53 protein-coding genes (1 of these 53 running past the window's edge) are annotated in these 57398 nt (G+C 62.0%); 33 read left to right on the top strand and 20 right to left on the bottom strand.

Annotated features, from left to right (window positions below):
• The 7 genes from ctaD to Q0R02_RS01875 form a co-directional block, all read left to right on the top strand.
• Positions 1-460: the 3' portion of a cytochrome c oxidase subunit I gene (gene ctaD / locus Q0R02_RS01905; RefSeq protein WP_293880308.1), read on the top strand. Its footprint begins 1211 nt before the window's first position; the window shows 460 of its 1671 coding nt (coding positions 1212-1671); its start codon lies beyond the left edge, outside the window; its stop codon occupies positions 458-460.
• Between the two features lie 59 nt (positions 461-519).
• Positions 520-1446, top strand: coding sequence for a heme o synthase (locus Q0R02_RS01900; RefSeq protein WP_293880307.1), 927 nt, complete (start codon positions 520-522; stop codon positions 1444-1446).
• Positions 1443-1592 carry a hypothetical protein gene (locus tag Q0R02_RS01895; protein ID WP_293880305.1) on the top strand — a complete coding sequence of 50 codons (150 nt, stop codon included), beginning with the start codon at positions 1443-1445 and terminating at the stop codon, positions 1590-1592. Before Q0R02_RS01900 ends, Q0R02_RS01895 begins: the two co-directional genes overlap by 4 nt.
• Positions 1593-1597: 5 nt before the next feature.
• Positions 1598-2146: a cytochrome c oxidase assembly protein gene (locus Q0R02_RS01890; protein WP_293880337.1), complete on the top strand. Its 549-nt coding sequence runs from the start codon at positions 1598-1600 to the stop codon at positions 2144-2146.
• Between the two features lie 45 nt (positions 2147-2191).
• Positions 2192-3013 carry a cytochrome c oxidase subunit 3 gene (locus tag Q0R02_RS01885; protein ID WP_293880303.1) on the top strand — a complete coding sequence of 274 codons (822 nt, stop codon included), beginning with the start codon at positions 2192-2194 and terminating at the stop codon, positions 3011-3013.
• Between the two features lie 94 nt (positions 3014-3107).
• Positions 3108-3380, top strand: coding sequence for a DUF983 domain-containing protein (locus Q0R02_RS01880; RefSeq protein ID WP_293880301.1), 273 nt, complete (start codon positions 3108-3110; stop codon positions 3378-3380).
• Positions 3377-4018 (top strand): SURF1 family protein, encoded by a 642-nt coding sequence (locus Q0R02_RS01875; RefSeq protein WP_293880299.1) that lies wholly within the window; start codon positions 3377-3379, stop codon positions 4016-4018. The genes Q0R02_RS01880 and Q0R02_RS01875 overlap by 4 nt, the downstream gene beginning before the upstream one ends.
• Here the strand turns inward: Q0R02_RS01875 and Q0R02_RS01870 are convergent, their stop codons facing one another.
• On the bottom strand, positions 4019-6283 hold the full coding sequence (locus tag Q0R02_RS01870; RefSeq protein ID WP_293880297.1) for an NADP-dependent malic enzyme: 2265 nt from the start codon (positions 6281-6283) through the stop codon (positions 4019-4021).
• 205 nt (positions 6284-6488) lie between these two features.
• Here Q0R02_RS01870 and mutS point away from each other — a divergent pair, with 205 nt between their 5' ends.
• A complete protein-coding gene (mutS, locus tag Q0R02_RS01865) occupies positions 6489-9044 on the top strand; it encodes a DNA mismatch repair protein MutS (RefSeq protein ID WP_293880336.1) in 2556 nt (851 codons plus the stop codon).
• 140 nt (positions 9045-9184) lie between these two features.
• On the opposite strand, the gene Q0R02_RS01860 is transcribed toward mutS, so the two are convergent.
• From Q0R02_RS01860 to Q0R02_RS01835, 6 genes are all read right to left on the bottom strand, one after another.
• A complete protein-coding gene (locus tag Q0R02_RS01860) occupies positions 9185-9886 on the bottom strand; it encodes a hypothetical protein (RefSeq protein WP_293880296.1) in 702 nt (233 codons plus the stop codon).
• Between the two features lie 158 nt (positions 9887-10044).
• Positions 10045-10557 carry an RcnB family protein gene (locus tag Q0R02_RS01855; protein WP_293880295.1) on the bottom strand — a complete coding sequence of 171 codons (513 nt, stop codon included), beginning with the start codon at positions 10555-10557 and terminating at the stop codon, positions 10045-10047.
• Between the two features lie 94 nt (positions 10558-10651).
• Positions 10652-11302, bottom strand: coding sequence for a 2OG-Fe(II) oxygenase (locus Q0R02_RS01850; protein ID WP_293880293.1), 651 nt, complete (start codon positions 11300-11302; stop codon positions 10652-10654).
• Between the two features lie 72 nt (positions 11303-11374).
• Positions 11375-12442: an RcnB family protein gene (locus Q0R02_RS01845; protein WP_293880292.1), complete on the bottom strand. Its 1068-nt coding sequence runs from the start codon at positions 12440-12442 to the stop codon at positions 11375-11377.
• Positions 12443-12556: 114 nt separating this feature from the next.
• Positions 12557-13102: a (2Fe-2S)-binding protein gene (locus tag Q0R02_RS01840; protein ID WP_293880335.1), complete on the bottom strand. Its 546-nt coding sequence runs from the start codon at positions 13100-13102 to the stop codon at positions 12557-12559.
• 54 nt (positions 13103-13156) lie between these two features.
• Complete coding sequence (locus Q0R02_RS01835) at positions 13157-13918, bottom strand: class II aldolase/adducin family protein (protein ID WP_293880291.1); 762 nt, start codon at positions 13916-13918, stop codon at positions 13157-13159.
• Between the two features lie 86 nt (positions 13919-14004).
• Between Q0R02_RS01835 and Q0R02_RS01830 the strand changes: the two genes are divergently transcribed.
• Complete coding sequence (locus tag Q0R02_RS01830; RefSeq protein ID WP_293880290.1) at positions 14005-16758, top strand: [protein-PII] uridylyltransferase; 2754 nt, start codon at positions 14005-14007, stop codon at positions 16756-16758.
• A 129-nt stretch (positions 16759-16887) separates the two neighbouring features.
• On the opposite strand, the gene Q0R02_RS01825 is transcribed toward Q0R02_RS01830, so the two are convergent.
• Positions 16888-17385 carry a sterol desaturase family protein gene (locus Q0R02_RS01825; protein ID WP_293880288.1) on the bottom strand — a complete coding sequence of 166 codons (498 nt, stop codon included), beginning with the start codon at positions 17383-17385 and terminating at the stop codon, positions 16888-16890.
• A gap of 169 nt (positions 17386-17554) precedes the next feature.
• On the opposite strand from Q0R02_RS01825, the gene Q0R02_RS01820 reads away from it, so the two are divergent.
• The 5 genes from Q0R02_RS01820 to Q0R02_RS01800 all read left to right on the top strand — a co-directional run bounded on the left by Q0R02_RS01820 (position 17555) and on the right by Q0R02_RS01800 (position 23155).
• Positions 17555-19681 carry a TonB-dependent siderophore receptor gene (locus Q0R02_RS01820; protein WP_293880286.1) on the top strand — a complete coding sequence of 709 codons (2127 nt, stop codon included), beginning with the start codon at positions 17555-17557 and terminating at the stop codon, positions 19679-19681.
• Positions 19682-19724: 43 nt separating this feature from the next.
• The gene (locus Q0R02_RS01815) at positions 19725-20195 is read left to right on the top strand and encodes a hypothetical protein (RefSeq protein WP_367271407.1); all 471 of its coding nucleotides are present in this window, start codon (positions 19725-19727) and stop codon (positions 20193-20195) included.
• 64 nt (positions 20196-20259) lie between these two features.
• Entirely contained in the window at positions 20260-21456 is a 1197-nt protein-coding gene (sucC, locus tag Q0R02_RS01810; RefSeq protein ID WP_293880284.1) for an ADP-forming succinate--CoA ligase subunit beta, read from the top strand.
• Positions 21457-21479: 23 nt separating this feature from the next.
• Entirely contained in the window at positions 21480-22229 is a 750-nt protein-coding gene (locus Q0R02_RS01805; RefSeq protein ID WP_293880282.1) for an electron transfer flavoprotein subunit beta/FixA family protein, read from the top strand.
• Positions 22226-23155 carry an electron transfer flavoprotein subunit alpha/FixB family protein gene (locus tag Q0R02_RS01800; RefSeq protein ID WP_293880281.1) on the top strand — a complete coding sequence of 310 codons (930 nt, stop codon included), beginning with the start codon at positions 22226-22228 and terminating at the stop codon, positions 23153-23155. The genes Q0R02_RS01805 and Q0R02_RS01800 overlap by 4 nt, the downstream gene beginning before the upstream one ends.
• A gap of 22 nt (positions 23156-23177) precedes the next feature.
• Here the strand turns inward: Q0R02_RS01800 and nhaA are convergent, their stop codons facing one another.
• Positions 23178-24374, bottom strand: a complete 1197-nt coding sequence (gene nhaA / locus Q0R02_RS01795) for a Na+/H+ antiporter NhaA (protein WP_293880279.1) — start codon at positions 24372-24374, stop codon at positions 23178-23180.
• A gap of 148 nt (positions 24375-24522) precedes the next feature.
• Here nhaA and Q0R02_RS01790 point away from each other — a divergent pair, with 148 nt between their 5' ends.
• The 6 genes from Q0R02_RS01790 to Q0R02_RS01765 all read left to right on the top strand — a co-directional run bounded on the left by Q0R02_RS01790 (position 24523) and on the right by Q0R02_RS01765 (position 31673).
• Entirely contained in the window at positions 24523-25902 is a 1380-nt protein-coding gene (locus Q0R02_RS01790) for a glycosyl transferase family protein (protein ID WP_293880277.1), read from the top strand.
• Positions 25903-26273: 371 nt separating this feature from the next.
• Positions 26274-26930, top strand: a complete 657-nt coding sequence (locus Q0R02_RS01785; protein ID WP_293880275.1) for a hypothetical protein — start codon at positions 26274-26276, stop codon at positions 26928-26930.
• Positions 26931-26981: 51 nt separating this feature from the next.
• Positions 26982-27896, top strand: a complete 915-nt coding sequence (locus Q0R02_RS01780) for a sulfite exporter TauE/SafE family protein (RefSeq protein WP_293880332.1) — start codon at positions 26982-26984, stop codon at positions 27894-27896.
• Entirely contained in the window at positions 27893-28648 is a 756-nt protein-coding gene (locus Q0R02_RS01775; RefSeq protein ID WP_293880274.1) for a TIGR02186 family protein, read from the top strand. Before Q0R02_RS01780 ends, Q0R02_RS01775 begins: the two co-directional genes overlap by 4 nt.
• A gap of 70 nt (positions 28649-28718) precedes the next feature.
• Positions 28719-30386 carry a DUF87 domain-containing protein gene (locus tag Q0R02_RS01770; protein ID WP_293880272.1) on the top strand — a complete coding sequence of 556 codons (1668 nt, stop codon included), beginning with the start codon at positions 28719-28721 and terminating at the stop codon, positions 30384-30386.
• 48 nt (positions 30387-30434) lie between these two features.
• Complete coding sequence (locus Q0R02_RS01765; protein WP_293880270.1) at positions 30435-31673, top strand: isoprenylcysteine carboxylmethyltransferase family protein; 1239 nt, start codon at positions 30435-30437, stop codon at positions 31671-31673.
• Here the strand turns inward: Q0R02_RS01765 and Q0R02_RS01760 are convergent.
• Together Q0R02_RS01760 and Q0R02_RS01755 are read right to left on the bottom strand one after the other, a co-directional pair.
• Positions 31670-33043: a glutamate--cysteine ligase gene (locus tag Q0R02_RS01760; RefSeq protein ID WP_293880269.1), complete on the bottom strand. Its 1374-nt coding sequence runs from the start codon at positions 33041-33043 to the stop codon at positions 31670-31672. The genes Q0R02_RS01765 and Q0R02_RS01760 overlap by 4 nt on opposite strands.
• 110 nt (positions 33044-33153) lie before the next feature.
• The gene (locus Q0R02_RS01755; protein WP_293880268.1) at positions 33154-33894 is read right to left on the bottom strand and encodes a 16S rRNA (uracil(1498)-N(3))-methyltransferase; all 741 of its coding nucleotides are present in this window, start codon (positions 33892-33894) and stop codon (positions 33154-33156) included.
• A gap of 13 nt (positions 33895-33907) precedes the next feature.
• On the opposite strand from Q0R02_RS01755, the gene ubiA reads away from it, so the two are divergent.
• Genes ubiA through Q0R02_RS01725 form a run of 6 tightly spaced genes read left to right on the top strand, consistent with a single transcriptional unit; the run spans position 33908 to position 40925 of the window.
• Entirely contained in the window at positions 33908-34825 is a 918-nt protein-coding gene (gene ubiA / locus Q0R02_RS01750; RefSeq protein WP_293880266.1) for a 4-hydroxybenzoate octaprenyltransferase, read from the top strand.
• Positions 34826-34855: 30 nt separating this feature from the next.
• Positions 34856-36202 carry a TldD/PmbA family protein gene (locus Q0R02_RS01745; protein ID WP_293880264.1) on the top strand — a complete coding sequence of 449 codons (1347 nt, stop codon included), beginning with the start codon at positions 34856-34858 and terminating at the stop codon, positions 36200-36202.
• Positions 36189-36971, top strand: coding sequence for an inositol monophosphatase family protein (locus Q0R02_RS01740; RefSeq protein ID WP_293880263.1), 783 nt, complete (start codon positions 36189-36191; stop codon positions 36969-36971). The genes Q0R02_RS01745 and Q0R02_RS01740 overlap by 14 nt, the downstream gene beginning before the upstream one ends.
• 21 nt (positions 36972-36992) lie before the next feature.
• Positions 36993-39998 (top strand): isoleucine--tRNA ligase, encoded by a 3006-nt coding sequence (ileS, locus tag Q0R02_RS01735; protein ID WP_293880262.1) that lies wholly within the window; start codon positions 36993-36995, stop codon positions 39996-39998.
• On the top strand, positions 39995-40501 hold the full coding sequence (gene lspA / locus Q0R02_RS01730; RefSeq protein ID WP_293880260.1) for a signal peptidase II: 507 nt from the start codon (positions 39995-39997) through the stop codon (positions 40499-40501). The genes ileS and lspA overlap by 4 nt, the downstream gene beginning before the upstream one ends.
• Entirely contained in the window at positions 40494-40925 is a 432-nt protein-coding gene (locus Q0R02_RS01725) for a DUF3035 domain-containing protein (RefSeq protein WP_293880259.1), read from the top strand. Before lspA ends, Q0R02_RS01725 begins: the two co-directional genes overlap by 8 nt.
• A 127-nt stretch (positions 40926-41052) precedes the next feature.
• Here the strand turns inward: Q0R02_RS01725 and Q0R02_RS01720 are convergent, their stop codons facing one another.
• From Q0R02_RS01720 to sseA, 3 genes are all read right to left on the bottom strand, one after another.
• Positions 41053-41841 (bottom strand): TorF family putative porin, encoded by a 789-nt coding sequence (locus Q0R02_RS01720; protein WP_293880257.1) that lies wholly within the window; start codon positions 41839-41841, stop codon positions 41053-41055.
• Positions 41842-42028: 187 nt separating this feature from the next.
• On the bottom strand, positions 42029-43225 hold the full coding sequence (gene metC, locus Q0R02_RS01715; RefSeq protein ID WP_293880255.1) for a cystathionine beta-lyase: 1197 nt from the start codon (positions 43223-43225) through the stop codon (positions 42029-42031).
• Entirely contained in the window at positions 43222-44058 is an 837-nt protein-coding gene (sseA, locus tag Q0R02_RS01710) for a 3-mercaptopyruvate sulfurtransferase (protein WP_293880253.1), read from the bottom strand. Before sseA ends, metC begins: the two co-directional genes overlap by 4 nt.
• A gap of 99 nt (positions 44059-44157) precedes the next feature.
• Here sseA and queF point away from each other — a divergent pair, with 99 nt between their 5' ends.
• Both queF and Q0R02_RS01700 read left to right on the top strand, forming a co-directional pair.
• The gene (gene queF / locus Q0R02_RS01705; protein ID WP_293880251.1) at positions 44158-44604 is read left to right on the top strand and encodes a preQ(1) synthase; all 447 of its coding nucleotides are present in this window, start codon (positions 44158-44160) and stop codon (positions 44602-44604) included.
• A 32-nt stretch (positions 44605-44636) separates the two neighbouring features.
• Positions 44637-45035, top strand: coding sequence for a thioesterase family protein (locus tag Q0R02_RS01700; RefSeq protein ID WP_293880250.1), 399 nt, complete (start codon positions 44637-44639; stop codon positions 45033-45035).
• Positions 45036-45050: 15 nt separating this feature from the next.
• Here Q0R02_RS01700 and Q0R02_RS01695 read toward each other — a convergent pair whose 3' ends face one another.
• The 4 genes from Q0R02_RS01695 to hflK all read right to left on the bottom strand — a co-directional run bounded on the left by Q0R02_RS01695 (position 45051) and on the right by hflK (position 50315).
• Positions 45051-46661, bottom strand: a complete 1611-nt coding sequence (locus Q0R02_RS01695) for a helicase HerA-like domain-containing protein (RefSeq protein ID WP_293880249.1) — start codon at positions 46659-46661, stop codon at positions 45051-45053.
• An 86-nt stretch (positions 46662-46747) separates the two neighbouring features.
• Positions 46748-48283 carry a Do family serine endopeptidase gene (locus Q0R02_RS01690; protein ID WP_293880248.1) on the bottom strand — a complete coding sequence of 512 codons (1536 nt, stop codon included), beginning with the start codon at positions 48281-48283 and terminating at the stop codon, positions 46748-46750.
• Positions 48284-48369: 86 nt separating this feature from the next.
• Entirely contained in the window at positions 48370-49233 is an 864-nt protein-coding gene (gene hflC / locus Q0R02_RS01685; protein ID WP_293880246.1) for a protease modulator HflC, read from the bottom strand.
• A complete protein-coding gene (gene hflK, locus Q0R02_RS01680) occupies positions 49230-50315 on the bottom strand; it encodes an FtsH protease activity modulator HflK (RefSeq protein WP_293880331.1) in 1086 nt (361 codons plus the stop codon). Before hflK ends, hflC begins: the two co-directional genes overlap by 4 nt.
• An 80-nt stretch (positions 50316-50395) precedes the next feature.
• Between hflK and Q0R02_RS01675 the strand changes: the two genes are divergently transcribed.
• Complete coding sequence (locus tag Q0R02_RS01675) at positions 50396-51364, top strand: Mrp/NBP35 family ATP-binding protein (RefSeq protein ID WP_293880244.1); 969 nt, start codon at positions 50396-50398, stop codon at positions 51362-51364.
• A gap of 1 nt (position 51365) precedes the next feature.
• Positions 51366-51800 carry a CoA-binding protein gene (locus tag Q0R02_RS01670; RefSeq protein ID WP_293880243.1) on the top strand — a complete coding sequence of 145 codons (435 nt, stop codon included), beginning with the start codon at positions 51366-51368 and terminating at the stop codon, positions 51798-51800.
• A 109-nt stretch (positions 51801-51909) separates the two neighbouring features.
• Here Q0R02_RS01670 and Q0R02_RS01665 read toward each other — a convergent pair whose 3' ends face one another.
• Positions 51910-52551, bottom strand: coding sequence for an SOS response-associated peptidase (locus tag Q0R02_RS01665; protein WP_293880242.1), 642 nt, complete (start codon positions 52549-52551; stop codon positions 51910-51912).
• A 25-nt stretch (positions 52552-52576) separates the two neighbouring features.
• Here Q0R02_RS01665 and Q0R02_RS01660 point away from each other — a divergent pair, with 25 nt between their 5' ends.
• The 3 genes from Q0R02_RS01660 to Q0R02_RS01650 are packed head-to-tail and all read left to right on the top strand — an operon-like array spanning position 52577 to position 55480.
• Positions 52577-53278, top strand: coding sequence for a BglII/BstYI family type II restriction endonuclease (locus Q0R02_RS01660; protein WP_293880240.1), 702 nt, complete (start codon positions 52577-52579; stop codon positions 53276-53278).
• Positions 53271-53936, top strand: coding sequence for an MT-A70 family methyltransferase (locus tag Q0R02_RS01655; RefSeq protein ID WP_293880238.1), 666 nt, complete (start codon positions 53271-53273; stop codon positions 53934-53936). The genes Q0R02_RS01660 and Q0R02_RS01655 overlap by 8 nt, the downstream gene beginning before the upstream one ends.
• Entirely contained in the window at positions 53936-55480 is a 1545-nt protein-coding gene (locus Q0R02_RS01650; RefSeq protein WP_293880236.1) for an anti-phage dCTP deaminase, read from the top strand. Before Q0R02_RS01655 ends, Q0R02_RS01650 begins: the two co-directional genes overlap by 1 nt.
• Positions 55481-55679: 199 nt before the next feature.
• Here Q0R02_RS01650 and uvrA read toward each other — a convergent pair.
• The coding region (gene uvrA, locus Q0R02_RS01645) for an excinuclease ABC subunit UvrA (protein ID WP_293880234.1) at positions 55680-57398 on the bottom strand (1719 nt) is incomplete at its 5' end.

Here is a 57398-nt window from a genome sequence, read left to right as displayed (position 1 = left end):
GATCGATACCTACATGCACAACACCTACTATGTGGTCGCGCATTTTCATTATGTGTTGTCACTAGGCGCGGTGTTTTCGCTCTTCGCCGGTTTCTATTACTGGTTCCCGAAAATGAGCGGAAAGATGCTCAATGAACCACTCGGCCACATCCATTTCTGGGGTTTCTTCATCGGCGTGAACATCCTGTTCTTCCCGATGCATTTTCTTGGGCTGGACGGCATGCAGCGCCGCATTCCGGACTATACCGACGCGCTGTCGTACTGGAACTACATCGCTTCGGTTGGCTATGCGATCATGGCGCTGTCGATGGTGGTGTTCTTTATCAACCTGTTCTGGTCGATGTTCGCGGGCAAGAAAGCAGGCGACAGTCCGTGGGGCGAAGGCGCGACAACGCTCGAATGGACGTTGCCAAGCCCGCCGCCGTATCACCAGTTCGAAACGCTGCCCCGGATCGGGTAACGCGCTTAACCCTCGACCCCCTTTCGTCCTCGCACGAAAGGGGGCTTTGAAGCAGCCCAATGACCCCTATCTCGATCAAGCTCGCGACCCCCGCCCAATCTCTGAGCCAGTCTCCGGCGCTTCCGGCTGAATGGCATGACTTTCTGGCGCTGACCAAACCGCGCGTGATGGTGCTGGTCGTCTATACCGGTATCATCGGCATGCTGATGGCACCGGTCACACTTCCGACCGTGCTGAGTTTCACCGCGATCCTTTGCATTGCGCTCGCGGCAGGCGCCTCGGGCGCGCTCAATCAGTGGTACGAGGCCGACATCGACGCGCTGATGAAGCGGACGATGAAGCGTCCGCTGCCCGATGGTCGCATGGACGCGCAGTCGGCACTGCATTTCGGGGTCGGGTTGGCGGGTTTCGCCGTCCTGACGATGGGCTTTGCGCTCAACTGGTTGGCAGCGGGCATCCTGCTCGGGTCGATCCTGTTCTACGTCATCATCTATACCGTCTGGCTGAAGCGCCGGACGCCACAAAACATCGTCCTCGGTGGTGCGGCGGGTGCCTTTCCGCCGCTGATTGGATGGGCCGCTGCGACCGGGCAAATCTCGCTGCTCCCCATCCTGATGTTTGCGCTCGTTTTCTTCTGGACACCGCCGCATTTTTGGTCGCTGGCGCTGTTCATGGAGGCTGATTACGGCGCGGCGGGGGTGCCGATGATGCCCAACGTCGCGGGCGAACGCGCGACGCGCCGCCAGATCGTGCTCTACACCGTGCCGATGGCGGTGTGCGCCGTTGCCCCGTGGGCGCTCGGCATGACGGGTTTGGTCTATGGTATGTCAGCAATCGTTCTGACGGCGATTTTTGCGGCGATGGCTTTGCGTGTGGCAAGGCGGCGCAGCGATGCGGCGATGAAGCCCGAACGCCAGCTTTTCAAATATTCGATCCTGTATCTATTCGCGCTGTTCGGCGTGTTATTGGTGGACAAACTTGTATGACCGACCCCGTTGGCGCATCCGATCCCGAAGCCAACCGCGTTGAATTCGACCGGCGGCGCAAGTCACGGTCGATCGTCACGGGCCTGATCCTGGGCGGTGTCGTCGTCCTGTTTTACCTGATCACGATCGCCCGGATCGGCAGTTGAGCGTATTGGCACTCGACCCGCGCCGTCGCACGGCGTTTTTCGCGGCCTTTGTCGGACTGGCGATGCTGGGGCTGGGCTATGCCGCGGTCCCACTTTACCGATTGTTCTGCGTGGCGACCGGTCTGAACGGCACGACGCAGCGCTCGGCCAACGGCGAGACACCGGGGGCGTTGGAAGGCAAAACTGTCCAGATACGGTTCGATGCAAACCATTCGCCCTATCTGCCCTGGGCCTTCAAACCCGAAATCGCATTGCAGACCGTGACCATCGGCGCGCGCAACATGGCCTTTTTTACCGCGACCAACAACTCAACGCGCGCGATCACCGGGACCGCGACCTATAACGTCACGCCGGTCAGCGCCGGTCTGTATTTCACGAAGATCCAGTGCTTCTGTTTTACCCAGCAGACGTTGCAGCCCGGCGAAACAGTACGCATGCCGGTCATATTCTACGTCGATCCAAAGATCCTGAAAGACCCGGAAACGAATGATATCGCCGAAATTACGCTTAGTTACACATTCTACCCGGTGGACGAGACGAAGAAGGCGGGTTAATCGCCGCATTCGAAGATCACCCCGACGAACAGGGATTTAGACGTCATGGCTGGTGCCAAGAACCACGAATATCATATCCTGCCGCCAAGCATCTGGCCGCTGATCGGTGCTTTTTCCGCGTTTATCATGGCTGCGGGCGGCATTATGTGGATGCACACTCAACCGTTTGGCGGGCCGGTGTTCTTTCTGGGCGTCGCGGGCGTTGCCTATGTCTTCTACAGCTGGTGGGCTGACGTCATTCGGGAAGCGAAGGCTGGTGACCACACCCCCGTCGTGTCGCTCCACCTGCGCTATGGCATGATCCTGTTCATCGCGTCCGAGGTCATGTTCTTCGTCGGCTGGTTCTGGGCGTGGTTCGACTTTGCGCTGTTCCCCTCGACCATCGAGGCGGTCGGTGGCCAGTGGCCGCCAAAGGGCGTCGAAGTCGTCGATCCGTTCGGCTTCCCGCTGCTCAACACGCTGATCCTGCTGTGCTCGGGCACGACCGTGACATGGGCGCATCATGCATTGATCCACGGTGACCGCAACGGCCTGAAAAAGGGGTTGTGGGCAACGATCCTGCTCGGCATGCTGTTCTCCAGCATTCAGGCCTATGAATATTTCCACGCCCCTTTCGCGTTCAAGGGGCTGAACTATGGCGCGGCATTCTTCATGGCAACCGGCTTTCACGGGTTTCACGTGCTGGTCGGGACCATCTTCCTCGCCGTCTGCCTGAAACGCACCTACAATGGCGATTTCACGCCACGCCAGCATTTCGGGTTCGAGGCTGCGGCCTGGTACTGGCATTTCGTCGATGTCGTATGGCTGTTCCTGTTCGTCGCCATCTATGTCTGGGGCGGATGGGGGGCACCGATTCACGGCGGTTAAGATCGCCGACATCGCACCTTCGATGAGTCGGGCGGCGCTTCGGGGATTATGTCCCCGTTGCGGCGCCCGAACCTTATATGTCGGCCTGCTAAAGATGGCCCCTGCGTGCCGCGCCTGCGGACTTGACCTGACGACCTTCAATGTCGGTGACGGCGCGACCGTGTTCGGGACCATGATCGTCGGCGGCCTGATTGTGATCGGCGGGGTGACGATGCAAGTCCTGTACGATCCGCCGCTCTGGCTGCAGCTTTCGATCTGGCTCCCGGTTGCGACGCTCGGTGTGCTGGTCTTTCTTCGCGTCGCTAACGCGGCATTGCTGTATGCCGAATATTGCAACGCCGCGCGCGAGGGGCGCATTCAGAAATGAAACGTATTCCCATCGTTGCGACGGTCTTGGTTGCTCTTTGTGTCGCAGCGATGATCGGGCTCGGCGTCTGGCAGCTTCATCGAGCGACGTGGAAGGAAGCGCTGATCGCGCGCTATGCGGCCAACCGCAGCCTGCCACCAATGGCCTTTCCGCGACTGGCGCCCGTGCCCGACGATGCCATGTTTCGCAAGTCGCAAGTCAATTGCCTGCGCGTCGTCGGCTGGAGCACCGAGGGTGGGGTCACCCCATCCGGACAGGCCGGTTACCGCCATATTGCCGCCTGTTCGACCGGGGCGGAGGGGCCGGGCGCACTGGTCGATGCCGGGGTCGCTGCGGACCCGCAGTTCAAACCGTCGTGGCAGGGGGGCCTGGTCGACGGCATCATCACGACCGAGCCGCAACATGTCAGCCTGATCGGCAAGCTGTTCGGCCACCCCGTCCCGCCGCGCCCGATGTTGGTCGCCGACCGCCCCGCGCCCGGCCTTGCCGCCAGCGCGCCGCCCAGCACCGACGAAATTTCAAATAATCACATTGCTTATGCGGTGCAGTGGTTCCTGTTCGCAGGCGTTGCGGCGGTGATTTATGGGATTGCCCTGCGGCGCAGGATGACGCCTCCAGTCACGCCGCCCTCACCCTGACTAACGGGCGATCCCGCCGGCTGCCAGCACCGCCAGCGTTACAAGTTCGCTCGCCGTCGACGACATCGTCGCGATCTGGACGGGCTTTTCCATCCCGATCAGCATCGGCCCGATGACCGCGTCGCCGCCCAGTTCCCTCAACAGTTTTGCGCTGATATTGGCCGATTGCAGCCCTGGCATGATCAACACGTTCGCCGGACCCGACAGGCGGCTAAACGGATAGTTGGCCATCACCTTGGGATTGAGCGCCACGTCGGGTGACATCTCCCCCTCGAACTCGAAGCCGACCCCGCGCCGTTCCAGAATCGCGACCGCCTCGCGCAATGGTTCCAGCCAGTTGCCCGGGGGATTGCCGAACGTCGAATAGCTCAAGAATGCGACGCGGGGTTCATGGCCCATCGCCCGCGCGACCGCCGCTGTGCCCTCTGCAATGTCGGCGAGTTCTTCCGACGTCGGCCGTTCGTTGACCGTCGTATCCGCCATGAACACCGTATGGCTTTGCCCAACCAGGACATGAACACCGAAGGGTGTGCGACCCGCTGCTGGATCCAGCACGCGGCGAACGTCGCGGATCGACTGCGCATATGTTCGCGTGACGCCGGTGATCAGCGCATCGGCTTCACCCATCTTCAATAACAATGAGGCGAATATGTTGCGATCCTGATTGACCAGCCGCTCGCACTCGCGCCGCAAATAGCCCCGCCGCTGCAACCGCTCGTAAAGCTTGTCGACCATCGCGGGTACGAGTGGCGAGTTGCGGCTGTTATGAACCTCGAACGTCTCGGGCTTGTCGACGCCCAGCGCACTCAGGCGCTCATGGACGTCGTCGCGCCCGACCAGCACGGGAATGCCATAGCCGCCGTCACGAAAGGCGATTGCCGCGCGGAGAACAACTTCTTCTTCGCCTTCGGCAAACACCACCCGCTTGGGGTGCGCGCGCGCACCCTCATAGGCGAGGCCGAGGACCGATGTGGTCGGGTTCAATCGGCTGCGCAGCGAATGGCGATATTCATCCATGTCGAGGATCGGCCGGGTCGCGACGCCGGAATCCATTGCCGCCTGCGCGACCGCCGCCGACACGATTTCCATAAGACGCGGATCGAACGGGGCAGGGATGATATAGTCGCGCCCAAAGGCGGAGGTCCGCCCGCCATAGGCCGCCGCCACTTCCTCGGGCACCTGCTGGCGCGCCAGTTCGGCGATGGCATAGGCCGCCGCGATCTTCATTTCCTCGTTGATGGCAGTCGCCCGCACGTCGAGCGCGCCGCGAAAGATGAACGGAAAGCCCAGCACGTTATTGACCTGGTTCGGATAATCCGAACGCCCGGTCGCGATGATGCAGTCGGGGCGCACCGCCTTGGCATCGGGGGGCGTTATTTCGGGGTCGGGATTGGCCATCGCAAAGATGATCGGGTTCTTGGCCATTTTCTTCAGGAAGGCCGGGGTCAGCGCCCCCGCTGCCGACAGTCCCAGGAAAATGTCCGCGCCGTCAAGCGCTTCCTCCAGCGTCCGGCAGTCGGTCTTTGCCGCATGTGCCGACTTCCACTGGTCCATGGACTTTTCACGACCCTGGTAGATAACGCCGCTGCGGTCGCACATGATGACGTTGTCGGGCCGCACGCCCATCGCCTTCATCAGCGCGGTGCAGGCAATGGCCGCCGCGCCTGCACCGTTGACGACGACCTTGACGTCCTTCAGTTCACGACCGGTCAGGAACACGGCGTTGATCAGCCCGGCCGCGCTGATGATCGCGGTGCCATGCTGGTCGTCGTGCATGACCGGAATCTTCATCCGCTCCTTCAGCGCCTGCTCGATGATGAAGCATTCGGGTGCCTTGATATCTTCAAGGTTGATCCCGCCGAAGGTCGGCTCCATCAGCGCGACCGCATTGATGAACGCTTCCGGATCCTCGGTATCAAGTTCGATGTCGATCGAATCGACGTCGGCAAAGCGTTTGAACAGGACCGCCTTGCCCTCCATGACCGGTTTGGAGGCCAGCGCGCCAAGGTTGCCGAGGCCGAGGATTGCGGTGCCGTTGGAAATCACGGCGACCAGATTGCCCTTCGCGGTATAGTCGTATGCCGTTGCCGGGTCGGCGGCGATGGCGCGCACCGGAACCGCGACGCCCGGGGAATAAGCCAGCGACAGGTCGCGCTGCGTTGCCATCGGCTTGGTCGCGACGATCTCGATTTTGCCGGGCCGCCCTTCCGAATGGAACAACAGGGCTTCGCGGTCCGAAAACTGGACGTTGGATTCCTCGGACATATCTTCCCCCAATAATGTGATTCGGATGCGACCGACGATTTCGCCCTCTCTAGGGGAGGGCGACCGCCAAGCCAACCGTTTCGCTGGGGCCCGGTCATCCCGACCACGGAGAACGGGCTGCCAAGAAACATCCTTCGCGGTTCGGAAATCTCTGTGTATCGATGCGCGGACAATGGCGACCGTACCCGCATCACAACCCACCCCGATGATGGCGCAATATCTGGGCCTGAAAGCCGAAGCAGCCGATTGCCTGCTGTTTTACCGGATGGGCGACTTTTTCGAACTGTTTTTCGACGATGCGCGCGCCGCCGCTGCCTGCCTGGACATCGCGCTGACCTCACGCGGGGAACATGAGGGCGTCAAGATCCCGATGTGCGGCGTGCCCGTCCATGCCGCCGACGCCTATCTGGCGCGGCTGATCCGGGGCGGCCACCGCGTCGCTATCGCCGAACAAGTCGAATCTCCCGCGGCAGCAAAGGCGCGGGGCGGCAAGACGCTGGTCGCGCGCGCCATCGTTCGCGTCGTCACGGCGGGCACGCTGACCGAAGACAGTTTGCTGGACGCCAAATCCTCGAACTGGCTGGTCGCGGTGGCGCAGGTCGGCGGCATTCTCGCCATTGCCGCGGCCGACATCTCGACCGGTCGCATGGAACTGTCGGAAGTGAGCCCGGATGCGCTGGACGCCGAACTGGCGCGGCTGGGGGCAGCCGAGATAGTCGTGCCGGAGGGCGCGGGGCTGGTCGGCATCGCCCGCCCCCGCGCGTCGTTCGACAGTGCCAAAGGCGAAGCCGCGCTGAAACAGTTGCACGGTGTCGCCACGCTCGACGGCTATGGCAATTTCTCGCGCGCCGAACTGGCTGCAGCGGGCGGGCTGCTGTCCTATCTCGATCATGCGGGAAAGGGGACATTGCCGTTCCTTGCTGTCCCGGTCCGGCGGGGGGCGGGCGACCATCTCGCCATCGACGCCGCCACGCGCGAAAGCCTCGAACTCACAGCCACACCATCGGGCCGGGCGGGCAGTTTGCTCGATTGTATCGACCGCACGGTGACGGGGGCGGGGGCGCGGCTGCTCGGCAGCGACCTGTCCGCACCGTTGATGGACCGCGCGGCCATCGACGACCGGCTGAATCTGGTTTCGCACTGGGCCGCCGACGCGCGCGCGCGCGAGGGTTTACGGACCACACTCCGCGGCCTGCCCGACCTTGCGCGCCCCCTTGCCCGCCTGTCGGCGGCGCGCGGCAGTCCCCGTGACCTCGCCCATTTGCGCGACGGCTTGGCAAAGGCCTGGGAGTTGAGCGAACGCCTGTGTCGGATCGACCAGCCCCCGGCGCTGCTCGCCAACCTGCTGCCGCGCCTTTCCGGACATAGTGCGCTGATCGACGAACTGACGCGCGCGATCGTCGAAAATCCCTCGATCGATGCTGCCCAAGGCAATTACATCGCACCCGGCTATGACGCCGGGCTGGACGAACTGCGCGATGCAGGCGGCATGGGACGGCGCGAAATTGCCACGCTGGAGGCGCGGTTCAGGCGCGCCACCGGCATTGCCACGCTGAGGATCAGGCACAACGGCGTGCTGGGCTATCACATCGAAGTGCCTGCCCGCTCCGCCGATCCGTTGATGGTCGTGGGTTCGGGCTTTACCCATCGCCAGACGCTCGCCGGAGTGGTGCGGTTCAACGCGCCCGAATTACATGAAATTGCCCTGAAAGTCACGCAGGCCGGTGCCCATGCGCTTGCCGCCGAGGCTGCGCATTTCGAGGAGCTGACCGCACGCGCGCTGGCGTCGGCCGTGGCGATCAGTGCCACCGCCGATGCGCTCGCCCGGCTGGACGTGGCCGCCGCCAATGCCGAATGTGCCGTGGAACTGAATTGGTGTCGTCCGACGCTGGTTGCGCATCCCTGTTTCGAAATCACCGGCGGCCGGCATCCGGTCGTCGAAGCCGCAGTTGCCAGATCGGGTGGGCGCTTTGTCGCCAACGATTGCGCCCTGTCGGCCAGCGATCGGCTGTGGCTCGTCACCGGTCCCAATATGGGCGGCAAATCGACCTTCCTGCGGCAGAATGCACTGATCGCCGTGATGGCCCAGGCCGGATGCTTCGTGCCCGCAACGACCGCCATCCTCGGGCTGGTCGACCGCCTGTTCAGTCGCGTCGGCGCGTCGGATAATCTGGCGCGTGGCCGTTCGACTTTCATGGTCGAGATGGTCGAGACGGCCGCGATTCTGGCGCAAGCCACCGACCGGTCGTTCGTCATCCTAGACGAGGTCGGGCGCGGGACATCGACCTACGACGGTCTGGCGATTGCTTGGGCGGTGGTAGAGGCGGTGCATGAGGTCAACCGATCGCGCTGCCTGTTCGCAACGCATTATCACGAATTGACACGGCTTGCCGAAAAGCTGGGAAGCCTGTCGCTCCACAATGTTCGCGCGCGCGAATACAAGGGCGACCTGGTGCTGCTCCACGAAGTCGCCAGCGGTCCCGCCGACCGCAGCTATGGCATCGCGGTGGCGCGACTGGCAGGCATGCCGGCCGCCGTCCTGTCGCGCGCGAAGTCGGTGCTGGCCAAGCTGGAGGCGGGGCGTGCGGCGACCGGTGGACTGGCCGCCGGGCTCGACGACCTGCCGTTGTTTGCAGCGCTGGTGGAGGAAACGCCGACCGACCCGTTGCGCGAGACGCTCTCAGAGATTCATCCCGATACGCTCAACCCCAGGGAGGCGCTCGAAGCGCTTTACCGGCTAAAGGCGATCGACGGAAGCTGACCTTTTTGCCCTTTCCCCTGAAGGGGCGAGGGAACGGACCGTCCAATTCAGTCACCTCGGCGCAGGCCGGGGCCTGTACGGGCGTCCGAAAGATACGGTGCCAAAACTCTCACCAGCTTTCCATAGTAAACCGCCGCGGCCTAAATCCGTGCCCCGGCCTTCCACAGCCTAAAGGCAATCCGCTGCATGGCGACATCATGCGGGTGCTTTTCCACACCCTTGTCGGCATAGTGCGAACCAGTGTCCGACGCGACCTGATCGGGGTAAATGTCACCGATATAAACGTATTTCCCGCCTGCTTTCTCGCATTCAGACTTGATGACGTAATCGGTGGCGACGTGGTGCCAGAAAGTGGACAGACAATAGAACGATCCGCTTTGCTTAACCATATCCAGCAAGGTCGCGAACGTGCCTCGGAAACGATAAAGCTGCGCTGGGTTCAGCACACTGATATTATCGCCAAGCTGGACCACTGTCACATCCGGCCTGCCTGCCATAATGGGCGCAATCGAAGCGATATTGAGCGCCGCCCCGTGCGCGTCAGTCTCGAACGGGTAGAAATTGCGGACGTAGGACTCGGCAGGCGACGCCCCGATCTTTTGCAGCAGCAGATGCGCATAGTCATGCTTCAGGTCCGACGCGGCCATACCATTTGCCCGCGCCCAACCAATCGCGGACTTGGGAGCATGCAGCGTGATGCTGTTGCCAATGATTGCGACGCGGACCCTGCCATCCTGTCCCTGAGCCGCTTGCTCTGTGAAGTCCGACGCGGACGGCGACGATGCCAAGCTGCACGCCGAAAGGGACAGGGCCGCGACAAGCGCCAAGCCGAACCGTGCCATGTCGTCATCCCCCACAACCCTTCCGGTCGTTTTGCCAAGGGTATCGCTCTACTCACTTCCCGCATAGCCAGATTATGCGACCCAGAAAGACACGAAAACGGCCCCGGAGACATGAAGTCCCCGGGGCCGCTCTCTTAGCATTCTACCTGCGCTGTCTGTTACAGGTAGAAATTGCGAAGCACTTCGATGACGCGGCCGGTGCGGATATTGACCAGCAGGACGTCGTTATAGTTCCGCACCCAGCGCTGATTATAGGCGGGGCGGGTCAGGCGATACCGACCGTAATCGTTGATGTAATTACGGGGCGCATAATAGCCCGAGGTGATGCGGATCCCGGGGCTGAAAGCGCGATAGCGGTTGGGCGAATTCCAGCTTCCCCGCGAATATAGATCGCGGTTGGTGTTGCGATACGAACGCCAGTCGTCACGACGCCATTCGCGGCGATCCTGACGAACGTCGTGCCGGTCGTCGCGCAATTCCTGACGCGCGCCTTGCAATTCGCGGCGTTGCTGGTGGACTTCGCGTGGGTCACCCGACTCCCGCGCTTGTTCGACATCGCGCCGTTCCTGGCGAACATCCTGACGATCGCGACGCAATTCGCCGTTCTGGGCCATCGCCGCTGACGGCAGGATTGTGGCGGCCATCAATGCAGTAACAATAAACTTTTTCATGGAAAACTCTCCTCTGTCGTTCCGTGACGACCGCGGAATTAGGAAAGTTGCTATGAACGAACTTCGAACGCTGCTGACAGCTAAATGAAAGGTGTCATGTCACCCAATATCGCTCGCGGAACCATTTCGTGACGACGTTCTTCAGGCCCGCCATGACCGGCAGGCTTTCGTGCAGCGCCTGCGCGTTCACCGCGCCCTGGCGGTCGGTGTTGTTCCACGCCAGCAGCATACCGGTGCGCGGGCTGACGCGCAGCCCGGCGGCGCTGAACCAGGTTTCGCCACCGCTTTCGGGTTCGTCGAGATAGATCATCGCTGTCCACGACCTTTGCCCGCCGCGCTTTTTCTGGTCGATCCAATAATCCTCGCCAACGTGGAAATAGTCGTGATGCGCCTTGAATTGCTGGCCGACGTCATAACGCTGGCCTTGCATCGTCTCTCCCTGTTTGGGTTTCATCCCCATCAGCGCGCAGATGCGGCGGTCGATCATCTCGACGAACGGGTTCCAGCGGTCAAGGTCGCAGCTTTCGCTGGTCCGGAATTCGGCATCGTCGGTTTGCGACAACAGTGCAGATGGCTTGCGGTCAGCATCGATCATCGCGACCAGGCCCCCACATTCCTCCAGCGTCAGGAAATTTTCGTGGACGTACAGCTCAATGCCCTGTCCCGCGACCATCTGGACGGCAGGGTTACGATTCAGGCGCGCGGCGGTGTTGCGGCCGATGTCGGCAAGTCGGTCTGTGGCCATGCCACGTGCGCTAACAAACCGGCCCGGAACCGCCAAGACCCCGGACCGGAAAGTTGATGCGAGAGAACGCCTTTACTGGACGAAGACATCGTAGATCGTATCGACGACATAGCCGGATTCCTCGTCGACCAGCAGCGCGTCGTTATAATATCGTACCCATTGATACGGCGGATAAGCCTCTGGCAAACGATACTCGTACGGGTTGTCGATCCAATAGTCCTGGCTGAACAACAGGCTGTTGAGATAGACTCCGATGCCGAAGCGCTGGTACCCATAGCGATAGCCATAGGGCGACTGGTAACGCGGCAGGCGATAGAAGCTGCGGTTTAACGACCGATAGCTTTGCCAGTTATAACGCTGGTCTCGCCGCCAGTCGCGGTTCCACGATTGGCCGCGCCCCCCATTGTCATGCCAGTCGCGACCACCGTCGTTATGATTGCGCCAGTCGCGACCGCCGTTATTGTTGGCGCGCCAGTCGTTGCCGCGGTTGTTATTGCCGCGCCAGTCCCGGCCGCGATCATTGTCGCGGCCATCGCGAACACTGTCCCGGACACTATCGTGATTACGGTCACGATCCTGCAAGCGGGGGTCGTTGCGGTTGCCCTGCCAGGTGCGAACGCCATCGGTCCGCTGCGGCTGCTGCTGAACCTGTCCTTGTGCAGGGATGCCGTTGTTCCACTGGGATCGCGGCGGGCGACCGCCAACCATTTGTCCTTGCGTAGGACGACCATTGTTCCACTGGCCCTGCGACGGGCGACCGCCGTCATCTGGACCCCGTGGCGGGCGACCGCCCTCATATTGGCCGCGCGGCGCACGACCACCGCCGTATTGACCCTGCGGTCGCTGGCCGGGCTGGAACTGTCCGCCCTGTGGACGCTGGAATTCAGCTTGTGGGGCTCGCTGCGGGGCTGCCTGTTGCTGCTGCTGCTGCTGCGGCTGCTGCGCCTGTGGTTGTGCTGCGGGACGCTCCTGCTGGGCCGGCTGACTGCGATCGCCGCCGCCCCACCGGTAACCGCTGCCGTGACTGCCGCCACCGTTGCCTTGTCCGCGTCCCTCCCGGTGGGCAAGGTCCTCTTGGGCCAGCGCGGGCGATATCGCCACGGCTGCCAGCAATGCTGCTATGATGATCTGCTTACGCATGTTCGTCGCTCCAGGCGGATGCGCGCACCTGATCGTCGCTTCATCCTTGTGCTCACTTAACGCCGTCGCGGGTGAGCCGATCCTTAATCATCCTGTCAGCATATCGAAAGGAATCTATCCCCCAGTGACTGGTGTCAGTCCCGGAACGGCACGCGCGGCGTCGGCGGGCTCGATGCCCGGAGGGGGGGCGGCAACGATCGTGCCTTCCCCACGGATGGCGGCCGCGGCACGATGGATCGCGCGGCGCACGCGGTTATAGGTTCCGCATCGGCACAGGTTGGTGATTGCCGCATCGATATCGGCATCGCTCGGGCGCGGATTGCTTTTCAGCAGCACGGACACCGCCATGATCATGCCGGGCTGGCAATAACCGCACTGGACGACGCCCTCCGCCACCCAGGCTTGTTGCACGGGATGACTGCGGTCGCGGGACAGCGCCTCAATCGTCGTGATGAAACTGCCTTCGACCTGCGCGATACTGACCTGGCACGACCGCACCGCACGCCCGTCGACGTCGACGGTGCAGGCCCCGCAATCGCCGGTCCCGCAGCCATATTTCGTGCCCGTCAGGTTCGACGCGTCGCGCAACGCCCACAACAGGGGGGTCGCGGGGTCGAGCGCATAGCGGATCGGCTGGTTATTGACGGTGAGCGCGGTCATGACGTGGCTATAAACCATCGCTGCGCAGGGGGGAACGCATCGTTTGGTGATCGCCTAGTCGCGCCAGCCCCGGTCGATCTTGTCCACCCGCCGCACCATCGCCGCCAGTTCCGCCACGCCCGTACCGCCGGGTATTGCGGTCTGGTGCAGGTCGCGCTGGTGGACCGCGACCACCGCGTCGGACACGTGGACCGGCTGCCCCATCGCCAGCGTCGCGACCTGGATTTCGCAGGCGCGCTGCAGCGCCCAGTATTTCAGGAACGCCTCCGGCAACGTCCGCCCCATCACCACCGGCCCGTGATTGCGGAGCATCAAGATCGTCTTGTCGCCGAGGTTGCGCATCAGGTTGACCCCCTCCTCGTCGCGCACCGTCACGCCTTCGAAATCATGATAGCCGATCTGCCCCATGAAATTGCAGGCATAGAAATTGGTCGGCTGCAATCCGCCCTCCAGCGCACACACCGCCATGGTCGCGGTGGTGTGCGTGTGTATGATCGCATGGGCGTGGGGCAGGTGGCGATGGAACAGCGCGTGCTGGACAAAGCCCGCCCGGTTGACGTGCCACGGATTGTCGGCGTCCAGCTTGTTGCCGTCGATGTCGATCTTTACCAGGCTGGTCGCGGTCACTTCGCTGAAGTGCATGCCATAGGGATTGATCAGGAATTCGCCCCCGTCCCCGGGTAGCTTGACGGTGATATGGTTGAAGATCAGCTCGTCCCAGCCAAGCATTGCGAACACCCGGTAACACGAGGCCAGTTCCTGTCGCGCCGCCCATTCGGCATCGCTCATCGCCCGGTTTTTCAGCGCCGTCGCCATCGCAAGCTCTCCTCAGCCGTTGTTTTGCCGATCATGCCATGAATTGGCATTTGTCGTCCACCGCCTCCCTGGCGTAAAGCGCGCCGATGTCCGACCGTTTCGACACCATCCCCAGTCGTCGTGCCATCATCGACCGGCGTGCGCTGGCCGACGCGCTTGCCGGTTTGACGGGCGATACCGCCGCGCTGCGCGTCCAGGCGGCGGCGTTGCTGAAGCCCGCGCTCGAGGGGGGCCGGGTCGAGATTGCGCGCCGCATCGCCGAACATCCCCAGCGCGGGCGGGAGGCGGCGCAGGCGCAGGCGTTCCTGATCGACCAGATCCTGCGGCTGGCCTATGACTTCACGACGCTGCGCCTGTACCCGACCAACAACCCGACCTCCTCCGAACGGCTGACCCTGGTCGCCGTCGGTGGCTATGGCCGCGCCGAGATGGCCCCGTTTTCCGACGTCGACATCGCCTTTCTGACGCCGTGGAAGCAGACCGGCTGGACCGAACAGGTCATCGAATCGATGCTCTACCTGCTGTGGGACCTGGGCCTGAAGGTCGGCCACTCCAGCCGCTCGCTCGACGAGATGATGCGCATGGCGAAAAGCGACCTGACGATCCGCACCGCCCTGCTGGAGGCGCGCTATGTCTGGGGCGACCAGTCGCTGTATGATGAGGCATCGGCGCGGTTCGATGCCGAAGTCGTGGCCGGCAACGCCCGCGTCTTCGTCTCGGAAAAACTGGCCGAACGCGACGCCCGGCACAAACGCATGGGCGACAGCCGCTATGTCGTCGAACCCAATGTGAAGGAGGGCAAGGGCGGCCTGCGCGACCTCCACACGCTGTTCTGGATCGGCAAATACGTCCACCGAGTCGGCACGGTCGCGGAACTGGTCGACAAGGGATTGCTCACCCGCGAAGAATTGCGCCGCTTTCAAAAAGCAGAAAATTTCCTGCTTGCAGTCCGTTGCCATCTCCACATCGTGGCGGGACGCGCCGAGGATCGGCTGACCTTCGACGTCCAGCCCGAGATTGCGCGGCGGATGCACTATAATGACCGGCCCGGACGCTCGGCGGTCGAACGGTTCATGCAGCACTATTTCCTGACCGCCAAGACCGTGGGCGACCTGACCGGCGTCTTCCTGGCGCATCTCGACGACAGTTTTGCGCCCAAGGGTCGCCGGTTCGGCCTGGCAAGTTTCATGCGGCCCCCGCGCAAACTGGCGGGCTTCGTCCTCGATCGCGGACGGCTCGCCCTGCCAGCCGAAAACTGGTTCCAGGACGACCCGGTGCGGCTCATCGAAATCTTTGCGCTGGCCGATCTGCACGGCCTTGAAATTCACCCGCAGGCGATGCGGATCGCCAATCGCGACGCGCGGTTGATCAACGCCAGAATTCGCAACGATCCTCGCGCAAATGCACTGTTCATGGACGTGCTGACTTCGCCTCGCGATCCCGAGACCGTCTTGCGTTGGATGAACGAGGCCACCGTGTTCGGCCGCTTCGTGCCCGATTTCGGCCGCGTCGTCGCGCAGATGCAGTTCGATATGTATCATCATTATACGGTCGACGAACATTCGATCCGCGCCATCGGGCTGCTCTCGCGCATCGAACACGGCGCGCTGAAGGATGACCATCCGCTCGCGACCACCATCATGCAGCAGATCGTCTCGCGGCGGGTCTTGTATGTGGCGGTCCTGCTTCACGACATCGCCAAGGGTCGCGGCGGCGATCACTCGCTACTGGGGGCCGAGGTCGCGATGCAGCTTTGCCCGCGGCTGGGCATGACGGTTGCCGAGACCGAGACCGTGGCGTGGCTGGTGGCCAAGCACCTCATCATGTCGGCGACTGCGTTCAAGCGCGACCTGTCGGATTTCAAGACGATCATCGACTTTGCCGAACAGGTCCAGTCGCCCGAACGCCTCCGCCTCCTGCTCGCGCTGACGATCGTCGATATTCGTGCGGTCGGGCCCGGCGTGTGGAACGGCTGGAAGCGGCAATTACTGGGCGACCTGTACCAGTCGACCGAAGAAGTGCTGCGGCTGGGCCACAAGCAGACCGGGCGGGTCGAGCGGATCAGCATGAAGCAGCAGACGCTGGCAGCGACGCTCGGTTGGGACCAGCAGCGTTTCGCCACCTATATCAAGCGTCTGCCCGAAAGCTATTGGATCGCCGAGCCCGACGACATCATCGCCAGCAACGCGCGCGTGATCGAGCAGGCGGGCGACGGCGGGCTGTATGTCGCGGCGCAGGTTTACCCGGCGCGCGGTGCAACGCTGATTTCGGTTTATGCCGCCGATCATCCCGGGCTGTTCTTTCGGCTAGCAGGGGCAATCCATCTGACCGGCGCATCCATCATCGACGCGCGTATCCACACCACGCGCGACGGCATGGCGCTCGACAATTTCCTGGTGCAGGATCCGTTCGGGCGGCCATTCGACGACCGGGACCGGCTGAAACGGCTCGAACTGGGGATCGCCGATGCGCTCGCCAATCGCAACCGGCTGCATGACCGGCTGGCCGCGCGCCCATTGTCGCGCCCGCGCGCCGACGCCTTCGCCATCGCGCCGAACGTGCTGATCGATAACAAGGCGTCGAACCGTTACACCGTACTCGAAGTCCACGCCCGCGACCGGCCCGCGCTCCTCAATGCACTCGCCTATGCGCTGTTTCAGTCACACGTCACGATCAGTTCGGCGCACATCGCGACCTATGGCGAACGCGCGGTGGATACGTTTTATGTAACCGACCTGATTGGCGACAAGATCGAAAGCGCCGCGCGATTGAAAACGCTGGAAAAGCGGTTGCTGGAGGCTGCAGCGGGGACCGTCACCGAGGAGAGCGCGGCGGCGTGATAATCAGTCGGAGCCATCACTATTATCTCGTCACCCCGGCGCAGGCCGGGGCCTATACGGCTGTCGGATCGGATGCACCCATTCGGAAACCCATATAGGCCCCCGCCTGCGCCCGGATGACGCGATCGCCTAACGCCCGACCGACTCCCGCACACCCGCATTGCCGCGCCGTTTCAATTCCGCCTTCAAATCTTCGGGCCGTGGTGCCCACAGGAATCCGAAACTGACCGTACCGTGTTTGGTCTCGACGACGTGGTGCAATCGGTGGGCCTGGACGATCCGCTTCATATAGGTCGACCGCGGCACATAGTGCGCGTCGATGCGCTTGTGGACGATGATGTCGTGAAACCCGAAATAGATCGCCCCATAGGCGGCAATTCCGGCACCGACCCATGTCGCCCATTCACCCCAGCCCAGTTGCACACCGCCTAGCAGCAGGACAATCGACGGTCCCGCAAAAATCACTGCGTACAGGTCGTTCAGCTCCCAGGTCCCCGGCCGCGCCCGATGGTGTGACTTGTGAAGCGCCCAGCCAAAACCGTGCATGACCCAACGGTGCGCGACATAGGCGAACCCTTCCATCCCGATGACGGTGGTAACAAGGATCAGGGGGCCGGTCAGGGTCATGAACACAACATAGGCGTTCGGTCGAGAAGTGGGGAGAGGGCGAGACGATTTTCTTCCGCCTTGGGACCTGTCCAGACGAATATCGCCAAGAACGATCGACCACCTGATGCAACATGCTATTGCGAACGAATATCAATTAGATTAGCGTCGACCTCGAAAAGGGGTAATCATGACCACGCACTTGAATAGGATTTTGCTGCTCGGAACTGTTTTTACAGCGACACCCGCCTTGGCTGCGGAGGATGCCGCTGCGGACAGCGCGATCATCATCGTGAACGGACAACGCACAGAGGGCAGCGAAGATTATGCGGTCAAGGCGCAGAGCACCGCCACCCGCATCGCGCTCAGTCAACGCGAAACCCCCCAGTCGGTCAGTGTCGTCACCCGTGCCCAGATCGAGGATTTCCAGCTCACCGACATCAACGCCCTGCTGACCACGGTCCCCGGTGTCAGCGTCCAGATGGCGGAAACCGACCGGATTTATTATTCGGCACGCGGGTTCGACATCCAGACATTCCAGATCGATGGCATCGGACTGCCGTTCGCGTTCGAGGTCGAAACCGGATCGATCGATACCGCGATCTACGATCGTATCGAAATCGTCCGCGGTGCCCCGGGCCTGCTGTCGTCGACGGGTAACCCTTCGGCTGTCATCAACTTCATTCGCAAGCGGCCAACGACGACATTCCAGGCGTCGGCCAGCGCGCAATATGGTTCGTTCGACAGCGTCCGCCTTGACGGCGACGTCAGCGTGCCGATCACAAAGAATGGCCGCGTGCGCGCCCGCGCGGTCGGTGCCTATTACGATGCCGACAGCTATCTTGACCGCTATCATCTCAGGCGTTGGACCGGATACGGCATCGTCGAGGCCGATCTCGGATCGAACACCGTCGTCAGCGCGGGCTACGGGCATCAGGATCACCAGAGCACCGGTGCCCAATGGGGATCGCTGCCGCTCTATTATACCAATGGCAGTCGCATCGATTTCGGCCGTTCGACCAACACCGGACCGAAATGGGCTGGCTGGAACGTCGTCGATCGTCAGATTTTCGGGGATATCACCCACCAGCTCGGTGGCGGCTGGGTCGCCAAGGTAAGCGCAACCCGTCGTGCGATCAGCGAGGATGACGAACTCTTCTATGTGTACGGCAATCCCGATCGCGCCACCGGCGATGGTATTTTCAGCTATCCCGGCGCGTTCCGCAGCCAGACCCGCAACCTGACCCTCGACGCCTATGTCGGCGGCCCCGTCGCGCTGTTCGGACGTACGCATGACGTGATGTTCGGCATCACGCGCAGCGGTCAGACGTATCGGCAATATTCCAGTTACGACCAGTCGGCACTCTTTGTACCGGTGCCCCTCTCGACGGTGTTTAACGGCAGTTTCCCCAAGCCCGATTTCCCCGCCAACTACGATTTGAGCCTCGATACCCACACCCGGCGCGAGACAGCGTATGGCTTGCTGCGTCTGTCGCTGGCCGATCCGTTAAAACTGATGCTCGGCGGTAACGTCACGCACAGCACCAGCGCGGGCTATTCCTATGGCACGCCGACGAACTACGACCGGACGCGGTTCCTGCCCTTCGTCGGGGTGACGCTGGACCTGACCGCGAACATCAGCGCCTATGCAGGCTATGCCGCGATCTTCAATCCGCAAATCCAGGTCGACGTCAATCGCGTCCTGTTAAAGCCGATCGAGGGCAGCAACATCGAGGCCGGGTTCAAGGGCGAATGGTATGCGGGCCGCCTGAACGCCAGCGCGGTCGTCTTTCAGGCCAGGCAGAAAAACACGGCGGAGGCCGCCGGGTTCGATCAGACCATCGGGCAAACCACTTACCGTGGCGTCGATGCGACATCTCAGGGTATCGAGTTCGAATTCGGCGGGCAGATCGTGTCAGGTTTGCAGGCGACTGGCGGCTACACCCTGATGCGCGTCCGCGGCAACGACGACAAGCCGGTACGCACTTTCGTCCCGCGTAATCTCGCGCGACTGAATTTCACCTATTCGCCGCCTTCGCTCGGTGCGCTGAAGATCGGCGCATCGGCCCAGTATCAAAGCCGAATCTATACCGAGCCGGGTACGCGATCGACCACGACCAATGCCCCGATCCGGATCACGCAAAAGGGCTATGCGCTGCTCGATCTGCTCGCCAGCTACGATATTGACGATCATCTGACGATCAGTGCGAACCTGAAGAACGTCACGAACGCGAAATACCTTGGGTCGCTGAACTACGACCAGGGATTTTTTGGGCCACCGCGCTCGGTGCTTGGGACGATCAGGTATAAATACTGACAGGTTGATTGCCACTGTCCTACACCGGAGCCGGGCCTTATGCTTGCTGCCTTCGTTTCCGATCGCCGAATCGCTCGATCGTCATCAGGCGGTCGATAATTTCCTACCCGCGACATTAAATGTCCGATTTACTGCGATTCCTGTGATCCTAGCGGCAGTCTCAACCGTTTTTGACCTGGAACCGGACTGCGAATATATCTTTACGATGCGGAAAATCATCGCCTTTGCGGCCGTTTTGGCACTTTCAGCGTGCGCTACACCCGAATCACGTGTCCGCACCGGGCTGATCGGTGCCGGGCTGCCCGCGCCCGTCGCGTCGTGCATGGCAGCGCGCACGGTCGACCGATTGTCGATTTTGCAACTTCGCCGTTTGCAGTCGATCGTGACTTTGCCCGAGGAGCGGATCGGTGCTCTTACCGTAGCGCAATTCCTCCACCGCGTGCGCGCCCTCGATGACCCGGAAATCGTCAGCGTCGTCACCGGCGCCGCTTTGCGGTGCGCAATCGCAAGCTAGAGGTTGGCAAAGCCGCCCCAGTCATGCTTTAGGCCGCATATCTTTTTTCAGGAGCGCACCCGCCGTGAACATCCATGAATATCAGGCCAAAGAACTTCTCGCGAAATTCGGCGTGCCGATTCCGGCGGGCATTGCCGCGATGAATGTCGAGGAAGCCGTGGCCGCCGCCGCCCAGCTTCCCGGACCGCTGTATGTGGTGAAGGCGCAGATCCATGCCGGCGGGCGCGGCAAGGGCAAGTTCAAGGAACTTGGCCCCGATGCCAAGGGCGGTGTCCGGCTTGCCAAGACCGCGGAGGAGGTCCGCGCCGCGGCGACCGATATGCTCGGCAACACGCTCGTCACGATCCAGACCGGCGAGCACGGCAAGCAGGTCAATCGCCTCTACGTCACCGACGGTGTCGATATCGCCAAGGAATTCTACCTCGCGCTGCTGGTCGACCGCGTCTCGGGCAAGATCGCCATCGTCGCCTCGACCGAAGGCGGCATGAACATCGAGGATGTCGCGCACGATTCGCCTGAGAAAATCGTGTCGATCACCGTCGATCCCGCGACTGGCATCATGCCGCATCACGGTCGCTCGGTGGCAGCAGCACTGGGCCTGACCGGCGACCTTGCCAAGCAGGCCGCCAACGTGACCGAAAAACTCTATGCCGCTTTCATTGGCACCGATGCCGAGCAGATTGAGATCAACCCGCTGGCGGTGACTGATGACGGCAAACTGCTCGTCCTCGATGCCAAGGTCGCTTTCGACGGAAATGCCATGTTTCGCCACAAGGATTTGATGGAACTGCGCGACCTTACCGAAGAAGATCCTGCCGAAGTCGAGGCCTCGAAATACGACCTCGCCTATATCAAGCTCGACGGCAACATCGGCTGCATGGTCAACGGTGCCGGGCTCGCCATGGCGACAATGGACATCATCAAGCTGAACGGCGAGTTTCCCGCCAACTTCCTTGACGTCGGCGGCGGTGCGACGACCGAGAAGGTGACGGCGGCGTTCAAGATCATTCTTGCCGATCCGGCGGTGAAGGGCATCCTCGTCAACATCTTTGGCGGCATCATGAAATGCGACATCATTGCCGACGGCATTGTCGCAGCCGCGAAGGAAGTGAACCTTTCGGTGCCGCTCGTCGTTCGGCTGGAGGGGACGAATGTCGCGGAAGGCAAGGCCATCCTCGCCAACTCGGGTCTGAAGATCGTCGCCGCGAACGATCTGGGTGACGCCGCCAAGAAAATCGTCGCGGAAGTGCGAGCGGCTTAATAATCTCTGAAAGAGAGAAGCAGATGAAGATACTGGTCCCCGTCAAGCGGGTCATCGACTATAACGTGAAGCCCCGCGTCAAGGCGGACGGGTCGGGCGTCGACTTGGCCAACGTCAAGATGAGCATGAACCCATTCGACGAAATCGCCGTTGAGGAAGCCCTCCGCCTGCGCGAAAAAGGCGTAGCGACCGAGGTCATCGTCGTTTCGATCGGCGAGCAGAAATCGCAGGAAACCCTGCGCACCGGCCTCGCCATGGGCGCAGACCGCGCCATCCTCATCGTCAGCGAAACTGAAGTCGAACCGCTCGGCGTCGCCAAGCTGCTTGCCAAGATTGTCGAGGAAGAACAGCCCGGCCTTATCATCCTCGGCAAGCAGGCGATCGACGATGATTCGAACCAGACCGGCCAGATGCTGGCCGCTTTGCTCGGTCGTCCGCAGGGCACGTTTGCCAGCGCGGTCGAAGTCGATGGCGATATGGTGAAGGTTACGCGCGAGGTCGATGGTGGATCGGAAACGGTCTCATTGAAAATGCCTGCAGTCGTCACCACTGACCTTCGCCTGAACGAGCCGCGCTATGCGTCGTTGCCCAACATCATGAAGGCGAAGTCCAAGCCGATGGCGCAAAAAACGCCCGCCGATTACGGCGTCGACGTCGCCAGGCGCCTGACCACGCTGAAAGTGGTCGAGCCTTCGAAGCGCACCGCGGGCGTCAAAGTCGCCGATGTCGATGAACTGGTCGCCAAGCTGAAGACACTGGGAGTGGTAGCATGAAGACGCTGGTCTGGGTCGAACACGACGGCAGCACGGTCAAGGACGCGACGCTTCCCGTCGTTACCGCCGCCTCGCAGCTTGGTGAAGTCCATCTGATCGTGGCAGGCAAGGGCGTCGATGCCGTCGCCGCCCAAGCGGCCAAGATCGCGGGGGCGGGCAAGGTCCATGTCGCCGACGACGCCGCTTACGAACACGCATTGGCTGAAAACGTGGCGCCGCTGATTGTCCAGTTGATGGGCCATCACGATGCATTTCTGGCCCCAGCAACTGCCATCGGCAAGAACATCGCACCGCGGGTCGCGGCGCTGCTCGACGTCATGCAGATCAGCGAAATTCTTTCGGTTGACGGTCCTGATACATTCACGCGCCCGACCTATGCCGGCAACGCGATTGCAACTGTCCAAACGTCGGACGCCAAGAAGGTCATCACCGTTCGCGGGACCGCCTTTGCCAAGGCCGAACGTGAAGGCGGCAGCGGCACGATCGAAGCCGTGACCTCGACCGGCGACGCTGGGCTTGCCACGTTTGTCAGCGCCGAAATCGCGAAGTCGGAACGCCCCGAACTGACCAGTGCAAAGATCATCGTATCGGGTGGCCGCGCACTCCAGAACGCCGAGAATTTTCATACGATCATCGAACCCCTTGCCGACAAGCTTGGCGCAGGGGTCGGCGCATCGCGTGCGGCGGTTGATGCCGGCTATGTCCCCAACGACTATCAGGTCGGCCAGACCGGCAAGATCGTTGCTCCCGAAGTCTATATCGCGATTGGTATCTCGGGCGCGATCCAGCATCTTGCGGGCATGAAAGATTCGAAGATCATTGTCGCGATCAACAAAGACGACGACGCCCCGATTTTCCAGGTGGCCGACATCGGGCTGGTGGGTGACCTGTTCAAGATCGTGCCGGAACTGACCAGCAAGCTCTAAAGCACGTCGGCCGGGTCGGGGCCTAGTCCGACGACCCGGTCACGCGCTGTGCGCCGCTGAAATACAGTACCCCGCACCCTGCCAGAGCTGACGCCACCGACCCCATCAGCACGCCGATCTTCACCGCATCGGCCTGCTCGGGCGCGGCGAACGCCAGTCCGCCGATGAACAGGCTCATCGTGAATCCGATCCCGCAGAGCAGCGCGACCCCATAGACTTGCGCCCACGAAGTTCCTGCTGGACGTACGGCGATGCCTAGCCGGACTGCACCCCAGACCGCCCCGAACACGCCCGCCTGCTTGCCTACGAACAAACCCAGCGCGATCGCCAACGGCAGCGGCGCAAGCGCGGCCTCTGCCCCGCCAAGCGAAACCCCCGCATTGGCGAAGCCGAACAGCGGGACGATCGCAAAGGCCACCCACGGTTGCAGCCCGTGTTCCAGCCGGTGCAACGGTGATTCGGTATTGTCAGGCGCACCCGGCGTCCGTGTCACCGGCACCGCGACTGCCGCCAATACGCCAGAGACCGTCGCATGAACCCCCGACAACAGCATCGCGTACCAGAGCATTACGAAACCGATGAGATACCAGCGCGCCCGGACGACACCAATTCGGTTCATCGCCAGCATCGCGCCAAACACCACCACCGCCGCGCCCAGCGCCAGCCAGTTCAGCGCCGCTGTATAAAATAGCGCGATAATCGCTACCGCTCCGACATCATCGACGATCGCAACGGTCGTCAGAAACAGCTTTAGCGAGGTCGGCGCTCGTTTACCGAGTAACGCCAGTAGGCCCAGCGCAAACGCAATGTCGGTCGCCGCCGGGATCGCCCATCCGCGCGACAGGTCGACGTCCCCTCGCGTGATCGCGAGATACACGAGCGCGGGGATCACCATCCCCGCGGCGGCGGCAATGAATGGCAGCCTCCGGTCGGTCCATGTCGCCAGGTGACCATCGACAAACTCGCGCTTGATCTCGAGCCCGACGAGCATGAAGAACACCGCCATAAGCGCATCGTTAATCCACAGATGCACTGTCATCGCCCCAATCTGTGGGGACAAGGTCGGCCCGACTGCCAGGTGCAGCATACCGAAATAAGCCGGGGCCAGCGCAGAGTTGGCGATCAGCATCGCAAGGATCGCGGACGCGATCAAAATGATCCCGCCTGCGGCTTCGGTCGCCAGAAAATCACGAAGGACGGATCGGTATCGCATAATCATTGGCCTCCCTACCCCAGATCCGCCGCTTCCTGAATGGGTTTCGGTCTGTAGCGGCAGCCTCTCGTAAATAATCGTTATGAGGTCGCAACATTATCTTGCAGAAAAGAAATTATTCGGCAAACGTGGGTTAGCTGGGGAGCAATCGACTATGCTGCCAGTATTCGAAATCACGGTTGGCATTTCGCATGAGTTGACGCTCTTTTCGGTCGTCGGATTTATAATCGGGGGACTGGACGATTTGTTGATCGATCTGATCTGGATGGGCAGACGCATCGCCCGACGACTGACCGTCTATCGAAACAAACCGGCAACCACCAGCGCGACATTGATGGCGGCACGCACGCCCGGACGCGCCGTTGTCTTCGTGCCCGCCTGGGACGAAGGAGCGGTGATCGGATCGATGCTGGCGCATGGCATTTCCGCCTTCGGGTCGCAAGATTATCGCATCTATGTCGGCTGCTATCCCAACGATCCCGCCACGCTGGCCAGCATTCGATCGGTTCGGTCGGACAACATCCGGATCGTGATGGGGGCGGTCGATGGACCGACGACCAAGGCGGGCTGTCTCAACACGATATGGCGGGCGTTGGTGCACGACGAAAGCCGCGAAGGCTGGCGCGCAAAGTCGATCGTGCTGCACGACGCCGAAGATATTGTTCATTCTGCCGAATTGCGCGTGTTCGACCGCTTGATCGAGCGTTTCGACTTCGTACAGCTGCCGGTCCTGCCATTGGTCGATCGGCATTCCCGCTGGGTGGGAGGGCATTATATCGATGAATTTGCTGAAGCTCACGGCAAGACCATCGTCGTGCGCGAAGCGATTGGCGCGGGGATTCCGGCGGCGGGAGTGGGCTGCGCGTTTTCGCGCGAAATGATCGGGGACATCGCTCAAATGCGCGGCGGCAATCCATTCGACCAGGACAGCCTGACCGAGGATTACGAACTGGGCTTGCGTATTGCCGAATTGGGCGGGCGTGGGATCTTTGTACGCTTGCCCCATGCCGGGGGTGGCCTGGTCGCAGTCCGTGCGCATTTTCCGGCATCGCTGGAACAGGCCGTGCGACAGAAATCGCGTTGGGTCGCAGGGATAGCTTTATCGGGCTGGGACCGGCTTGGCTGGCACGGCGGGGCTGCTGAAACCTGGATGCGGCTTCATGATCGGCGGGCGCTGGCGGGGGCAATCGTGCTGCTGGTGGCCTATGCCGGGCTGGTGTTGACCATGCTCACCCGAGCCGCGGGGTGGGCGTTCGGCCGCCCATTGCCCACAGTCTCGCCCCTTATGAACGGATTGTTGCTGGCAAGCGGTGCGATCCTCCTTTGGCGGCTCGGGATGCGAGCCGGTTTCGTAACCGCAACCTATGGCTGGAGAGAGGGGCTGCGGTCGATCCCACGCGCGGTCGTCAGCAACGTAATCCACGTCATGGCCGTGCGGCGCGCGGTGGCGATATATTTGCGGACACGACGTGACGGCGTGGTTCGATGGGATAAGACCGCACACGCCTTTCCATTGATCCTTCCTGCTGAATGACAATTGCGCGTGTGTCGGTCAGCCGTCCACTGCGAGCGGTCTTTATCGTCCTCAGCGCCTGGATCGTAACGCGGGCGGGTATGCTCTGGCATGCAGCAGTCGGGATCGCGGTCCCCGGTCACCTTTCAATCGCTGTCGCGGTGCCCGTGATCGAGGTCAGAGCAATCGTTCGCCCTTTGACGGAGCGGCTTGAAGTGCCCGTGCCAGGAAAATCCCTTGCCGTGCTGTTGGCAAGACAGGCGATCATTGATCGAAGAGAAACCATGACCCCCCGGTCCGCCCGTCTCGCACGAACTGCCCGCCCCGCCCCGATGATCTTATTCGAAGATTTTAACACGCCCGTGAATTTGGCGTCTGACAGACCGCAACTGGTGCCCATGGTGTCATCTTCGGGGCCACGCTCTCGCCTGTCCGGTTCGGCGTGGGCTTTATTCCGCCCCGACTCTGCCGGTTCGACCCTCGGGCCGGGCGGCACTTTGGGCGGCGCGCAGGCCGGGGTGCGGGCATTTTACGAACCGGGACCGCGCGGGCTGGCGCTGACGGTGCGGCTCAGCGCACCGCTGGCCCTGCGCTCCGGCCGCGAGGCATCGGCAGGCGTCGGCATCAGGGGGCGCGCGGTCGGCATTCTACTGGAACGGCGGATCGCGCTCGATGACGGCGCGCGCAATGCGATGTCGGTGACGGCTTATGGCGGGTTCAACGATGTCGTGCTGCCTCATGGTTTGCGCGCCGAGGGCTATGGTCAGATTGGCATCGTCGGCGCGCGACGCCGTGATGCATTTGCCGATGGCGCCGTCCGGATCGTGCACCCGCTGTCGGGCGCGGGCACGACGCGGCTTGCGGTCGGCGCGGCGCTGTCCGGGGGCGCGCAACCTGGCGTCACGCGGGTCGATGTCGGTCCCGAGCTGATCGGGATCGTGTCAGCGGACCAACGGCCCGTGCGCATCACGGCGGGTTGGAGACAGCGCATAGCAGGCAACGCGGCACCCGGCTCCGGGCCCGCGCTCAGTGTCGATATTGGATTTTAATAGGCGCAAACCGCTTTCGCATGCCGCCCCGTGCCGCTAGTCCTCCGGTCAATGGACATCTATCTGCCCATCGCCAATCTGTCGGTAAACGCGCTGGTCATCGTCCTTCTGGGCGCGGGTGTCGGCCTGTTGTCGGGCATGTTTGGCGTGGGTGGCGGATTCCTGACGACGCCGCTGCTGATCTTCTATGGCATCCCCCCTACCGTCGCCGCGGCCTCGGCCGCAACCCAGGTGACGGGGGCAAGCGTATCGGGGGCGCTGGCCCATTATCGGCGCGGGGGCGTGGACCTGCACATGGGCGCGGTGCTGGTTGTCGGGGGCATTTTCGGCGCGATCGCGGGGTCCGTAATCTTCAAGCTGCTTCAGGCAGGGGGACAGATCGATACCGTCATTGCTGTGCTTTATGTCGTCTTGCTCGGCTCGATCGGCGGGTTGATGGCCAAGGAGGCCTGGACGAGCATCAGCGCGGCACGGCGGGGGATCGCCTTGCCACCCGGCAAGCGGCGTCATCATCCTCTGGTTGCCGCGCTTCCGCTACGCTGGCGATTCTATGCCTCAGGACTATATATCTCACCGCTCGCGCCGCTCTTGCTCGGCTTTGCGACGGGGATCCTGACTGTGCTGCTGGGTGTCGGTGGCGGGTTCATCATGGTTCCGGCCATGCTCTATTTGCTGGGCATGGCCACGCGGGTCGTCGTGGGCACATCGTTGTTCCAGATATTGTTCGTTACCGCCGTGACGACGATGGTTCATGCGTTAACCACGCACGCCGTTGACATCGTGTTGGCGGCCCTGCTGCTGCTGGGCAGCGTCGTTGGGGCGCAAGTCGGCGCGCGGCTCGCGCAAAAGTTTCGGCCCGATTACCTGCGGCTGTTGCTGGCGGTGATCGTCCTGCTGGTGGCGATCAGGATGGCGGTCGGTCTTGGATTCAGGCCCGACGAGATTTTCTCGGTCCAGCAGTTTTGAAGCGCCTGTTTGCCCTGCTGCCGCTCCTGCTGTTGGTCGGCGCGCGCGAGCCAATCCTTGTGCCCGACGTATCGCAGAACGAAGTGGAGATCATCTACAGCTTTACCGGGGCCGAATTGCTCCTGTTCGGTGCAATCGTTTATCCAGGTGGGCGCGTTCCCGATGGCCACACCGATGTCGCGGTCGTGCTAAAGGGGCCGCCCCAGTCGATCCTGGTGCGTGAAAAGCAAAAGATCGGTGGATTGATCTGGGCCAATGCCGACAGCGCGCGGTTCCGGTCCGCGCCGACCTTTTACGCCATTGCATCGTCGCGACCGCTCCAAATGCTGATCGACGAACGGACGGCGGCGATCTACGAACTTGGCCTCGGCAACGTCCATCTGTCACCTGCCAGCAGTGCACTGCCCGCCGAGCAAAGGCGCTTCGAAACCGGGTTCGTCGATTTGCGCGGACGCAGCGGCCTGTATGTCAGCCACCCGTCCAGCGTTACGATCAGGCAAGGGGTCCTTTATCGCGCGCGCATCGCCATCCCGGCGCGGGTCCCGGTGGGGCGCTATACGGCGGAGACATTCCTGATTCGCGATGGCAAGGTCATCGCCGCCGCCACGCGTGACATCGACATCCGGAAATCGGGGTTCGAACGGTTTATCGCAACCGCGGCGACGCACTGGCCGTTCACCTACGGCATGGTGGCAGTCCTGTTGTCGCTCGCGTTCGGCTGGGCAGCAGGCGCCATTTTCCGCCGGATTTAACCGTTACCGCTCTGTTTACGCATTCGCGCTACATGATCTGTTCTGAATTCGAAGCGGGACGATTGAGACTATGGATATGCACCGAAGCGGCACTTTCGAAGGCGCGACCGAACACGCGGTTACGCCTTCTGTTTCGTTTGCCCGCGAACCCATCGGTGCGGTCGTCGACATATCGGGTTCGTCATCGCAGATCAGGCTGGACCAGATGGCGATGGCGCGCCTGGCGGACGCCGACGACCCCTGCCTGGCGATGGGCGGACAGGTCGGCAGCCTCATCAAGGTCAAGGTCGGATCGAACTGGCTGATGGCGAACGTCCGAACGCTGAAGGCCGATGGTGACCGCGATGGCGCAATCATCGGCTTCATCGATTTCCTCGGCGAGGGCGACGAGGAGCGGTTGACCGGCAAAATCTATAATTTCCGTCGCGGTGTCACGCGCTACCCGATGCCGGGTTCAGGCGTTTATCCGGTGACGAGCCAGGACATGAAGCAGATGTATGCGGCAGAAGATCGCCCGCACATCGAGATCGGCACGGTTTATCCGACCCGCGACATTCGCGGCGCATTGTTCATCGATGCGCTGCTGGGCAAGCATTTCGCGCTGCTCGGTTCGACCGGCACCGGAAAGTCGACCAGCGCCGCGTTGATCCTGCACCGGATTTGCGAAATGGCACCGCAGGGTCACATCGTCATGATCGATCCGCACGGCGAATATTCGGCGGCGTTCAAGACCAACGGCGCGCTGTTCGACGTCTCCAACCTCGCGATGCCGTACTGGCTGATGAACTTCGAGGAACATTGCGAAGTGTTCATTCCGGGCGGCAGGGAAGAGCATCAGATGGATGCCGACATCCTCGCCAAATGCCTGCTGGCCGCAAAGGCGAAAAGCCGCGCAGCCGAGGGGATTGCCAAGCTGACCGTCGATTCGCCAATCCCCTATCTGCTCAGCGACCTGACCGCGAACATCCAGTCGGAGATGGGTCGCCTCGACAAGGCAGGCGACAGCGCCCCCTACATGCGGCTGAAGACCAAGATCGATGAGATCAAGTCCGACCCGCGCTACAGTTTCATGTTTTCGGGGATGCTGGTCGCGGACACGATGGCCGGCTTTCTGGGCCGCGTGTTCCGGCTGCCGGGGGACGGCAAGCCGATCTCAATCATCGACGTTTCGGGAGTGCCGTCGGACATCACTTCGGTGGTGGTCGCGGTACTGGCGCGCCTGGTGTTCGACTATGCGATCTGGTCGCGCAACGAGCCCCAGCGCCCCATCCTGCTCGTCTGCGAAGAGGCGCATCGCTATGTGCCGTCGGACCAGAACGGCAAGGTCAGCTCGGTCGGCAAGATTCTTGGCCGCATCGCCAAGGAGGGTCGTAAATACGGCGTCTCGCTGGGTCTGATCACGCAGCGCCCATCCGATCTTGCCGAAGGGGTGCTGTCGCAGTGCGGCACCATTATCGCGATGCGCCTGAACAACGAGCGCGACCAGGCCTATGTCCGGTCGGCCATGCCCGAGGGTGCGCGCGGATTCCTCGATACGATCCCGGCGCTGCGCAACCGCGAGTGCATCGTCTGCGGCGAAGGCGTCACGATCCCGATCCGCGTGGCATTCGACGCGCTCGAAGAGGTCAAGCGTCCGGCTTCGAGCGATCCGCTGTTCTCAAAACTGTGGACCGAATCTGGCGGCGAGGACGAGATGCTGGGCCGGGTGATCAAACGGTGGCGCAGCCAAGGTCGCTGATCTAGCACTGCGAATGTTGATGCCTGATCCAACCGAGGCGGTAAAATAATGTCCGGCGAACGACTGACCCGACCCAAATCCGCGGTCAGCACCGGGGTCGGTCTCTCTGGATTGGCGGGACTGTTCCTGTGGTTTGCCATCGCGCGCCAGTATGGCCTCAGCGGGCCCTTTGCCGCATTGACCAATGTGGCGGCGTGCGGGATTCCGATGGTGCTGTGGTCGCTGCTGGTCGACCGGGTCCATCGCAATCCATCGACCGGAATCGATTGGGACAGTCCGGCCCGGTCCCTGGCGCAATCGCTCGACACCAGCCTGTCGAAGCTGGCGGGCCTGTGGGCGACCTGGGCGCTCATCGCGTGCATTTATGCAATCAGTCGGTTTTATTGGACGGGAAACTACCTGTTCGCGATGAAACTACTGATCGTCGCGGCGCCGGTCCTGTTTGTCCTGTCGGTGCCCTACATCCTGTGGATCGATACCCGTTTGAAGCACCCGCACGACGGGGCATGGGCGCTGGGTCAGTGGCTGATGGGCAGTGGCCCGTTCGACCGCGCGGCGATTGCCGACCATCTGCGAAGCTGGGCGGTCAAGGGTTTCTACCTTGCCTTCATGCTGTCGATCGTGCCGGGAGGCTTTGGCGAAGTCGTGGCCCGTCCGTGGGCAGAAATCGTTTCCTCGCCGGTGGCAATCACCAACTACCTGATCTCCTTCATGTTCGTGATCGACGTGGCGATGGCGACGGTCGGCTATGTGCTGACGATGAAACCACTCGACGCGCATATCCGTTCGGCAACCCCCTATGCCGAAGGGTGGGTCGCAGCATTGATTTGCTATCCGCCGTTCATCCTGATGGGAAACAACGGTCCGCTCGACTATCATCAGGGGACGATGGACTGGAGCCACTGGCTTGGCGGACAGTCGGTTCTGCTTGGCATCTGGGGCGGCGTGCTGGTCCTGCTGACCGCTATCTATGCGTGGGCGACGGTCGCGTTCGGATTACGCTTTTCGAACCTGACGCACCGCGGCATCCTGACGCACGGCCCCTATGCGTGGGTGAGGCACCCAGCCTATCTTTCGAAAAATGCGTTCTGGTGGCTGTCGACCCTGCCGTTCCTGGTGACGAGCGGCAGCACGATCGAGGCAGCGCGCAACACCGCGATCATGGCCATTGTCAGCGGTGTGTATTACTGGCGCGCCAAAACCGAAGAAAAACACCTTGGGAACGACGCCGCCTATCGTGACTATTCCCGATGGATGCGCCAACGCTGGTCAAAGCGAGTGCGCTAGAAACTCATCTCGTCATAGATTCGCGAGATATTGCCATTCCATTCGCCATGATAGCGGTCGAGCAGGCGCTGGGCCGGAACCTTGCCGCTTGAAATGATCTCGCGCAGCGGGTCAAGGAACCCCTGTTCGGTGTCGCCGATCGAATTGATGCGGTTGCGCGCTTTCAGGCCTGCGTCGGCGATGTCGAGAATGACCTTCCCAAGTTCGCGCAGCGTCCGGCCGCGCGGTCCCCGGGCATCGAGGGCAAGACGCGGAACCTCGTCGCGGATGCGCTGATGATCCGCGATCGTCCAGTGCTTTACTTCGTCCCAGGCGGCATCGAGCGCGGTCTGGTCATAAAGCAGCCCGACCCAGAATGCGGGCAGTGCGCAAATCTTGTTCCATGGCCCACCATCAGCCCCGCGCATTTCAAGGAAGCTCTTCAGCCGGACCTCGGGAAAGGCTGTCGACAGATGGTCGGTCCAGTCCTGCAACGTCGGCTTTTCTCCCGGCAGGACCGAAAGTTCGCCTTTCAGGAAGTCGCGAAAACTGAGACCGGCGGCGTCGACATATTTGCCGTCGCGGAAGACGAAATACATCGGCACGTCGAGCATGAAGTCGGCGTAGCGTTCATATCCGAAACCATCTTCGAAAACGAAGGGCAGCATACCGGTGCGCGCGCTGTCGGTGTCGGTCCAGATGTGGCTGCGATAGGACAGAAAGCCGTTGGGCTTGCCCTCAAGAAATGGCGAATTGGCGAACATCGCGGTGGCGAGCGGCTGGAGCGCCAGCGAAACCTGGAACTTTTTGACCATGTCCGCCTCGGACGAATAGTCGAGATTTGTCTGGATCGTGCAAGTCCGCAGCATCATGTCCAGCCCCATCGTACCGACGCGCGGCATATGGTCGAGCATAATCTTGTAACGGCCCTTTGGCATAATCGGCAGTTCGGCACGAGTCTTGTCAGGCCACAGTCCGAGCCCCAAGAAGCCCAGCCCTAGCCGATCACCCACTTCCTTGACCTGTTGCAGATGACGGCCGGTCTCTGCGCAAGTTTCGTGCAAATTGTCGAGCGGCGCACCCGACAGCTCGAACTGGCCCGCTGGCTCGAGGCTAACGTTGCCGTCCGGACCGCCCAATGCAATGATATTCTCGGCCTCATAAATCGGTTCCCAGCCGTAGCGCGTCAGGCCGATCATAAGGGCGTGGATACCGCCCTTTTCCTCGTAAGACGGCGCACGTTTGTCCTTGGTGAAATAGACGAACTTTTCGTGTTCGGTGCCGATCCGCCAGTGGTCCTTCGGCTTTTCACCCTTCGAGAACAATCCGATCATGTCCACACGACTTTCCATCGGCGGTTCGAGTTCTTCATGGGTGGCACGTGTCGTCATATTCGCGCCCTTAATCCGACGCGTGGCGAATGGGAACGAAGATTATGCATCAATCACTACCGATCGTTAGGGATTGATCATCAGGCGGTTGTCTGTGGCGCTTGGGTCGATCAGCTCCGGTCGGAAAGCGCCATCCAAACCGCAATCGCGGCGATAGCAGCGGTGTCGGCGCGGAGGATGCGTGGCCCGAGCGTAATCGGGACCGCACCGGGGGTTGCGCGAATGGCATCGCGTTCGGCGTCGTCAAAGCCGCCCTCGGGTCCGATCAGAATTGCGGCAGGCCCGGGATGCGTGGCGATGGCAGCGTCGAACGGCTGGCCCCCGGCTTCGTCGGCAAAAAATAATATACGGTCGGCCAGCGTCGCCAGCCAGTCAATCAGTTTGGTCTGCGCGGCAATGACCGGCAGCGCGGTGCGCCCGCATTGTTCGGCCGCCTCGATCATGTGCGCGCGCAAGCGGTCGTCCTTGACCTTGTCCACGACCGCGCGGCGCGTCAGGACCGGCACGAAACGTGCAATCCCCAATTCACACGACTTCTCGGCGACCCAATCGTACCGGGCGCGACGGATCGGGGCGGCGGCAAGCCACAGGTCGGGCACGGTTTCGCGCGGTTTCAGATTTGCGATGACGTCCAGGGTAATGTCGCGGCGGTTGACCGTGATCGCCTGGGCAAGCCATTCGCCGCTGACATCGTCGAACAGTCTGACATGTTCTCCCGGCTTGATCCGCATCACAGAGACCAAATAATGCGCCTGCGCGCCCTCGATGCGAAGCTGGGCGTTTTCGGACAAGCGCGTCGCGACGAACAGCCGAACGCTGCTTTCGGGTGGCCAGGCGGGAGTAGCGGGCATAAGGCCCCCTAGCATGACCGGAGACGTCGTCACCACGCCCGACAGCGAAATGCGCGGACTCGTCCGCTATCTGCCGCGCACGTTGCGACCCTTTGCATTGCTGGCGCGATTCGACCGGCCGATTGGCTGGTGGCTGCTGTACTGGCCGGGGGCATGGGGACTATTGCTGGCGGGGGGCTTGCGCGAAGCCTGGCCGCTGCTGCTCTGGCTCTTGCTCGGCGCGATTGCGATGCGGGGCGCGGGCTGCGTCTATAACGATATCGTCGATCGCGATCTGGATGCGCTGGTTGAACGGACGCGCAACCGGCCGCTCGTTAGCGGCGCAGCCAGCGTAAAGGCAGCGTGGATCTGGCTGGGGGCACTTTGCCTGGTCGGGCTGGTCGTGTTGCTGCAACTGCCGCCGCTTGCAGCAAGTATCGCGCTAGGCAGCCTGGCTCCGGTTGCAGCCTATCCATTCATGAAACGGATAACATGGTGGCCGCAGGCATGGCTGGGGATCGTCTTTTCGTGGGCGCTGCTGGTCGGCTGGACTGCAGTCACCGGTCGAGTCGAAGGGCCGATGTTCCTGCTTTATGGCGGCAGTATCGCATGGGTAGTCGGCTATGACACGATTTATGCGCTGCAGGACGTGGAGGACGATGCGCTGATCGGAGTGCGATCTTCGGCGCGCAGGATGGGCAGCCACGTGCGCGGCGGAGTTGCATTATTCTACGCACTGGCGCTGGCCTTGTGGGCAGGTGCGTTCTGGATCGCGCGACCCGATGTGCTGGCACTGGTGACGCTGGTGCCGATGGCGGTGCATCTTGGCTGGCAGGTCATGACGCTGAAAGTCGGGGCCGGTACCGACGCGCTGGCGAAATTCCGGTCGAATCGCTTTGCCGGCCTACTGATGGCGCTTGCCTGTGCGGTTGTTGGTAATGCAGGGCTTTGACGTGAGCCGTCACCCTGCCTAGGAAAACCGATGCTTACCCGTGAACAGGCGCTCACACGCGCTACCGATCTTGTTGCCCGCGCCGTCAAGGGCGGAGCCGATGCCGCCGACACCGTCTATGCCGCCAACGCCGCGACCTCGGTGGAAATGCGGCTTGGCGCGCTTGAAGGAGTCGAGCGATCCGAAAGCCAGGAAATCGGACTGCGCGTATTCGTCGGCAAGGGATCGGCGACCGCTTCGTCCTCCGACCTGTCCGACGACGCGCTGGCACAACTGGTCGAACGCACCGTGGCAATGGCACGGCTTGCGCCCGAAGACCGGTTCGCAGGGCTCGCGCCCGATGAACTGATCTCCCACGGCCCGTTCCGCGATTTCGACATCGACGATGGCGGGGAGGCCGGACCTGAATTGCTGCGCGCTGCCGCGCTGGAAGCGGAGGACGCGGCCCGCGCCGTCCCGGGCATCACCAACAGCGAGGGCGCGGGCGCCAGTGCCGGGCGCAGCACGATGGCACTGGCGACAAGCGCCGGTTTCGCCGGCTATTCGAGCGGATCGAGTCACGGCGTCTCGGCCAGCGTGCTGGCGGGCGAGGGGGCTAGCATGCAGCGCGATTACGCGTCGCATTCGGTCCGCCATCGCAGCGACCTGGACGCCCCCGCGCTGGTCGGGTTGAAGGCCGGCAATCGCGCCATTGACCGGATGAACCCCGTGCGCCTGAAAAGCGGCCCGATGACGGTCGTGTACGATCCCCGCGTCGGCGCATCGCTGCTCGGCCACCTGATCGGCGCGATCACCGGGTCGGGCATCGCCCGCAAGACCAGCTTCCTGCTCGACGCGCTCGGCACCGCGATCTTTGATTCGGGGATCACGGTTTTCGACGATCCGTGGCGCGTTCGCGGACTTCGCAGTCGGGCCTTCGATGGCGAGGGGCTGGCAACCACGCCCTCCCGATTAATCGACAAGGGCGTCCTGACCGCATGGATCGCCGACAGCGCCTCGGCGCGCCAGATCGGCATCGCGCCCACCGGCCATGCTGCCCGCGGCATATCGGGCGCGCCGGGCGCCGGGCCGAGCAATGTGCACATGGAGGCAGGAACGGTCACGCCCGAGGCCCTGATTGCCGACATTCGGGATGGGTTTTATGTGACCGAGCTGATCGGGATGGGCGTCAACGGGCTGACCGGAGACTATAGCCGGGGCGCGTCAGGCTTTCGCATCGTTAATGGAGAGATTGCCGGCGCGGTTTCGGAGGTTACCATCGCGGGAAATCTGAAGGATATGTTTCGCGTTGCCATTCCCGCCAACGATCTCGAGTTTCGCCATTCGGTCAATGTGCCGACGATCCGCGTGGACGGGATGACGCTTGCCGGTGAATAGCCTGTTGTCAGCCGTCTCCGAAGCCGCCCGCGCCGCCGGAGCAATGGCGTTTTCCCGCTGGCGTGGTGAGTTCGAAAGCTGGGACAAGGTGCCCGGCGAGATCGTCTGCGAGATCGACCTCGCCGCCAACGACATGCTGCGCCAGGCCTTGCGCAAGATCGATCCCGAGGCAGGCTGGTTTTCCGAAGAAACCGCCGATTCGGCAGAGCGCCTGATGTGCACCCGGGTCTGGGTCGTCGATCCGATCGATGGCACCCGCGATTTCGTGCGCGGACGGCCCGGCTGGGCGGTGTCGGTGGCACTGGTCGAGGGGGGGCGGTCGATCCTCGGCGTGCTCGATGCCCCGGCGCGTGAGGAACATTGGGCGGCGGCGCTGGGCAATGGGGCAACGCTCAACGGAGTGCCGCTTCACGCCAGCACGCGCACCCAACTGCCCGGCGCGCGGGTGCCTGCCGACGTCCTGCCCCGCGCCGATGCCCACCTGACGATGGTCGTTCGTCCCAATTCGATTGCGCTGCGCATGGCGATGGTCGCGCGCGGCGACGCCGACTTGCTGGCGGCGATGCGCTGGGGCCATGAATGGGACATCGCGGCCGCCGCCCTGATCGCCCAGGAAGCGGGCGCAACCGTCACCGATGCGCGCGGACAGACGCTGCGATTCAATTCGACCAAGGGTGAGATGTTCGGCGTGCTGTGCTGCGCGCCTGGTATCCATGCCGCTGCGGTCGAACGCCTGGCCGAACGCGCCGCAGTTGCGGTGGTGCGCTAGGGTCTTTAAGCCGCGCCCGATATGACCGACACACCAGCGACCGAAAAGCGCGACTATCGCGACACCGTCTTCTTGCCGAAGACCGATTTCCCCATGAAAGCCGGGCTTCCTGCCAAGGAGCCGGTGATTTTGGAGCGGTGGCAGGCGGCCGGCCTGTACGACAAGCTGCGCGACGCGCGCCGGGGCCGGGAAAAGTTCATCCTCCACGATGGCCCCCCCTATGCCAACGGCGACATGCACATCGGCCATGCGCTGAACCATATCCTGAAGGACATGGTCGTCCGCACGCAGACCCTGCTCGGCAAGGACGCGCCCTATGTGCCAGGCTGGGATTGCCACGGTCTGCCGATCGAGTGGAAGGTCGAGGAAGCGTATCGCAAGAAAAAGCTGAACAAGGACGAGGTTCCCGCCGCCGAGTTCCGCGCTGAATGTCGTGCCTATGCGCGCGGCTGGGTCGATACCCAGCGTGAGCAGCTGAAGCGGTTGGGCATCAACGCCGACTGGGATCACCCGTATCTCACGATGGATTTCGAGGCCGAGGCGACCATCGTGTCGGAATTGATTAAGTTTGCCGATAGCGGCCAGCTTTATCGCGGTGCCAAGCCTGTGATGTGGTCGCCGGTCGAGAAGACGGCTTTGGCCGAGGCCGAGGTTGAGTATGAGGACGTCGTCTCGACGCAGATCGATGTTGCGTTTGAGATTGTCGAATCCGCTGTGCCGGAACTGGTCGGTGCGTACGCGGTGATCTGGACGACGACGCCGTGGACGATCCCGGTCAATCAGGCTTTGGCTTATGGGCCGGAGATTGAGTATGTTTTGATGCGGTCTGGCAATAAGTCGCTGCTCATCGCCTTGAACCTATGGAACGATACAGCACAGCGCATCGGCTTATCTCCATTTCTTTCCGAGGGGGACGGTTGGGTTGTTGCTTGGGTTGGCAAAGGTTCCGACCTCGCCGGAACCATCGCCCGCCACCCGATGGCTAAAGTCTTCTCTTCACCCCTCCCCTTCAGGGGGGGGGACGGGGGTGGGGACTGTCCGCCCGACGCGCAACTAGACAGTTCCCACCCCAACCCCTCCCCTTTAGGGGAGGGGCAATCGAAAATGGCGGAATTTTTCCTACGCCCACGTCCGCTCCTCGCGGGCGATTTCGTCACGACGGAAACCGGCACCGGCCTCGTCCACATGGCCCCCGACCACGGCGAGGACGATTTCCTGCTGTGCAAGGCCAATGGCATCGAACCCGTTTTCGCGGTCGAGGGCGACGGCAAATACCGCGCCGACTGGGCTTGGCTCGGCGGACAGGGGTCGGTGATCAACGCCAAGTTCGTCGCCCCCGACGGGCCGATCTGCAACGATTTGCGCGACGCGGGCGGTCTGCTCGCGGCGTCGGCGGACTATAAGCATAGCTATCCGCATAGCTGGCGCTCGAAGGCCAAGGTCATCTTCCGCTGCACCCCGCAGTGGTTCATCCCGATGGATCAGGGTAAAACGACCCTCCGCGAAACTGCGCTTCAGGCCATCACCGACACCCGCTGGATCCCCGAAAAGGGCCGCAACCGCATCAACGCAATGGTCGAGGGTCGTCCCGATTGGGTCATCAGCCGTCAGCGCGCCTGGGGTGTGCCGATCACGCTGTTCGTCGATCGCAAGACCGGCGCGTATCTGAACGACCCGGCGGTCAACGCGCGGATCATAGCCGCCGTGCGCGAACAGGGCGTGGATGCGTGGACCGATGAGGCCGCGCAGGGGTTCCTCGGGGAAACGTATGACGCCGCCGATTACGAGCGCCAGACCGACATCCTCGACGTATGGTTCGACAGCGGCTGCACCCACGCGTTCGTACTGGAATCGGGCAAATGGCCCGACCTGCTGCGGTCCGAAGGCTATACCGGCCCACCCGCCGACCTGTATCTGGAGGGGAGCGACCAGCATCGTGGCTGGTTCCAATCGTCCCTCCTCGAAAGCTGCGGCACGCGGGGGGGCGCGCCGTATAAAGCGGTCCTGACCCACGGTTTCACGATGGATGCGAAAGGCATGAAAATGTCCAAGTCGCTCGGCAACACCATCGACCCGCAGATGCTGATGAAGGACAGCGGTGCCGATATCCTGCGTCTGTGGGCGCTGAGCATCGACTTCACCGAAGACAATCGCATCGGCAAGGAAATCCTCAGCGGCATTTCGGACCAGTATCGAAAGCTCCGTAACACGTTCCGCTATCTGCTCGGCGCACTGGAAGGGTTTTCCGAAGCCGAGCGTGTGCCGGTTGCGGACATGCCCGAACTCGAACGCTATGTCCTGCATCTGCTGGCCGACATGGACGCAAAACTGCGGATCGCGGTCGATGAGTATGATTTCAACACCTATGTTCGCCTGCTGAGCGACTTTGCCAACAACGACCTCAGCGCATTCTTCTTCGATATCCGCAAGGACTCGCTGTATTGCGACGTCGGGCCAGCGTTGTGCGAGGGGACGCTAAAACGGCGGGCTTATCGGACGGTACTGGACACTGTGTTCGAAGCATTGGTGCGCTGGGCTGCTCCGGTGCTGGTGTTTACGGCGGAGGAAGTGTGGACGACGCGGCATCCGGAAGCCGGGTCGGTGCATTTGCAGGAGTGGCCGGAGGTTGATGCTGGTTGGTTTCAGCTGCGGATCGGTGATTTGGACCCATCCGTTGATATGGCCGGCAGCGACGGATACCAGTGGTATTGGGAAAGCGTTCGGCAAGTTCGTCGTTCAGTGACAGAGGCGATTGAGCCAATTCGCCGTGAAAAGAGACTGGGTTCCAGTTTGGAAGCGGTCGTGAGCTATCCGCTGAAAGATCAGTTCGTTTTAGATAATATCGTCGATTTGGATTTCGCGGAACTTTGCATCGTCTCAAATTTCAAGGTCAAGACCGATGGCGCGATTGATATCGCCATAACCACCCACCAGAAATGCGGCCGCTGCTGGCGTCACCTCCCCGAAGTCGTGGAAGACGGCGACCTGTGCAACCGTTGCACCGAAGTCGTCGGCGAACCTGCATGACCGGCACTCCCGCAAACCGCCGCCTCGGCCTCATCCTCGCGATCCTCGTCCTCGCGGCCGACCAGTTCAGCAAATATATGGTCACGGTCCCCTTCGGCCTGAAGGGGCGCGGGCAGATCGTCATCACCTCGTTCTTCAACCTGACGTGGGTGGAAAACTACGGCGTCTCGCTCGGGATGCTGACCGCCGACACCAACATGGGGCGTTGGCTGCTCGTCGGTCTGACAGCGCTAATTTCCATCGGCGTCACGGTCTGGCTGTGGCGCGAAAAGAACACGCAGGATGCGTTCGGCCTCGGCCTCGTCCTTGGCGGCGCGATCGGCAATATCGTCGATCGAGTCCGCTTTTCGCACGTCGTCGACTTCGCCGATTTGCATTTTGGCGAATTTCGGCCTTTCCTGGTGTTCAACGTCGCCGATGCCGCTATTACCGTTGGCGTTCTCATATTGCTGTTCCGCGCGCTCCTCGTGCGCGACAAGACGAAAGTAGCACAAGATGCGTAAGACAATCGTAGCAAGCGTAGCCGTTCTGGCGGTTGCAGCCACTCTGGCGGGCTGTGGCAGTTCGAAGGGCGGCGGCGTTTTCAACCGCGCCCGTCCCGATGAAATGGCCGTATCGCGCGCGCAGCCTTTGGTCGTGCCACCCGATTTCGCGCTGACCACGCCAAAGCCCGGCGCGGCGCGTCCGCAGGAAGTCGATGCGTCCACCCAGGCTTTGCAGGCGATGTTCGGTGGCCCGGCACCGCGCAGCCCGGCCGAGACCGGCGCGATCGACCAAGCAGGCGGCGCGCGTGCGGCGGCGGGCATCCGGTCGGAAGCAGGCGATCCCGGCACGACGGTCGTCGACAAGGGTTCAACAACCCGCGATATCATTGCGGCCCCGGTCGGCGACGGCCAAGGCGCGCGAGCGACTGCTCCGAACCAGTAATTCGCCGGTTCCCCAAGTCGTGAAGACTTCGGACTCGACGCCAGGCATGAAAAAGGGGCATTCCGGATAAACCGGACTGCCCCTTTTTTGCGTTTAAGACGCCCTCCCAGTGGGAGGGCGTGATATATTAGAAGCTTACGCCAATCGAGCCGACGACGCCATCTTTGCCCACATCTTTGCCAAGCGGCGCGGTCGGGATATCGGTGCCAACATAGCTGACGCCGAAAGTGATCGCCTTGTACGTGTAGTTCACGCCAGCACCCCAGTCCGTATACTTTTTCAGGCCGAGCGACAGCGCGCTGCTCGTCCAGTTGTGACCGATATGTGCTGACAGGCCTACGCCTGGTGCAATACCGCCGCTCAGATCGAATGCGGTGTACAGGTTATCGTCCCTGCGCTGCGTGCCATTGGCGTTGGCAACCAGACCGAGAGCCTTCTGCTTGAAAGCGTAGTTCGCGGTTGCCTTTGCAGTCACGGGACCGAATGTGTGGGCAACCGAAACATAAGGCTCGGCGAAATCGGAGTTATACTTCTTCTCTCCAGCGAAAGACGCGCCACCCTTCTGCGAAGCAGGGTAGAAATAGTAGAGAACGCCAACGTCGAGAGTCGTTCCCTGAATGGTCTTTTTAAAGCCACCGATCAAGTCGATTTCCTGGTTCGAACCGTTGGCGACATAATCGTCGATCGAGCTGCCCCAGGCTGAAACATAGAAGCCCGATTCATGGGTCGCAGTCAGCGAACCCTGAACCGCAAAGTTCTTGTTCGTCTGTGAAATGCCGCGGAATCGATAGTCGGTGACGACCGTTGCAGTACCGTTGATGACGATTGCTTCTGGTGGAGCGGTGTCCTGAGCCAGTGCAGGCGATGCCACGGCGAGAGCGAGCAGGCTGACAGTGCAGCCGATAAGTGTGCGCATGAAAAATGATCCCTTTCAGTGGATATGCTTCGCATTCCGACCTGCGTAAAAGCTCAGGGCCTCTCTGCGGGCCGTGATTGCTTCGACACCAGCCAACTGACAAAATATGGTGCAACGCACAACACGAAATGAACGAAGAACCTTATATTTCTGGCATAGTGTTGCGCGAACGCAACAATCTGGGAAATCAGATTGTCCTCAAGGCTTGGCCAAGATCTTCGATGAGGTCGCGCACGTCTTCCAGACCGATTTGCAGCCGCACCAACGGTCCGCCTTGCCAAGAACTGACGCTACGGCAGCGGGAGGGGTCAACGGGAAGTGCCAGGCTTTCAAAGCCGCCCCAGCTGTAACCAATTCCGAAATGGTGCAGGCTATCGACGAAGCGATCCGCGCTGCCCCGGGCCAACGCGAATGAAAATAGTCCACTCGATCCACGGAAATCACGAAGGAATATCTCGTGGCCCGGGCTTTCCGGAATGGCGGGGTGCAATACCGAGGACACCTCCGGTCGGGAGCATAGCCAATGGGCAATCTCGAGCGCCGAATCACGATGGCGCGCCAGCCTGACGTCGAGCGTCCGCATGCCGCGCATGGCCAGCCAGGCATCGTCGGGGCCGACATGCTGGCCCAGCACCTGCGCCGTCAGCCGAAGATCGCCCCATGTCGCGGGTGCGCTGGTGACCGATCCGATCATCGCATCCGAATGGCCCACGATATATTTGGTGCAGGCAATGATCGACAAATCGACGCCCATCGCGATGACCGGCAGGTACAGCGGTGTCGCCCAGGTGTTGTCGATAAGGGTGACCAGACCCCGGCTTTTTGCCATCGCAACGATGGCGGGCACGTCCTGCACCTCGAACGTCAGGCTGCCTGGGCTTTCCATGAAGATGGCACGCGTGTTCGCTTGCACCAGCGAATCGATACCGGCACCGATCAGCGGGTCGTAATACGTCGTGGTAACCCCGCGCGGCGTTAAATAGGCGTCGCACAGGCGGCGCGTCGGATCATAGACGGTGTCGACCATCAGCAGATGATCGCCCGCTTTCAGCACGCTGGTCAGCGCGCCCGCGACCGCCGCCGCGCCGGAAGGGAACAGCATCGTTCCGGCAGCGCCGGGTTCGAGTTCGGTCAACGCATCGGCCAGCGACCATTGCGTCGGTGTGCCGCGGCGACCGTAGAACAGCTTGCCGTCCTCGTTGGTTTTCAACCCGGCCTTTAGCGCCGCCGTGTCGTCATAGAGGATCGTCGAGGCGCGCCAAACCGGTGGACTGACGATTGCCCCGCCACTTGCCAGGCCGGTCCAATCCTTGCGACGTCCGCCCTGGACCAGCTTGGTCGCCGGTCGCCGGTGGTCGCTGTCGTCCGCCGGGTCTTGCTTCATGCGGCTCCAATGGCCTTCTGTGTGGAGGCATCCGCACCCCATTCGCTCCACGACCCGTCATAGATCGCGACCGACCGGTTGCCGAGGATGTGCGCGGCAAAGGCGACGGTGGCCGCGGTAATTCCCGAACCACAGGTGGCGGCGATGGGCTCGGCGGGATCGACGCCGGCCGCTTCGAATGCCGCCTTCAGCGCGCCCGCGTCCTTCCAGGTGCCGTTGGTGTTGAAAAGTTCCCCCATCGGCAGGTTCCTGCTGCCCGGGATGTGACCCGGATGGACACCCAGCCGCGGTTCGGCCTCACGCCCCTCGAACCGGGCGGCCGATCGGGCATCGACGATCTGCTCGGCCTTCGACTCCGACAAGGCCGCCATTTGGGACTTGTCGCGGACGTGGGCCTCGTCCTTCCAGACGGTGAAATGGCGGTGGCGGAGCTGTTCCTTGCCTGTCGCCAGATCGCGCCCTTCGGCCTTCCACTTCGCCAAGCCACCATCGAGGATCGCGACATCGTGCGCGCCGAACAGGTTCAGCATCCACCAGGCGCGCGCCGACGTGTGCAGCGCGCTGTCGTCATAAATGACGATCCGGCTGCCGTCCCCTAATCCTAGAGACTGCATGCGACTGGCAAACTTTTCCGCCTTGGGCAGCATCATCGGCAATTCGGTGCTGGTATCGGCGACAGCGGCAAGGTCCATGAACACGGCACCCGGGATGTGACCCGCTTCATATTCTGCGGCAGGATCACGTTCGTCGAGATGCCAGCTGGCATCGACGATGCGCAGGTCCGATGCGCCCAGTTCGGTCGCAAGCCATTCGGTTGATACCAGCGCGTCCATTACAGTCTCCGATGAAAGTGTTCCGAATTGTCCTCTAATCGTCGACTTGTGTGCCGTCGAGGGTCGTCATGGGGGCCTGGACGTCTTAAATGGCTTAACATGACACTACAGCATCTCGGCCAGAACAGCGCACTCCCGGGGTCTCCTGGCGAAGCCGCGCTCGACTATGTTCCTAATCCGCGTCCGGGGCGTCCGTATCTCGTGCGCTTCACAGCGCCCGAGTTCACATCGCTCTGTCCGGTAACCGCCCAGCCCGATTTCGCCCATCTGGTGATCGACTACGCCCCATACGAAACGATCGTCGAATCAAAATCGTTGAAGCTGTTCCTCGGCAGTTTTCGTAATCACGCCGCTTTCCACGAGGACTGCACCGTCGGCATCGGTGAGCGCCTGTTCGCCGAGATGGTCCCACACTGGCTACGAATCGGGGGCTATTGGTATCCCCGCGGCGGGATCCCGATCGATGTGTTCTGGCAGTCGGGCGAACCACCGGTTGGACTTTGGCTGCCTTCTCAGGATGTTCCGGGCTATCGCGGTCGCGGATAGAGATTTAAGTAACATTGGTGTAAGCAGTCGTCATGTCCACTGCGCGTATCTATCATCATATCATCGGCATCATTCCGGCCGACATCGATTTCATGGGGCACGTCAACAACGCGCGCTACCTCAGTTGGGTTCAGGACGCGGTCGTGGCGCACTGGCAAAAGCTTGCTCCCCCGCAGGCCGTCGCCGAGCATTTGTGGGTCGCCCTCAAGCACGAAATTACCTATCGCAAACCGGCTTTTCTGAACGATGACGTGATCGCGACGGTTATCCTCGAAAAGGTCGAAGGTGCGCGCGCCTTTTATAAAACACTCATCAAGCGTGGCGAGGTCGTGTTGGCCGAAGTCAAGTCGAGCTGGTGCTGCGTCGATGCCAAGACGCTGCGGCCAGCGCGCCTTGCCAAGGACATCGTCGCGCATTTTTTTGCGGGCTGAAACTATTGTTGCTGCCTAGCGGAACAGCCCGCCCAAGATTCCGCGTAGCAATTGCCCGCCGACCCTGCCGCCGATCTGTCGCCCCACCGAACTCGCCACCGATCGTGCGGCTGATTTCATTATACCGTCCAGCATCGTCGGCTTGGCGGCCTCCCGTGCGGCGATGGCCGCCTGGCGGTCGGCCGCGGCTTGGACGCGCGCGGCTTCACGATTGGCGATCGCTTGCGTCTGGGCGTTGAGTTTCGCGGTCGTGGCGTCGATCTTCGCCTGCGCGGCGGCGGCTTTGGCAGCATCGCCTTGCGCCCTGGTTTCAGCGGCGGCGGCGGATGCGGCCGTCGATTTGGCCAACAGGATTTCCTCGGCTGAATCACGGTCGATCAGCGTGTCGTACTTGCTGCCGATCGCGTCGGTCGAGATCATCACGCTGCGTTCTTGGGCCGAGATCGGCCCGACGCGCGAGGCGGGCGGCTTGATCAACGTGCGTTCAACCGGTGTTGGCGCACCATCGGCCTGCAACAGCGACACTAGCGCCTCTCCGACCTTTAATTCGGTAATCACCGTCGCGACATCGACGCCGGGGTTGGCCCGGAATGTTTCCGCCGCCGACCGGACCGCCGCCTGATCACGGGGCGTAAAGGCGCGCAGCGCGTGCTGGACGCGGTTGCCGAGTTGGCCTGCGACCGTTTCGGGAATATCGATCGGGTTCTGCGTGATGAAATAGACGCCAACGCCCTTCGACCGGATCAGCCGCACGACCTGCTCGATCTTGTCGAGCAGGGCCTTTGGCGCGCTGTCGAACAACAGGTGCGCCTCATCGAAAAAGAAGCACAGCTTCGGCTTGTCGGGATCGCCGATTTCAGGAAGCGTCTCGAACAACTCGCTCAGCAGCCACAGCAGGAACGTCGAATACAGCTTCGGGCTCGCCATCAACTTGTCGGCGGCCAGAATGTTGACGACCCCGCGTCCGTTCTCGTCCAGCGCGATGAAGTCCATCATGTCGAGTGCGGGTTCGCCGAAGAAATGCTCGGCCCCCTGGCTGCGGAGCTGGAGCAGCGAACGCTGAATTGTCCCCACACTCTGTTTTGAGACATTGCCATAGGTCGTCGTCAACTCGTCGGCGCGTTCGGCACAATGGACCAGCATCGACTGCAGATCGTCGAGGTCGAGGAGCAACAGCCCCTCCTTGTCCGCCACGTGGAAGGCGATGGTCAGGACGCCCTCCTGCACCTCGTTCAGATCCATCAGGCGGGCCAGCAGCACGGGGCCCATTTCAGAGATCGTCGCGCGAATCGGGTGACCCTGTTCGCCGAACAGATCCCAGAATTGCGTCGGCGTATCTTTGTACGCCCAATCGGTATCGCCGATCTCGGCGGCTCGCGCGGCGAATATCTCATGGGTCTTCGATGTTGGAGATCCAGCCATGGCGAGGCCTGACAGATCACCTTTCACGTCCGCGACGAAGCAGGGCACGCCATCGTTAGAAAAACCCTCGACGATGCCCTGCAATGTCACCGTCTTGCCGGTGCCGGTTGCACCCGCGATCAAGCCGTGGCGGTTCGCGCGCTTCAGGTTCAGGACCTGACGCAGGCCACCCCCTGTGCCGATAAAAATGCCATCGTCGGCCATAGTCACCCCTTCGAAAATCTCTGGAGCGAATGTCTAGCGCAACTGCCCCCTCCCTGAAAGAGAGGGGGCAGTGCGCGTGAAAACGATTATTTTGTGTTGAACTTGACCGCGATATATCGGGCGGGGCCCGTCCCGCGCTGCACCGAAAGCAACACGTTGGCACGACCTGCGGCCTTGGCAGCCTTGACGACAGCGGCAACCTCGACGGGTGTCGTGACCGGACGTTGATTGACCGAGAGTATCACGTCGCCGCGCTGGAAACCCTTCGCTCCGGCATCGCTCGACGGATCGACCGCGCCAATCACGACGCCCTTGGTGCCCACAGGCAGGTTCAACTGACGGGCGATAACCGGGGTCAGCGCCTGGACAGCGAGACCGAGCGATTCCTGAGTTGCCGCTTGTGTCGACTTTTCGTCCGTCGGCGGCAAGCCAGCCTCATCGCCATCACCCCCAACGATCGTGGCCAGTTGTTCGTCGGTCGGACGTTCGGCCAGCACCGCCGTCACTGCCAGCCGATTGCCGCCGCGGATCAGTTCGATCGGCACGCGTGACCCGATGGGCAGGTTCGACACGATAAACGACAGGGTTTCGTCGGGAGTCACATCGCGGCCATTGACCTTGACGATGACGTCACCCTGCTGAATCCCTGCGCGTGCTGCTGGCTGGCCCGGCTCGACCTTGGCGACCAATTCGCCCCGGTTTTTCGGCAATCCCAGCGAATCAAAGATGCCGGGGTCCATCGGGTTCAGCTGGATACCGAGATAGCCGCGCTTGACCTTGGCCCCGCCCTTCAGTGTTTCGACGATGGGCCGGGCAAGTTCGGCGGGGATGGCAAAACCGATGCCAACATTCCCGCCCGTCGGTGAGTAAATTGCCGAATTGATACCGATGACGTTGCCGTTCAGGTCGAACATCGGTCCTCCCGAATTGCCCTGGTTGATGGCGGCGTCAGTCTGAATATAACGGTCGAACGGTCCCGAACCGATGTTGCGATGAAGCGCGGAGACGATGCCCGCGGTCACGCTGCCGCCCAAGCCATAGGGATTGCCGATGGCAACAACCCAGTCACCGACACGCGATTTGGACGAATCACCGAACTTGACGAACGGCAGGCCGCGTCCCTCGATCTTCAAAACCGCGAGATCAGAGGAACTGTCTCGACCGATGACTTTGGCTGAGTATTCCTTGCGATCGGGCATGGTCACGGTGATCTGCCCAACCGCGCCATTGCCGGGCTTGCCGCCCGAAATCACATGGTTGTTGGTGACGATATAACCGTCTTCGGAAATGATGAACCCCGAACCGAGCGATGTGGCCTCGCGCGTGACCGGCGCGCCGCCGCCGCCCTGGCCCTGTCCGAACAGGTCGCCGAATGGCGTGCCCGCGAAGGGATTGTTGTTCTGGACCTCAACCTTCGACGTCGTGGAGATGTTGACGACCGCAGGCTGCAAACGCGCTGCCAAATCGGCAAAGCTCATTGGCGCACCCGGGGCTGCCGGTGCCGCGCGGATCGTGCCGGGTTCATTCTGCGCAACCTGCGCGCCAGATGGCGACTGCAGGGTCATGGTCGCGGCGGTTCCTGCAATCAGCAGGCCGGTGGTGATGGCATAGGCGTAACGCACTTCTGGTGGTCCTTCCGACTTGGTCGCGCGGGCTGAATGCTGTCGCGCGGCTTAACAGGATTTGAATGGGCGGGAGGGATACGACGTTATTTATCACCCCGGAACTGGCGGAGATAGTCGTTGCTTGGACTCAGGATGACCGACGACTGTCCGGCGGGACTGCTGCCATCGGCGCCGAAGGTGTGACGATAGGACTGCATGGCCCGGTAAAAGTCGTAGAATTGCGAATCCTTGTTGAACGCCGTCGCATAGACACCGGCAGCCTGCGCATCGGCATCGGCGCGGATAATCTGGGCGTCGCGCAAGCCCTTGGCTCGGATCGTCAGCGCTTCCTGCGAACGCGCGGTCCGCATCCGCTCATAGGCCGAATCGAGCGGCGTCCCCTCGGGCAGGTCGGCCTTTTTGATGCGGACGTCGATGATCTCGGCACCGTATTGCCCCGCGATCCGATTCAGCCCGATCCGGATATTGTTCATGACCGCACCGCGTTCGGGGCTCAGCAGCAGCGCAAACTGCCGCTTGCCGAGCTCGTTACGAAGCGCTGAACCAAGGATCGGCTGCAATGCTTCGGAAACATTGGCTTCCTTCCCCGCGGTCTTGAACATCCGCAACGGGTCGACGATCCGATAGCGCGCAAACGCGTCGATGTTCAGGCGCAGCTGGTCGGTCGACAGCACCTGCTGACGCTCCATCTCGACATCGCGCACCCGCTTGTCGATCCAGATGATCTGTTCCGCAAAAGGGATATGGGCAATCAGACCCGCACCGGTCTGCCCGAACTGTTCGCCCCGCCGATAGCCATTGATGATCCGCACGGGCTCACCGAAACGCAGGACGACGCCCTGCCGTGTCTCAGGGACAATCGCCAAGGTGTTCGACGCCAGGAACAAGATCAGCAGCGCGACGATCGCCAGCGCGATCGGATTGCGGAGGAATGGGACGCTGTTCATTGTGCTGCTCCGGCCTGCGCAACGGGTGCTGGAACTTTCTTGGCTCCCGTCAGCGGCAGATAGGGGGTGACGCCCGCTGGTTCGACAATCGTCTTGTCCACCCTCGACAGCACGTCCTCCATGGTTTCATAATACATGCGGCGGCGTGTGACTTCAGGTGCCAGTTTGTACTGGGTATAGACGCGGTCGAACGCGGCGGCTTCACCCTGGGCGCGCGCGATAACCTGCTGCGCCTGGGCATTGGCCTGGTTGACCGAAGTCTGTGCGGCCTGCTGGGCGGCGGATACTTCCTTGAAGGCGTCGTTCACTGCCTCAGGCGGGCCAGCGTTCTTGACCGCGACACCCTGAATCTTCACGCCCGATCGATAACCATCGAGCAACGCCTGCATGCGCTGCGTCACTTCGGCCTCAATGCCCGTGCGACCCGAACCGATCGCATCGTTCAGCGAGATATTGGCGATGGCGGCGCGCATGGCGCTCTCAGCCACCGCCTTGATCGTCGCATCGGGGTCGGCGAGCTGGAACAGGTAAAGCTCGGGGTCCTTGATCGACCAGCGGATCGAATAGTCGAGGTCGATGATATTTTCGTCGCGGGTCAGCACCAGTTTTTCGCCAGCGCCATCGGGAATGTCGATCAGGCGGATGTTCTGGACATCGATGGTCTGGACGCGCTCGATCGGGGCGGGAAAGGTCAGGCTGACGCCGGGCTCAAGCGTCCGCGAATATTTGCCGAACATGGTGACGACGCCGCGTTCCTGCGGGTCGATCCGGTGAACGCAACTGAACGCGATCCATATCACCAGCAGACCGACTGCGGCATATTTCCAGAGCGGTCCGCCGGTCCATACCGGCAGCTTGCCACTGCCACCGCCGAACCCGGCACGTCCGCGTTTCAGCAATTCGTCGAGCGCGGTCGGGCCGCGGGGACCGCGAGGCTTGCCATCGGGGGGCTGGTTCCACGGATTGCGTGGGCCGCCACCGCCGGAACTGCCGCCCGCGCCGCCCCCGTCGCCAGAACCGCGTCCGCCCCAGGGGCCACCCTCATTCACCCATACGGCGACTGCCGCCGGCCATCCACGCATCGTTGTCATCTAATCTTTATAGGGGGCCGCCGAAGGAATTACAGGGGCCAAATCGCGCGCAGCTTGTGTAAGGGGTGGGCATGACCGATCCCGCCAGCTTATCGACCGCCCTTGCCACCGTTCCCGGAGCCGCGGGGCGCGCCGCGCCGCCCCGTTTTGCCGATGGCCGCGCCAGCCTGATCCTCGACGTGACCGGGCTGGACGAGGTTCATCGCGACCTGCTGCAGGCCGATGTGAAGCGCGCGCTGCTGGCCGTGCCGGGCGTCACCAGCGTCCGCATCGCCCTGACCGCCGAGCGCAAGGGCCGCAAGCTGATCGCGGTCGCCAGCGGCAAGGGCGGCGTGGGCAAATCGACGCTCGCCGCCAACCTCGCCATCGCGCTGGCCCGGGGGGGCGCAAAGGTCGGGCTGATCGACGCCGACATCTATGGCCCGTCGCAGCCGCGCCTGATGGCGACCGAGGGCATGCGCCCGACCTCACTCAACCAAAAGCTTGAGCCGGTGCCGACGCGGTTCGGCGTGCCGATGCTGTCGATGGGGCATCTGGTAAAGCCGGGCCAGGCGATCGCGTGGCGCGGACCGATGGCGGGCAATGCGCTAGGCCAGCTGATCGACGCCGACTGGGGCGACTGCGAATTGCTCATCATCGACCTGCCGCCCGGCACCGGCGATGTCCAGCTGTCGATGATGACCAAGCACAAGCCGGTCGGCGCGGTCATTGTCTCGACCCCTCAGGACCTTGCGCTGATGGATGCGGTGCGTGCCATCGACCTGTTCAACCAGTCGGGCGTGCCGATCATCGGCCTGGTCGAAAACATGTCGGGTTACGAATGCCCGCACTGCGGAGAGGTCAGCGATCCGTTCGGCCAGGGCGGAGCGCAGGCGGCGGCGGGGACAATGGACATCGCCTTCCTGGGCCGCATCCCGCTGGACATCGCGATCCGCACGGCATCGGATGCGGGCGATCCCCCGGCCGCCGGGAACACACCGCAGGGTGCGGCATTCATTACCATAGCGGCCAAGGTCGCGGCCTGGGTAAAGGACCACTGAAATGCCATTGACCGCCCCCGACGAACTCCGTGCGCTGCTGCAGGAAACGCACACCATCGCGTTGGTCGGTGCCTCCGACCGCCCCGACCGCGCGAGCCATGGCGTGATGAAGGCGCTGATCGACCACGGCTATGACGTGACCCCGGTCAACCCGGCGCTGGCGGGCAAGACGATCCACGGCCGGACCGTGGTCGCCACGCTGGCCGACATCGCGGGGCCGATCGACATGGTCGACATTTTTCGCAATTCGGACGCCGCCGGGGAAGTCGTCGATGCGGCCATTGCGGTGGGGGCAAAGGCGGTCTGGATGCAGTTGGGCGTCATCAACGAGGCGGCGGCAGCACGCGCCGAAGCGGCTGGGTTGAAGGTCGTCATGGACCATTGCCCAAAGATCGAACTGGCGCGGCTGGGGATAGAGTCGCAGAAAGCGCAGTAAATCGGCAAGTAAGATGCGCGGGTAGGAAATTATCGGTCTCGCCTGCCTCCCATCGGAAATCCGCCGGGCAAGGCAGATAGGGCAGGCGTCGCCCTGTAGGACAGCGAATTCAGCGGACCTGCGTGACCGACAGCGTGCCGGCCGGGAGGGGGCGGGTCAGTGTTTCGCTGGGGCAAGCGGGGTCGAGCCAGCGCGCCCAGTCATCGCGTTCAATCACGACCATCTGGCGCGCGTGATAGGGCGCGACGTCGGGGCCGGGCTCAGTCGTCAGCATCGTAAACGCCTCTCCGACTTCGCCATTAACGCCGGCAGTCTTGCGCCATAGCCCCGCGATGGCGAACCAGTCGTCGCGCGCGTGGGTGAAGGCCCATTTGTCCTTTAGTTTATTTTTGGGCGACCTCGCCTCGGGGTCCGCCGCCGTCGTGAATTCGTAAAATGCATCGACGGGGATCAGGCACCGCCCCGACGCCAAGTCGCGGCCATCGGAGCGGAAGTTATAGACAGGCTTGCCATGCGCGCCGGGCCAGCTCCAGCGCCGGGTGACAAGCTCTGCCGCCATACTATCGTCATCACCCAAACCGCGCCCCGCGCGCACGGTCGCCCGCACGATCACCGTGGAATCGGTGATCCTTATCGAGGATAATGGCTCCATATTCGGTGCGTTTTCGGGGTAAAACAGGCGGATCTTGCGCTGATCGAAGTCATTTCGCAGCAGATCGAGCGATATCCGGCGGGCGACCTCGTTGCACATGGGGTGGAGTTAGGGATTTGTGGGGGTGGAATCCAGATGGCGATTTCGTTCTGCACTTGCCACGATTCACGATCCGTTCCATGTCGGCGGCATGGTAACCACGCACCTTATCCCGTCCGATATCGCCGCGCGATTCGAGGTGCATGAGTGGCGAAATGCGACGGGCATTCTTGAAACAGCGCATCTCGCCGAATGGCACGAGGTCATCGCCGCACTTCGGGCATTCGAGTTTCGGCGTAGTGAGGTGCTCGGCGGGGGCGGGGCCAAGTCGAGCATTGCCGGAAGGTTCGACGGGTTTCTTACCGACCGAGGCTGGGTTGAGAAGAAGTTTGCCACTCGGATCAAGGTCGATGATGAAGAGCGCGACTCACCGACGCACAAGGTAGATTGTTTCAAGGGTCGAGTTGGCCTCGAAATCGAATGGAACAACAAGGATCCGTTCTTTGACCGGGATTTGAATAATTTCCGGCTGTTGTTCGACCTGCGGGTGATCGACGTGGGCATCATCGTGACACGCGCCACCCATCTGCAGACGTTGTTCAAGGGGCTGGGCATCGGGACGAAATACGGGGCGTCAACGACGCACATGGACAAGCTGTTACCTCGTCTCGAAGGTGGTGGCGGGGGTGGCTGTCCGATCCTGGCGTTCGGCATCACGCGCCATTGCTATGTCGAGGATGATGCACCAATCGTAGTTGGTGGTTCAGGGGACGACGACAATGGCTGATTACGAACCGACCACCGCCGCCGAAGATTTCGCCCTGGCGACCAAGGGTAAGCGTTTCTCGACGATCCTCGCCGATCCGCCGTGGCGGTTCCAGAACCGCACCGGCAAGATGGCCCCCGAACATCGCCGGCTGTCGCGTTACGACACCATGGAGCTGCTCGACATCATGGCGCTGCCCGTCGCCGATTGCGCCGCCGATCCCGCGCATCTGTATCTGTGGGTGCCGAACGCGCTGCTGCCGGAGGGGTTGGCCGTCATGAAGGCATGGGGCTTCGATTATAAATCGAACATCGTCTGGCATAAAATCCGCAAGGACGGCGGGTCCGACGGTCGCGGCGTCGGCTTCTACTTCCGCAACGTCACCGAACTTTGCCTGTTCGGCATTCGCGGCAAAAACGCGCGCACTGGCCCGGCGGGACGGCGGCAGGTCAACCTGCTCGGCACCCGCAAGCGCGAACACAGCCGGAAGCCCGACGAAATGTACGACCTGATCGAGGCATGCAGCCCCACGACACGGCTCGAAATCTTCGGGCGTGGCTCGCGAAAGGGGTGGACGGTGTGGGGTGACCAGGCCGAGGACTACGAGATCGGGTGGGATACTTACGCGCATAATTCGCGTGTGGGCGGTGAGGCCGGTTGGGCAGAGGCAGCGGAGTAATGTTAGCGGGGGGAACAATAGATGCTAAAGACCGTCCTGACGTCTACATCGCGCTTGTGGGTGCTGCAGGCACCGATCTTGAGATAGTAAAAACCCAGCTCAAGGCCCATTTCTGCTCGTATGATTACCAGTACAACGAGGTCAAAGTCAGCCGGTTAATCCAGAGTTTCATCGGCTTGAAGACAGAAGGAACGCCTGAAGACGAGCGCGTCCGAGCTTTAATGGACGGAGGAGATCAAATTCGTCAGCTGCATAAAGGCGGCGACGGTGTCGTAACTTTGATCGTTTCGGCAATTATCGCGTTGCGGCCCAAACGTGATCCGGACCAGACGGGTTTGGGCGGCGCGAATGTTTTCGTCATTGACTCACTCAAAAATCCCAAGGAAATTCAAACCTTAGATAAAATTTACGGACGAAATTTCTACACTGTGTCTGTGTATGCAAGCGAGAGTGATCGGATAGCAAAGTTTGCAAACAGGATTGCGGAGTCGAAACATACGAACACCCGTGAAGAGCATATCGAGAATGCAAAAGCTGCGATCAAAGAAGACGAGCGACGAGATACAACAGACTTGTCTCAGGACGTTCAAAACACATTTCCCAAAGCTGACTTTTTTGTCGCGGATGACGATCAAATAGACACCCAGATAAAGCGATTTGTCGATCTTGTTTTCGGGGAACCCTTCACCACACCGACAGTCGACGAATATGCGATGTTCACCGCAAAAGCAGTTTCGTTGCGGTCTGCAGATCTGTCCCGTCAGGTCGGCGCGGCTATAATTGGCGACGACGGCACGGTGATTTCAACAGGATTTAACGATGTCCCCTACCCGGCGGGCGGCGTTTGGCACGAAGGGCGAAACGGTCCCGATAACCGGGATCACGTTGTCGAGTTTGATCCCAATACCGCAGAAATTTCTAACATCTTTCATGAACTTGTAGAGTCGTTCAGAAAGGCTGGAATTTTGTCCGACGAGGCAAGCGGGAAAGAGCTAAGCGAGCTTGTTGAACAACTGCTTCATGGCCAGTGGCGGGAGTTAACGATTGATGCTCGAGTTCGAAACCTCATCGAGTTCGGGCGCGTCGTGCATGCCGAGATGCACGCAATCTCCGAGGCTGCGCGGGTTGGAAGGGCAGTAGCCAATTCCACACTCTATTGCACGACATTCCCCTGTCATGTTTGCGCTAGGCATATCATCGCCGCTGGCATTAGGTCGGTCGTGTTCATCGAACCCTATCCGAAGAGTCTCACGAAAACGCTCTATTGCCGAGAAATTTCGACAGACGACCAAATCGGAACTTTGCCCTCAGCAGTGCAGTTCAGACCATTCCAAGGCGTTTCGCCGACGCTCTATCAGCGAGTGTTTTCGATGCGTCCACGAAAAGGAAAGTTTGGAGCAGTGGCGAAATTCAACCGAACGCGGGCGATGCCGGTCGGTGGCGTTCAAGGCGTAAGCAATTTTCTTCTCGAAAAATTTTACAACGCTCGGCTTGACGAGATTCACACCCTCATTAAGACGGCAAAAAAGGGGATGGTGGAATGAACGAGCATCTTACGATGGACGAGATTCTGCGTCAGGCTCACGAGGCAGCTGAAAGTTTTCGATCACTATCCGAGGACACTCGGCACAGTTTGAGAAACGAAACCGACTGGGATGGCGCGCAGCTGAGTGGATACGAATTTCGTGAACCCACTAATTTCTAATTTAGGTTGTTTGCCTTAGTTGGAATGGAGAGGAGCGGCTACGCCGCCAAACTCTCCATCCCCAACAGCGGCGCCAGATAATGCCCGGTATAACTCCGCGGCTCCTTCGCCACCTTTTCGGGCGTGCCGACGGCGACGATCTCGCCGCCCTTGGTGCCGCCCTCCGGCCCCAGGTCGATGACCCAGTCGGCGGTCTTTATGACTTCCAGATTATGTTCGATGACGACGACGGTGTTGCCCTGTTCGACCAGCGCGTGGAGGACTTCCAATAGTTTGCGGACGTCCTCGAAATGCAACCCGGTGGTCGGTTCGTCGAGGATGTACAGCGTGCTGCCGGTGGCGCGCCTGCTGAGTTCCTTGGCGAGCTTGACGCGCTGGGCTTCGCCGCCGCTCAGCGTCGTCGCCTGTTGCCCGACCTTTACATAGCCGAGGCCGACTTCGAGCAGCATCGCCATCTTGTCGCGGATGCCGGGGACCGCCTTGAAGAATTCGACCGCATCCTCGACCGTCATGTCGAGGATGTCGGCGATGCTCTTGCCCTTGAACTTCACCTCGAGCGTCTCGCGATTGTAGCGCGCGCCGTGGCACACGTCGCAGGTGACGTAGACGTCGGGGAGGAAGTGCATCTCGATCTTGAGCAGGCCGTCGCCCTGGCACGCCTCGCAGCGGCCGCCCTTGACGTTGAAGCTGAAGCGGCCGGGCTTGTAGCCGCGCGCCTGCGATTCCGGCAGGCCGGCGAACCAGTCGCGGATCTGGGTGAACGCGCCGGTAGAGGTGGCGGGGTTGCTGCGCGGGGTGCGGCCGATCGGCGATTGATCGATGTCGATCACCTTGTCGAGATATTGCAGACCGGTGATCTTGTCGTGCTTGCCCTGCACGATGCGCGCGCCGTTCAGCTCGCGCGCGGCGGCGGCGTACAGCGTGTCGATCGTGAAGCTGGACTTGCCCGAGCCGGACACGCCGGTGATGCAGGTGAACGTGCCGAGCGGCAGGCTGGCCGTGACGCCGCGCAGGTTGTTGGCGGTGGCGTTGTGGACGGTGATCTTCTTGCCGTTGCCCTTGCGGCGCGTTTCCGGGACGGCGACCTTGCGGGTGCCGTTGAGGTAATCGGCGGTGATGCTGCCCTTGGTCTTCAGCACCTGTTTCAACGTACCCTTGGCGACGATCTCGCCGCCATGGACGCCGGCCCCGGGCCCCATGTCGATGACGTAATCGGCGGTGCGGATCGCATCCTCGTCATGCTCGACGACGAGCACGGTGTTGCCGAGATCGCGCAGGCGGCGCAGCGTCTTCAACAACATGTCGTTGTCGCGCTGGTGCAGGCCGATGCTTGGTTCGTCCAGCACGTAGAGCACGCCGGACAGGCCGGAGCCGATCTGCGAGGCCAGGCGGATGCGCTGGCTCTCGCCGCCCGACAGCGTGCCGCTGGTGCGGTCGAGGTTGAGGTAATCCAGCCCGACATTGTTGAGGAAGCCGATACGTTCGAGGATTTCCTTCAGGATGCGTTCGGCGATGGCATTCTGCTGATCGCCGAGCTGGCCGGGAACCTGTTCGAACCACGCCAGCGCATCGACCACCGACAGGCGGGTGACGGACGAGATGTCGCGCAGGCCGATCTTCACCGCCAGCGCCTCGGGCTTGAGGCGCGCGCCGTGACAGACTTCGCACGGGGCGGAGGATTGGTATTTGTTCAGTTCCTCGCGCATCCACGCGGATTCGGTCTGCATCAGGCGGCGGTTGAGGTTGCCGATGACGCC

Origin of the sequence: Sphingomonas sp. (genome assembly GCF_025353885.1) — a bacterium.
Lineage (GTDB): Bacteria > Pseudomonadota > Alphaproteobacteria > Sphingomonadales > Sphingomonadaceae > Sphingomonas_O.
This window is presented reverse-complemented; position numbering and strand designations above follow the sequence as displayed.

What these genes read in the sequence shown, in the direction of transcription:
- Q0R02_RS01700 (WP_293880250.1), top strand. Translation starts at nt 44,637, where the DNA reads ATGTCCACTGCGCGTATCTATCATCATATCATCGGCATCATTCCGGCC.
- Q0R02_RS01825 (WP_293880288.1), bottom strand. Translation starts at nt 17,385, where the DNA reads ATGACCCTGACCGGCCCCCTGATCCTTGTTACCACCGTCATCGGGATG.
- nhaA (WP_293880279.1), bottom strand. Translation starts at nt 24,374, where the DNA reads ATGATTATGCGATACCGATCCGTCCTTCGTGATTTTCTGGCGACCGAA.
- sseA (WP_293880253.1), bottom strand. Translation starts at nt 44,058, where the DNA reads ATGGACGCGCTGGTATCAACCGAATGGCTTGCGACCGAACTGGGCGCA.
- Q0R02_RS01845 (WP_293880292.1), bottom strand. Translation starts at nt 12,442, where the DNA reads ATGCGTAAGCAGATCATCATAGCAGCATTGCTGGCAGCCGTGGCGATA.
- Q0R02_RS01725 (WP_293880259.1), top strand. Translation starts at nt 40,494, where the DNA reads ATGCGTAAGACAATCGTAGCAAGCGTAGCCGTTCTGGCGGTTGCAGCC.
- Q0R02_RS01745 (WP_293880264.1), top strand. Translation starts at nt 34,856, where the DNA reads ATGCTTACCCGTGAACAGGCGCTCACACGCGCTACCGATCTTGTTGCC.
- Q0R02_RS01835 (WP_293880291.1), bottom strand. Translation starts at nt 13,918, where the DNA reads ATGGCGACGGCGCTGAAAAACCGGGCGATGAGCGATGCCGAATGGGCG.
- Q0R02_RS01855 (WP_293880295.1), bottom strand. Translation starts at nt 10,557, where the DNA reads ATGAAAAAGTTTATTGTTACTGCATTGATGGCCGCCACAATCCTGCCG.
- Q0R02_RS01895 (WP_293880305.1), top strand. Translation starts at nt 1,443, where the DNA reads ATGACCGACCCCGTTGGCGCATCCGATCCCGAAGCCAACCGCGTTGAA.
- Q0R02_RS01900 (WP_293880307.1), top strand. Translation starts at nt 520, where the DNA reads ATGACCCCTATCTCGATCAAGCTCGCGACCCCCGCCCAATCTCTGAGC.
- Q0R02_RS01805 (WP_293880282.1), top strand. Translation starts at nt 21,480, where the DNA reads ATGAAGATACTGGTCCCCGTCAAGCGGGTCATCGACTATAACGTGAAG.
- Q0R02_RS01650 (WP_293880236.1), top strand. Translation starts at nt 53,936, where the DNA reads ATGTTAGCGGGGGGAACAATAGATGCTAAAGACCGTCCTGACGTCTAC.
- Q0R02_RS01765 (WP_293880270.1), top strand. Translation starts at nt 30,435, where the DNA reads ATGTCCGGCGAACGACTGACCCGACCCAAATCCGCGGTCAGCACCGGG.
- Q0R02_RS01670 (WP_293880243.1), top strand. Translation starts at nt 51,366, where the DNA reads ATGCCATTGACCGCCCCCGACGAACTCCGTGCGCTGCTGCAGGAAACG.
- Q0R02_RS01780 (WP_293880332.1), top strand. Translation starts at nt 26,982, where the DNA reads ATGGACATCTATCTGCCCATCGCCAATCTGTCGGTAAACGCGCTGGTC.
- Q0R02_RS01850 (WP_293880293.1), bottom strand. Translation starts at nt 11,302, where the DNA reads ATGGCCACAGACCGACTTGCCGACATCGGCCGCAACACCGCCGCGCGC.
- Q0R02_RS01820 (WP_293880286.1), top strand. Translation starts at nt 17,555, where the DNA reads ATGACCACGCACTTGAATAGGATTTTGCTGCTCGGAACTGTTTTTACA.
- hflK (WP_293880331.1), bottom strand. Translation starts at nt 50,315, where the DNA reads ATGCGTGGATGGCCGGCGGCAGTCGCCGTATGGGTGAATGAGGGTGGC.
- ubiA (WP_293880266.1), top strand. Translation starts at nt 33,908, where the DNA reads ATGACCGGAGACGTCGTCACCACGCCCGACAGCGAAATGCGCGGACTC.
- Q0R02_RS01880 (WP_293880301.1), top strand. Translation starts at nt 3,108, where the DNA reads ATGGCCCCTGCGTGCCGCGCCTGCGGACTTGACCTGACGACCTTCAAT.
- Q0R02_RS01695 (WP_293880249.1), bottom strand. Translation starts at nt 46,661, where the DNA reads ATGGCCGACGATGGCATTTTTATCGGCACAGGGGGTGGCCTGCGTCAG.
- Q0R02_RS01655 (WP_293880238.1), top strand. Translation starts at nt 53,271, where the DNA reads ATGGCTGATTACGAACCGACCACCGCCGCCGAAGATTTCGCCCTGGCG.
- hflC (WP_293880246.1), bottom strand. Translation starts at nt 49,233, where the DNA reads ATGAACAGCGTCCCATTCCTCCGCAATCCGATCGCGCTGGCGATCGTC.
- Q0R02_RS01870 (WP_293880297.1), bottom strand. Translation starts at nt 6,283, where the DNA reads ATGTCCGAGGAATCCAACGTCCAGTTTTCGGACCGCGAAGCCCTGTTG.
- Q0R02_RS01800 (WP_293880281.1), top strand. Translation starts at nt 22,226, where the DNA reads ATGAAGACGCTGGTCTGGGTCGAACACGACGGCAGCACGGTCAAGGAC.
- Q0R02_RS01665 (WP_293880242.1), bottom strand. Translation starts at nt 52,551, where the DNA reads ATGTGCAACGAGGTCGCCCGCCGGATATCGCTCGATCTGCTGCGAAAT.
- mutS (WP_293880336.1), top strand. Translation starts at nt 6,489, where the DNA reads ATGATGGCGCAATATCTGGGCCTGAAAGCCGAAGCAGCCGATTGCCTG.
- Q0R02_RS01770 (WP_293880272.1), top strand. Translation starts at nt 28,719, where the DNA reads ATGGATATGCACCGAAGCGGCACTTTCGAAGGCGCGACCGAACACGCG.
- metC (WP_293880255.1), bottom strand. Translation starts at nt 43,225, where the DNA reads ATGAAGCAAGACCCGGCGGACGACAGCGACCACCGGCGACCGGCGACC.
- Q0R02_RS01860 (WP_293880296.1), bottom strand. Translation starts at nt 9,886, where the DNA reads ATGGCACGGTTCGGCTTGGCGCTTGTCGCGGCCCTGTCCCTTTCGGCG.
- Q0R02_RS01720 (WP_293880257.1), bottom strand. Translation starts at nt 41,841, where the DNA reads ATGCGCACACTTATCGGCTGCACTGTCAGCCTGCTCGCTCTCGCCGTG.
- Q0R02_RS01790 (WP_293880277.1), top strand. Translation starts at nt 24,523, where the DNA reads ATGCTGCCAGTATTCGAAATCACGGTTGGCATTTCGCATGAGTTGACG.
- Q0R02_RS01755 (WP_293880268.1), bottom strand. Translation starts at nt 33,894, where the DNA reads ATGCCCGCTACTCCCGCCTGGCCACCCGAAAGCAGCGTTCGGCTGTTC.
- lspA (WP_293880260.1), top strand. Translation starts at nt 39,995, where the DNA reads ATGACCGGCACTCCCGCAAACCGCCGCCTCGGCCTCATCCTCGCGATC.
- queF (WP_293880251.1), top strand. Translation starts at nt 44,158, where the DNA reads ATGACACTACAGCATCTCGGCCAGAACAGCGCACTCCCGGGGTCTCCT.
- ileS (WP_293880262.1), top strand. Translation starts at nt 36,993, where the DNA reads ATGACCGACACACCAGCGACCGAAAAGCGCGACTATCGCGACACCGTC.
- Q0R02_RS01830 (WP_293880290.1), top strand. Translation starts at nt 14,005, where the DNA reads ATGTCCGACCGTTTCGACACCATCCCCAGTCGTCGTGCCATCATCGAC.
- Q0R02_RS01760 (WP_293880269.1), bottom strand. Translation starts at nt 33,043, where the DNA reads ATGACGACACGTGCCACCCATGAAGAACTCGAACCGCCGATGGAAAGT.
- Q0R02_RS01840 (WP_293880335.1), bottom strand. Translation starts at nt 13,102, where the DNA reads ATGACCGCGCTCACCGTCAATAACCAGCCGATCCGCTATGCGCTCGAC.
- Q0R02_RS01675 (WP_293880244.1), top strand. Translation starts at nt 50,396, where the DNA reads ATGACCGATCCCGCCAGCTTATCGACCGCCCTTGCCACCGTTCCCGGA.
- Q0R02_RS01885 (WP_293880303.1), top strand. Translation starts at nt 2,192, where the DNA reads ATGGCTGGTGCCAAGAACCACGAATATCATATCCTGCCGCCAAGCATC.
- Q0R02_RS01875 (WP_293880299.1), top strand. Translation starts at nt 3,377, where the DNA reads ATGAAACGTATTCCCATCGTTGCGACGGTCTTGGTTGCTCTTTGTGTC.